50 protein-coding genes (1 of these 50 running past the window's edge) are annotated in these 57,671 nt (G+C 60.0%); 28 read left to right on the top strand and 22 right to left on the bottom strand.

From position 1 onward, the window contains the following. Positions 1–170, bottom strand: partial view of a DMT family transporter gene (locus ACQZ5G_RS23870; RefSeq protein WP_448737837.1) — the start only. The gene continues 760 nt to the left of window position 1, outside the view; 170 of the gene's 930 nt are visible here — the first part of the coding sequence; the start codon lies at positions 168–170; the stop codon falls past the left edge of the window. Positions 171–368: 198 nt separating this feature from the next. On the opposite strand from ACQZ5G_RS23870, the gene ACQZ5G_RS23865 reads away from it, so the two are divergent. The 15 genes from ACQZ5G_RS23865 (at position 369) to ACQZ5G_RS23795 (ending at position 13,751) form a co-directional block, all read left to right on the top strand. Further along, entirely contained in the window at positions 369–1,256 is an 888-nt protein-coding gene (locus ACQZ5G_RS23865; protein ID WP_142171157.1) for a LysR family transcriptional regulator, read from the top strand. 94 nt (positions 1,257–1,350) lie between these two features. Continuing rightward, the gene (locus tag ACQZ5G_RS23860) at positions 1,351–2,304 is read left to right on the top strand and encodes a tripartite tricarboxylate transporter substrate binding protein (protein ID WP_448737836.1); all 954 of its coding nucleotides are present in this window, start codon (positions 1,351–1,353) and stop codon (positions 2,302–2,304) included. Between the two features lie 94 nt (positions 2,305–2,398). Next, positions 2,399–3,067, top strand: a complete 669-nt coding sequence (locus tag ACQZ5G_RS23855) for a 4-carboxy-4-hydroxy-2-oxoadipate aldolase/oxaloacetate decarboxylase (RefSeq protein WP_125145041.1) — start codon at positions 2,399–2,401, stop codon at positions 3,065–3,067. Between the two features lie 72 nt (positions 3,068–3,139). Next, complete coding sequence (locus ACQZ5G_RS23850; protein ID WP_448737835.1) at positions 3,140–3,592, top strand: tripartite tricarboxylate transporter TctB family protein; 453 nt, start codon at positions 3,140–3,142, stop codon at positions 3,590–3,592. Beyond that, a complete protein-coding gene (locus tag ACQZ5G_RS23845; protein ID WP_448737834.1) occupies positions 3,589–5,100 on the top strand; it encodes a tripartite tricarboxylate transporter permease in 1,512 nt (503 codons plus the stop codon). Before ACQZ5G_RS23850 ends, ACQZ5G_RS23845 begins: the two co-directional genes overlap by 4 nt. Before the next feature lie 42 nt (positions 5,101–5,142). Further along, the gene (gene denD / locus ACQZ5G_RS23840) at positions 5,143–6,129 is read left to right on the top strand and encodes a D-erythronate dehydrogenase (RefSeq protein WP_448737833.1); all 987 of its coding nucleotides are present in this window, start codon (positions 5,143–5,145) and stop codon (positions 6,127–6,129) included. Next, on the top strand, positions 6,126–6,881 hold the full coding sequence (locus tag ACQZ5G_RS23835; protein WP_448737832.1) for an SDR family oxidoreductase: 756 nt from the start codon (positions 6,126–6,128) through the stop codon (positions 6,879–6,881). Before denD ends, ACQZ5G_RS23835 begins: the two co-directional genes overlap by 4 nt. A gap of 9 nt (positions 6,882–6,890) precedes the next feature. Then, positions 6,891–7,826, top strand: a complete 936-nt coding sequence (locus tag ACQZ5G_RS23830; RefSeq protein WP_448737831.1) for a 2-hydroxyacid dehydrogenase — start codon at positions 6,891–6,893, stop codon at positions 7,824–7,826. Positions 7,827–7,995: 169 nt separating this feature from the next. Beyond that, positions 7,996–8,796 (top strand): SDR family oxidoreductase, encoded by an 801-nt coding sequence (locus ACQZ5G_RS23825; protein WP_448737830.1) that lies wholly within the window; start codon positions 7,996–7,998, stop codon positions 8,794–8,796. Further along, a complete protein-coding gene (locus tag ACQZ5G_RS23820; RefSeq protein WP_448737829.1) occupies positions 8,793–9,500 on the top strand; it encodes an amino acid ABC transporter permease in 708 nt (235 codons plus the stop codon). Before ACQZ5G_RS23825 ends, ACQZ5G_RS23820 begins: the two co-directional genes overlap by 4 nt. After that, entirely contained in the window at positions 9,497–10,258 is a 762-nt protein-coding gene (locus ACQZ5G_RS23815; protein ID WP_400816415.1) for an amino acid ABC transporter permease, read from the top strand. The genes ACQZ5G_RS23820 and ACQZ5G_RS23815 overlap by 4 nt, the downstream gene beginning before the upstream one ends. Then, the gene (locus ACQZ5G_RS23810; protein WP_448737828.1) at positions 10,255–11,019 is read left to right on the top strand and encodes an amino acid ABC transporter ATP-binding protein; all 765 of its coding nucleotides are present in this window, start codon (positions 10,255–10,257) and stop codon (positions 11,017–11,019) included. The genes ACQZ5G_RS23815 and ACQZ5G_RS23810 overlap by 4 nt, the downstream gene beginning before the upstream one ends. Positions 11,020–11,052: 33 nt before the next feature. Beyond that, positions 11,053–11,889 carry an ABC transporter substrate-binding protein gene (locus ACQZ5G_RS23805; RefSeq protein ID WP_065656613.1) on the top strand — a complete coding sequence of 279 codons (837 nt, stop codon included), beginning with the start codon at positions 11,053–11,055 and terminating at the stop codon, positions 11,887–11,889. 90 nt (positions 11,890–11,979) lie between these two features. Beyond that, complete coding sequence (locus ACQZ5G_RS23800) at positions 11,980–12,654, top strand: 4-carboxy-4-hydroxy-2-oxoadipate aldolase/oxaloacetate decarboxylase (protein WP_046799012.1); 675 nt, start codon at positions 11,980–11,982, stop codon at positions 12,652–12,654. A 65-nt stretch (positions 12,655–12,719) separates the two neighbouring features. Further along, a complete protein-coding gene (locus ACQZ5G_RS23795; RefSeq protein ID WP_448737827.1) occupies positions 12,720–13,751 on the top strand; it encodes an L-idonate 5-dehydrogenase in 1,032 nt (343 codons plus the stop codon). Between the two features lie 73 nt (positions 13,752–13,824). Here ACQZ5G_RS23795 and ACQZ5G_RS23790 read toward each other — a convergent pair whose 3' ends face one another. Next, positions 13,825–14,766: a GNAT family N-acetyltransferase gene (locus ACQZ5G_RS23790; protein WP_448737826.1), complete on the bottom strand. Its 942-nt coding sequence runs from the start codon at positions 14,764–14,766 to the stop codon at positions 13,825–13,827. 235 nt (positions 14,767–15,001) lie between these two features. Between ACQZ5G_RS23790 and ACQZ5G_RS23785 the strand changes: the two genes are divergently transcribed. After that, a complete protein-coding gene (locus ACQZ5G_RS23785; protein WP_448737825.1) occupies positions 15,002–15,346 on the top strand; it encodes a hypothetical protein in 345 nt (114 codons plus the stop codon). Between the two features lie 39 nt (positions 15,347–15,385). Here the strand turns inward: ACQZ5G_RS23785 and ACQZ5G_RS23780 are convergent, their stop codons facing one another. From ACQZ5G_RS23780 to ACQZ5G_RS23740, 9 genes are all read right to left on the bottom strand, one after another. Beyond that, a complete protein-coding gene (locus ACQZ5G_RS23780) occupies positions 15,386–16,531 on the bottom strand; it encodes an alpha-hydroxy acid oxidase (RefSeq protein ID WP_003519654.1) in 1,146 nt (381 codons plus the stop codon). A 50-nt stretch (positions 16,532–16,581) separates the two neighbouring features. Then, complete coding sequence (locus ACQZ5G_RS23775; RefSeq protein ID WP_448737824.1) at positions 16,582–18,249, bottom strand: acyltransferase; 1,668 nt, start codon at positions 18,247–18,249, stop codon at positions 16,582–16,584. A 5-nt stretch (positions 18,250–18,254) separates the two neighbouring features. Beyond that, positions 18,255–20,120 (bottom strand): DUF2264 domain-containing protein, encoded by a 1,866-nt coding sequence (locus ACQZ5G_RS23770; RefSeq protein ID WP_448737823.1) that lies wholly within the window; start codon positions 20,118–20,120, stop codon positions 18,255–18,257. Between the two features lie 70 nt (positions 20,121–20,190). Then, entirely contained in the window at positions 20,191–21,471 is a 1,281-nt protein-coding gene (locus tag ACQZ5G_RS23765; RefSeq protein ID WP_448737822.1) for an ABC transporter substrate-binding protein, read from the bottom strand. A 48-nt stretch (positions 21,472–21,519) separates the two neighbouring features. Then, complete coding sequence (locus tag ACQZ5G_RS23760) at positions 21,520–22,224, bottom strand: DUF624 domain-containing protein (RefSeq protein ID WP_448737821.1); 705 nt, start codon at positions 22,222–22,224, stop codon at positions 21,520–21,522. Between the two features lie 19 nt (positions 22,225–22,243). Then, on the bottom strand, positions 22,244–23,353 hold the full coding sequence (locus ACQZ5G_RS23755) for an ABC transporter ATP-binding protein (RefSeq protein ID WP_448737820.1): 1,110 nt from the start codon (positions 23,351–23,353) through the stop codon (positions 22,244–22,246). Positions 23,354–23,366: 13 nt separating this feature from the next. Continuing rightward, positions 23,367–24,539, bottom strand: coding sequence for a glycoside hydrolase family 88 protein (locus ACQZ5G_RS23750; protein ID WP_196378555.1), 1,173 nt, complete (start codon positions 24,537–24,539; stop codon positions 23,367–23,369). A gap of 4 nt (positions 24,540–24,543) precedes the next feature. Beyond that, on the bottom strand, positions 24,544–25,380 hold the full coding sequence (locus tag ACQZ5G_RS23745; protein WP_080854175.1) for a carbohydrate ABC transporter permease: 837 nt from the start codon (positions 25,378–25,380) through the stop codon (positions 24,544–24,546). A gap of 3 nt (positions 25,381–25,383) precedes the next feature. Further along, a complete protein-coding gene (locus ACQZ5G_RS23740; RefSeq protein WP_448737899.1) occupies positions 25,384–26,313 on the bottom strand; it encodes a carbohydrate ABC transporter permease in 930 nt (309 codons plus the stop codon). A 247-nt stretch (positions 26,314–26,560) separates the two neighbouring features. Between ACQZ5G_RS23740 and ACQZ5G_RS23735 the strand changes: the two genes are divergently transcribed. Continuing rightward, positions 26,561–28,348, top strand: a complete 1,788-nt coding sequence (locus ACQZ5G_RS23735) for a heparinase II/III domain-containing protein (protein ID WP_448737819.1) — start codon at positions 26,561–26,563, stop codon at positions 28,346–28,348. Between the two features lie 10 nt (positions 28,349–28,358). Beyond that, a complete protein-coding gene (locus ACQZ5G_RS23730) occupies positions 28,359–29,156 on the top strand; it encodes a carbohydrate-binding protein (RefSeq protein ID WP_137453562.1) in 798 nt (265 codons plus the stop codon). Between the two features lie 56 nt (positions 29,157–29,212). On the opposite strand, the gene ACQZ5G_RS23725 is transcribed toward ACQZ5G_RS23730, so the two are convergent. From ACQZ5G_RS23725 to ACQZ5G_RS23695, 7 genes are all read right to left on the bottom strand, one after another. After that, entirely contained in the window at positions 29,213–29,965 is a 753-nt protein-coding gene (locus tag ACQZ5G_RS23725) for a FadR/GntR family transcriptional regulator (RefSeq protein WP_020808597.1), read from the bottom strand. Between the two features lie 135 nt (positions 29,966–30,100). Then, the gene (locus ACQZ5G_RS23720; protein WP_448737818.1) at positions 30,101–31,111 is read right to left on the bottom strand and encodes a 2-hydroxyacid dehydrogenase; all 1,011 of its coding nucleotides are present in this window, start codon (positions 31,109–31,111) and stop codon (positions 30,101–30,103) included. Positions 31,112–31,171: 60 nt separating this feature from the next. Next, a complete protein-coding gene (locus tag ACQZ5G_RS23715; RefSeq protein ID WP_003519640.1) occupies positions 31,172–32,794 on the bottom strand; it encodes an ABC-F family ATP-binding cassette domain-containing protein in 1,623 nt (540 codons plus the stop codon). 110 nt (positions 32,795–32,904) lie between these two features. After that, positions 32,905–34,143 carry a vWA domain-containing protein gene (locus ACQZ5G_RS23710; protein ID WP_003519639.1) on the bottom strand — a complete coding sequence of 413 codons (1,239 nt, stop codon included), beginning with the start codon at positions 34,141–34,143 and terminating at the stop codon, positions 32,905–32,907. A gap of 168 nt (positions 34,144–34,311) precedes the next feature. Then, positions 34,312–35,190 carry a transglutaminase family protein gene (locus ACQZ5G_RS23705; RefSeq protein WP_003519638.1) on the bottom strand — a complete coding sequence of 293 codons (879 nt, stop codon included), beginning with the start codon at positions 35,188–35,190 and terminating at the stop codon, positions 34,312–34,314. Between the two features lie 4 nt (positions 35,191–35,194). Next, the gene (locus ACQZ5G_RS23700) at positions 35,195–37,600 is read right to left on the bottom strand and encodes a circularly permuted type 2 ATP-grasp protein (RefSeq protein ID WP_020808587.1); all 2,406 of its coding nucleotides are present in this window, start codon (positions 37,598–37,600) and stop codon (positions 35,195–35,197) included. Position 37,601: 1 nt separating this feature from the next. Then, positions 37,602–40,928 carry a transglutaminase family protein gene (locus tag ACQZ5G_RS23695; protein WP_448737817.1) on the bottom strand — a complete coding sequence of 1,109 codons (3,327 nt, stop codon included), beginning with the start codon at positions 40,926–40,928 and terminating at the stop codon, positions 37,602–37,604. Positions 40,929–41,221: 293 nt separating this feature from the next. Here ACQZ5G_RS23695 and ACQZ5G_RS23690 point away from each other — a divergent pair, with 293 nt between their 5' ends. Continuing rightward, positions 41,222–43,030: an ABC transporter ATP-binding protein/permease gene (locus ACQZ5G_RS23690; protein ID WP_003519635.1), complete on the top strand. Its 1,809-nt coding sequence runs from the start codon at positions 41,222–41,224 to the stop codon at positions 43,028–43,030. 30 nt (positions 43,031–43,060) lie between these two features. Here the strand turns inward: ACQZ5G_RS23690 and ACQZ5G_RS23685 are convergent, their stop codons facing one another. Beyond that, complete coding sequence (locus ACQZ5G_RS23685) at positions 43,061–43,294, bottom strand: hypothetical protein (protein WP_078052121.1); 234 nt, start codon at positions 43,292–43,294, stop codon at positions 43,061–43,063. 134 nt (positions 43,295–43,428) lie between these two features. Between ACQZ5G_RS23685 and ACQZ5G_RS23680 the strand changes: the two genes are divergently transcribed. The 4 genes from ACQZ5G_RS23680 (at position 43,429) to ACQZ5G_RS23665 (ending at position 48,221) form a co-directional block, all read left to right on the top strand. Further along, complete coding sequence (locus ACQZ5G_RS23680; protein WP_035260778.1) at positions 43,429–43,818, top strand: acyl-CoA thioesterase; 390 nt, start codon at positions 43,429–43,431, stop codon at positions 43,816–43,818. Between the two features lie 173 nt (positions 43,819–43,991). After that, positions 43,992–46,235 carry a polysaccharide deacetylase family protein gene (locus ACQZ5G_RS23675; RefSeq protein WP_448737816.1) on the top strand — a complete coding sequence of 748 codons (2,244 nt, stop codon included), beginning with the start codon at positions 43,992–43,994 and terminating at the stop codon, positions 46,233–46,235. A 233-nt stretch (positions 46,236–46,468) separates the two neighbouring features. Next, on the top strand, positions 46,469–47,509 hold the full coding sequence (locus ACQZ5G_RS23670) for a four-carbon acid sugar kinase family protein (protein WP_448737815.1): 1,041 nt from the start codon (positions 46,469–46,471) through the stop codon (positions 47,507–47,509). 4 nt (positions 47,510–47,513) lie between these two features. Continuing rightward, the gene (locus ACQZ5G_RS23665) at positions 47,514–48,221 is read left to right on the top strand and encodes a FadR/GntR family transcriptional regulator (RefSeq protein WP_003519630.1); all 708 of its coding nucleotides are present in this window, start codon (positions 47,514–47,516) and stop codon (positions 48,219–48,221) included. Between the two features lie 47 nt (positions 48,222–48,268). Here the strand turns inward: ACQZ5G_RS23665 and ACQZ5G_RS23660 are convergent, their stop codons facing one another. From ACQZ5G_RS23660 to ACQZ5G_RS23650, 3 genes are read right to left on the bottom strand one after another with little or no spacing between them, the layout of a single operon-like run. Then, entirely contained in the window at positions 48,269–49,396 is a 1,128-nt protein-coding gene (locus ACQZ5G_RS23660; protein ID WP_448737814.1) for an iron-containing alcohol dehydrogenase, read from the bottom strand. Further along, positions 49,393–50,349, bottom strand: a complete 957-nt coding sequence (pdxA, locus tag ACQZ5G_RS23655) for a 4-hydroxythreonine-4-phosphate dehydrogenase PdxA (RefSeq protein ID WP_448737813.1) — start codon at positions 50,347–50,349, stop codon at positions 49,393–49,395. The genes ACQZ5G_RS23660 and pdxA overlap by 4 nt, the downstream gene beginning before the upstream one ends. Then, the gene (locus tag ACQZ5G_RS23650; RefSeq protein ID WP_448737812.1) at positions 50,346–51,542 is read right to left on the bottom strand and encodes a sialidase family protein; all 1,197 of its coding nucleotides are present in this window, start codon (positions 51,540–51,542) and stop codon (positions 50,346–50,348) included. The genes pdxA and ACQZ5G_RS23650 overlap by 4 nt, the downstream gene beginning before the upstream one ends. Before the next feature lie 323 nt (positions 51,543–51,865). Here ACQZ5G_RS23650 and ACQZ5G_RS23645 point away from each other — a divergent pair, with 323 nt between their 5' ends. From ACQZ5G_RS23645 to ACQZ5G_RS23625, 5 genes are all read left to right on the top strand, one after another. After that, positions 51,866–53,374: an ABC transporter substrate-binding protein gene (locus tag ACQZ5G_RS23645; RefSeq protein WP_448737811.1), complete on the top strand. Its 1,509-nt coding sequence runs from the start codon at positions 51,866–51,868 to the stop codon at positions 53,372–53,374. A gap of 76 nt (positions 53,375–53,450) precedes the next feature. Beyond that, positions 53,451–54,365 (top strand): ABC transporter permease, encoded by a 915-nt coding sequence (locus ACQZ5G_RS23640; RefSeq protein WP_003506052.1) that lies wholly within the window; start codon positions 53,451–53,453, stop codon positions 54,363–54,365. A gap of 15 nt (positions 54,366–54,380) precedes the next feature. Continuing rightward, a complete protein-coding gene (locus ACQZ5G_RS23635; RefSeq protein ID WP_448737810.1) occupies positions 54,381–55,304 on the top strand; it encodes an ABC transporter permease in 924 nt (307 codons plus the stop codon). Continuing rightward, positions 55,297–56,940 (top strand): ABC transporter ATP-binding protein, encoded by a 1,644-nt coding sequence (locus ACQZ5G_RS23630; protein ID WP_448737809.1) that lies wholly within the window; start codon positions 55,297–55,299, stop codon positions 56,938–56,940. The genes ACQZ5G_RS23635 and ACQZ5G_RS23630 overlap by 8 nt, the downstream gene beginning before the upstream one ends. Then, positions 56,937–57,671 (top strand): dihydrodipicolinate synthase family protein (locus ACQZ5G_RS23625; protein WP_448742684.1); only part of this gene is annotated, 735 nt, incomplete at its 3' end. The genes ACQZ5G_RS23630 and ACQZ5G_RS23625, both read left to right, overlap by 4 nt.

Raw genomic sequence — 57,671 nt, 5'->3', positions numbered from 1 at the left:
TCCGAGGAGGCGATGAACCATAGACAGAGGGGAATGAGGGCAAAAAATCCCCGGCAGAAGACGACTTCGCCGACGGGTATCGCCCCGTCCAGGCCCTTCACACAGGCGGACATGACTGTGAATGCCAGCATGGCCGTCAGTTTGAGCAAAATTCCGGTCTTAGGATTCATCCCGCTCCCCATCGCAGCCAGGACCGTGTCATGGGGAAGACATTGAGAAAAGCCTTAGCCGGCTGTCATAAGAATCTTGTCTTACCCCATCACTTCCTTGAAGTCCGGCAGGACTAGTGGACGGCGCTTTTCCCCTAGGCCTCCGCGGTGATTTGGTGTCATGATCGCATCTCGAACCGGCGGGAGGTTTAAGCGGGCATGTTGGATTTGCGCAGGCTGCGATATCTGGTCGCCATTGCCGATTGCGGCTCCATGTCGGCGGCGGCGCGGCAATTGGGGATCGCCCAGCCGGCGCTAAGCCATCACATTACGGAACTGGAACGGCTGGTGGGTTTTCCCGTGCTGCACCGGCTGGCGCGCGGCGTGAAGGCGACGGAAAAGGGTGAAGTCCTGCTTTCCCATGCGCGGGAGATTACCGAGAAGGTGCGGCAGGCGGAGGCGGAAATCCGGGCCATGGCCTATCTGGACGAGCGGGTGATCCGGCTGAGCCTCATTCCCTCCTGGGCCACAGCCTTTGCGCCGAGCATCATCAGCGAGGTTGCCGCTTCGATGCCCAAGGTATCGCTGCGGCTGATAGAGGCGCGCAATGACGAATCCCTGCGGCTCATCCGTCTCGGCAAGGTGGATATGGCCGTTGCGCTGGTGGGAGCGGAGGACAAGGCCGACGATCTTATCGTCAAGGAGAGCCTGTTTGCCGTTTCTTCAAGGCCTATCGGCCGGTCGATGCCGCTTGAGGCTGCGGCAGGGCTTAACCTGATCCTGCCGCCGAAGGACAATCCGCTGCGTATATCGATCGACGAGGCCGCTGCCCGTGCCGGTATTACACTGAATGTCACCATGGAGATCGACGGGCAGGATACGATTAAACGCGCCGTCAGCGCCGGTATCGGTGCGACGATCCTGTCATGGAATTCCGTGCAGCAGGAGCAGGAGGCCGGTCAGCTTCAGGCCGCCCATATTACCGAGCCCGTCATTTATCGCTCCATCCATCTGCTGAAGGGCAGGGAGGTGGATGAGCGAACGTTCAGGCTGTTCCGCGACCTTTTGCGGGCCGTCGCGAGACGCGAACCGGTATCCAACCCATAAACGATCTGTATGGGTAAATTGAAAACTCGGTATTTGTATTGTTGATGGCTTCTTCCTAGCCTCCCCGGTGAAAGCGTATCGGGGAGGAAAAGATATGCGTTTGAAGACATCTCTGTTTGGTGTGTTGGCGGCAGCGGGAATCCTTGCTGCGGGAGGGGCGGCGGCGGAATATCCGGAGCGGCCGGTGACGCTCGTCATCGGTTATCCGGCGGGTGGCGGCACCGATATCCAGTCCCGGGCGCTGGTGCCCTATCTTGAAAAATATCTCGGCACATCCGTTGTGGTGGAAAACCGCGAAGGCGCCGGTGGGTTGATCGGCGCGACATATATCGCCAATTCGAAACCTGACGGTTACACCATCGGGGCGCTGAATTTCCCGTCCATGTATTCGCCGATCGTGCAGGGCAATGCCAGCTACAAGGAAGATGCCTTCACCCCGCTCGCAAACCAGATCGGCGGAGATCTGGCGCTGACGGTCAACAAGGTATCGCCGATCAAGACCGCCAGGGAATTCGTGGAGGCGGCCAAGGCGAACCCGGTCGTCGTCGGCGTGACGGGTATCGGTCATCCGAGCCAGATCACCGCGCTGCTGTTTGAAGAAGCGGCGGGCGTGAAGCTCAATTTCGTGCCCTTCAATGGTGGCGGGCCGGCACGGCTTGCCATGCTCGGCAACCACGTCACGCTCGGTTTCATGAACCTCAACGAGGTATTTGCCGACAATCGTTCCGGCGCGTTGCGTGTGCTTGCGACCTCCGGTGCCGAGCGTTCGCCGCTTTCGCCTGATGTGCCGACCTTCAGGGAAGCCGGCTACAATGTTCAGTTCAGCCTGCTGGCGGGCTTCGGCGCACCGAAGGGCTTGCCGGCGGATGTGGAGGCCAGGTTGGTCGATGCCTTCCAGAAGGCGCTGAAGGACCCCGACTATCTTGCCGATGCCAAAAAGCGCGAGCTGACGATGCTGCCGCTGACACAGGCCGAATTTGCCGAGGCGCTCAAGAAGGGCAACGCCAATCTGGCCGAGCTCTGGAAAAGCAAGCCCTGGACAAAATAAGCGGCCGGTACGACCACTTCTCTCACCCCCACCAAATGATGCTTGGGCCGGTCTGCGGCCCGGCTATGACCCATTGTTGAAAGGAATCCGGCCAATGGCCCATGTCATCCGCAATTTCCAGCGCCCTTCCAGAGCCGATATCGAGGCAATCAGCAAATTCAGCCCCGCCACCATTCACGAGGCGCAGGGCAAGCTCGGCGCTCTCGATTATCGTATCAAGCCGATCAAGCCCGGTCTGAAAATCTGCGGCCCGGCAATCACCGCGAAATGCCATATCGGCGATAATCTGATGATTTTCGAAGCCATCAATCTGGCAAAGCCCGGCGATGTGCTGGTCATCGATGGCGGTGACAATCCCAATCAGGGCGGCTTTGGCGATGTGCTGGCTGCCGCCTGCATCGGCAAGGGCATTGTCGGTTTCGTGGTCAGCGCCGCCGTGCGTGATGGCAAGGGGCTGCGCGAGATCGGTTTCCCGGTGTTCTCGCTCGGGCTTTGCATGAAGGGCACCTCCAAGGACACGCTCGGCACCATCAACCATCCGGTCGTGGTCGGCGGTGAACTGATCAGCCCCGGCGATATCGTCTGCGGCGATGATGACGGCGTCGTCGTCGTTCGCGAGAAGGATATCGCAAAGCTCGTCAAGGCCTGCCAGGAGCGTGACGACCACGAGAACCACATGATGGAGCTGCACCGTCAGGGCAAGATGGATATCGAGGATCGCTATGAAATGATGCGCTCAAAGGGATGTGTCTGGGCCGATTGAGCCAGTGATTAAACGTTGGATACGCCGTGTCGGGAGGCGCGGCGTATTTCTCGATGAGGAGGGGAGACAATCATGGCCGAACACGGCTCGAAACTGACGGCGAATATTCTGTCCGGGGCTTTCTTTCTGGTGGCCGCCGCCGGGCTTTATTATGGCGCGCGGCCGCTGAGCATGGGCACCAATTTCCAGCCCGGACCGGGTTATATGCCAACGGTCATAGCGGCCTTGATGTTTGCACTGGGTATCGCGGTGCTTTTGCAGGATTTGCTGGGAAAGACACCGTCCGAAGCCTGGGTGGCGCCGAAAATGCGCCCGTTTCTGGCGGTGGCCGGCATTGCCGGCTTTGCGCTGCTGATCGAGCCATTGGGCTTCATCGCCGCCGCCTTCGTCCTCATCGTGCTCGCCTGCATCGCTTATGGCAGGATCCGGCCGGTTGAGGTTCTGCTGCTTTCCACCGTGCTCATCCTCGCCTGCATCCTCATTTTCGTTGTGGGCCTCGGACAGAGGATACCGCTGCTGCCATGACCGATCTTTTTTCCAATATCATCCTCGGGTTCGGTGTGGCCGTCACGCCGGTAAACCTTTTTTACTGCCTGCTTGGCGTCACGCTCGGCACGATGATCGGTATCCTGCCGGGCATCGGCCCTTCCGCCACAGTCGCGCTGCTTCTGCCCATCACTTATACGATGCCGGACACGGCGGCGCTGATCATGCTCGCGGGCATTTTTTATGGCGCGCAGTATGGCGGCTCGACCACGGCGATCCTCGTCAATCTGCCGGGCGAATCCTCATCCGTCGTCACCTGCATCGATGGATATGCCATGGCCCGGCAGGGCAGGGCGGGTGTGGCGCTGGCCACGGCGGCGCTCGGGTCGTTTTTTGCTGGCACGGTGGCGACTGTCCTGATCGTCGTTGTCGCAAAGCCGCTTTCGGCCATTGCGCTTGCCTTCGGCCCGGCCGATTATTTCAGTCTGGTGATCTTCGGACTGCTGTTTGCCGTGTTTCTGTCCAGCGGATCGCCTGTCAAGGCGGTCGGCATGGTCGCCTTCGGCATTGCACTCAGCCTCGTCGGCATCGATCCGACATCGGGCGAGCAGCGTTTCACCTTCGGCATGGCGGAACTGTTCGACGGCATCGATTTCGTCGTTCTTGCCATCGGGCTTCTCGGCGTCAGCGAAATCCTTTTCAACCTGCAGCAGGGCGTGGAGCGCGATGCGGGGACGGCAAAAACCGGATCGCTGATGCCGACCCAGCAGGATTTCAAACAGGCCTTTCCGGCCGTGCTGCGCGGCACGGCGCTCGGTTCTTTCCTCGGCGTGCTGCCCGGCGGCGGTGCGATCATGAGTTCTTTCGCGAGTTATGCGCTGGAGCGCAAGATCGCCAAGGATCCATCCCGTTTCGGCAAGGGCGCAATCGAAGGGCTGGCGGGGCCGGAAAGTGCTAACAATGCCGGCGCGCAGACCTCCTTCATCCCGCTTCTGACGCTTGGCATTCCTGCCAACGGCCTGATGGCGCTGATGGTCGGCGCGATGATGATCCAAGGCATCACACCGGGACCGGAAGTCATGCAATCGCGGCCCGATCTCTTCTGGGGGCTGATCGCCAGCATGTGGGTGGGCAATCTTCTGCTCCTGGTGCTGAACCTGCCGCTGATCGGCATCTGGGTTCGCCTTCTCGGCATTCCCTATCGCTTCTTGTGCCCCGCCATTTTGATGTTCTGCGCCATCGGGGCCTATGGCCTGTCCTACAGTGTCGTGGATGTTCTGTTCTGCGCGGTCTTCGGCATTGTCGGCTTCTTCCTGCGCAAGATCGGCTGCGAGCCGGCACCGCTGGTGCTGGGCTTCGTTCTCGGTCCGCTTCTGGAGCAGAACATGCGCCTTGGGCTGCTGATTTCGCAGGGAAGTTTCTCGACATTCGTCACCCATCCGATCAGCGCCACCCTGCTCGCCTTGTCCGGCATGGTCGTCATCATGATGGCGATGCCGGCGATCATGCGCCGTCGCGAGGTGGTGTTTCAGGGTGACGACGACTGACGATCAATCGAGCCGGCGCAGCCGGCCAAACAAAGGTGAAACATGCATATTCTGATAATCGGTGCCGCAGGAATGATCGGCCGCAAATTGACGCAACGTCTCGCTTCTGACGGAGCGCTTGGCGATGTGAAGATCACCGAAATGACCCTGACGGATGTTTTCGAACCGGCCGCGCCGAAAGGCTTTGGCAGCACACTGACTGTCGAGCGTAGCGATCTGTCGAATGCCGGCGTCGCCGAAAAGCTGATTGCCAAGCGACCGGATGTGATCTTCAACCTTGCCGCCGTGGTTTCGGGCGAGGCGGAGGCCGATTTCGAGAAAGGCTATCGCATCAATCTCGATGGCGGGCGTTCGCTGTTCGAGGCCATCCGGCTGGAGCATCAGAAGGATGGATACCGCCCGCGTGTGGTCTTCTGCTCGTCGCTCGCGGTTTTCGGGTCGCCTTTCCCCAAGGTAATTGGCGACGAGTTCCTGCCGGCGCCGTTGACCAGCTATGGCACGCAGAAGGCGATCGTGGAGCTGTTGCTTGCGGATTATAGCCGTCGCGGTTTCTTCGATGGCGTCAGCATCCGCCTGCCCACCATCTGCATCCGCCCCGGCAAGCCGAATGCGGCTGCCTCCGGCTTCTTCTCCAATATTCTGCGCGAACCGCTGGTGGGCCAGGAAGCGGTGCTGCCCGTTGCCGATACCGTGCGCCACTGGTTCGCCAGCCCGCGCTCGGCCGTCGCCTTCCTGTTGCGCGCCGCGAGCGTTGATCTCTCCGGGCTTGGCGTGCGCCGCAATCTCATCATGCCGGGACTTTCGGCGACGGTGGCCGATGAAATCGAGGCTTTGCGCGCTTTCGCCGGAGAAAAGGCGGTGGCGCTTATCAAACGCGTTCCCGACGAGCGGATCATCCGGATCGTGGATGGCTGGGCCGAGGATTACGATCCGCAACTGGCTCTGTCGCTCGGCTTCCGGGCGGAAACGTCTTTTGCCGAAATCATTCAGGCGCATGTGGAAGATGAGCTGGAGGGGAAAGCAGCATGAGTGATGGAAAGATCGCGCTCGTCACGGGCGGAGGAACAGGCGTCGGCAAGGCGATTGCCAAAGCGCTTCTGGAAGATGGTTACAGCGTCGCGATCACCGGGCGGCGGCGTGAGGTTCTGGACGCCGCCGTCGGCGAATGGCGCGAACATGGAGACCGTATTCTTGCCATCGCGGCCGATATTTCCGTTTCGGCCGATGTCGAACGGCTGTTTGCGGAGGTCAGCGGACGTTTTGGCCGTCTCGATGTTCTGGTCAACAATGCCGGCATGTCGGCACCGGCCGTCCATATCGAAGATGTGCCGTTCGAAACCTGGAAAGCGGTGGTCGGGGCCAATCTCACGGGCGCCTTTCTCTGCACCCAGGCGGCGTTCCGCCAGATGAAGGCGCAGTCGCCGCAGGGCGGGCGCATCATCAATAATGGCTCGATTTCGGCCACCACGCCGCGGCCGCGTTCGGCGCCCTATACCGCGACCAAACACGCGATCACCGGCCTTACCAAGTCGGCCGCGCTGGATGGTCGGGCATTCAACATTGCCTGCGGACAGATCGATATCGGCAATGCCAGCACGGAAATGACGCGCGCCATGGCGACCGGCGTGCTGCAGGCGGATGGCAGCACCGCCATCGAACCCACCATCGATGCCAGCATCGTCGCCCGGGCAGTGGTGCATATGGCCTCGCTGCCGCTGGAAGCGAATGTGCTGACCATGACGGTTATGGCGAGCGGCATGCCTTTCGTCGGTCGCGGCTAAGGAGCGCGCATGAAGCCCGATCTTCTGCAAACCTACCCGCTTCAGCCACAGATAGAAGCCGAACTGCAAAAGCGCTTCCGGGTCCATCGCTGGCACGAAATATCCGACAAGCAGGCGTTTCTGCAGGCGGAGGCGACTTCGATAAAGGCTGTCGTCACCGGCGGTCATATCGGCCTCGCCCCTGATCTTGCCGACTGCCTGCCCGCTCTCGAAATCGTCGCCATCAACGGCGTCGGTTTCGACAAGGTCGATCTCGATCAGGCCCGCGCGCGCGGCTTCAGGGTCACGAACACACCGGACGTGCTGACCGAGGATGTCGCCGATCTCGCCATCGGCCTCTCCATCATGTTGCTGCGCCAGCTCGTCAGCGCAGATCACCATGTCCGCTCGGGGGAGTGGAAAAAAGCCGAGATGCCGCTTGGCAACAAGGCGTCGCGGCGGCGTTACGGTATTTACGGGCTTGGCCGCATAGGCCGCGCCATCGCGGCGCGGCTGGAAGCCTTCCATGCGGAGATTTCCTATTTCAGCCGGCGGAAACAGGAAGTGGCCTATGGCTATCATTCAACGGCAGTGTCGCTCGCAAGCGCCTGCGATGTCCTGATCGTCGCGGCGGCGGCGACGCCGGAGACCAGACACGCGATCAACCGCGAGGTGCTGGCGGCGCTGGGGCCGGACGGTGTGCTCGTCAACGTCGCCAGAGGATCGCTGGTGGATGAAAAGGCGCTGGTCGATATTCTTATGGCAGGCGGACTGAAGGGTGCGGCGCTCGATGTCTTCGAGAACGAGCCGCATGTTCCCGAGGCGCTGATCGGTATGCGCAATGTCGTTCTCGCCCCGCATATCGGCGCTGCGACCCATGAGACGCGGCTTCAGATGGGCGCTCTGGTTCTCGCCAATCTGGAGGCGCATTTCGCAGGACAGGACCTGCCGACGGCGGTGGTCTAGAATGTACCGGTGGCCGGCATGGGGGATGCATGCCCCGCCGGCCGGATTGCCGCATCGCTGAAAGTGGCGCAATCACCATCCATACAAGTTGCTTATTACTCCAAAAAAAATCGGTCTTAGGCAAGCGATGAAAGCTTCACTAATGTTTGCTCAACGATAGGGGACAAACATGCCATTCTCAGACTACAAGACCGCACTCGTAACCGGCGCATCTTCCGGAATTGGCGCCGCCGTCGTCGAGCGCCTTTGCCGCGAAGGGCTGGAAGTGCATGCGGTTGCCAGAAGCGCGGACGCTCTCAACAAGCTGGCGAAGCGCACGGGCTGCTTCGCCCATGCCATCGATGTGACGGACCGGCCGGCGCTTGCAAAGCTAACGAGCGAAGTCGCGTTCGATGTCCTCGTGAACAATGCCGGCGTCGACCGCCCGAAGAAGTTTCTGGAAGCGGATGAGAGCGATATCGATCTCCTGATCGACGTCAACCTGCGCGCCGTGCTGCATCTGTGCCGCATGGTGGTGCCGGGCATGGTGGCGCGCGATCGCGGCCATGTCATCAACATCTCCTCCATTGCCGGCAATTATAATTTCGGCGGCAATTCCACCTATCATGCCAGCAAGGCCGGCGTGGCGATGCTGTCCAACCAGCTGCGTATCGATGCTTTCGGCAAACGCGTGCGGGTGACGGAAATCTGCCCCGGCCGTGTCGCGACCGATATCTTCAACCATGTGCATGGAAATGATCCGAGCATTCGCGAACGTTTCATCGATGGTTTCGAATTGCCGCAGGCATCCGATATCGCCGATGCGATTGCGTTTGCCATCGCCGCACCCGTGGCCATGAATATCGGCCACATGGAAATTACCCCGACGCTTCAGGTCATGGGCGGGCTGCAGACGGCCAAGCCCCAAACGGCTGAAAATTGGCCGGCTGAAAAGATCGCGGCGGGCGGAGCCGGAGGAAAAGTCGCGTGAGCGGTTTTGACCTCGGCGCAATTTTGAACAATGCGGACTATATCTCGATGCTTTTGCATGGCATCCAGATGACGTTCATCATCTATGCCGGCTCGTGGCTGCTCGCCATGTCGCTCGCCATCGTGCTTCTCGCCATCCGCCTCTCGCCCTTCCGCTTCGGCGATCCGCTGGTGGCGGCCTATGTGTCCTATCACCGCAACGTGCCGACGCTCGTGCAGCTGATGCTCTGGTATTTCGGCGTCTTCACGCTGCTGCCGAGCGGGCTGGCCAGCTGGCTTTCCAGCCATAATGCGGAAGCGATCTTCGCCATTATCGGCCTCGGCCTCTGTCAGGCCGCCTATTTCAGCGAGGATCTGCGTTCGGGCGTTCGCTCCATCAATCCCGGCCAGATGGAGGCGGCGCGTGCACTCGGGCATAGCTATGTCTCGGCCATGCGCTTCGTCATCATGCCGCAGGGTGTTCGCAACGCGTTGCCGCCGCTTATCAACCACAGCACCTCGCTCTTCAAGAACAGCAGTCTCGGCGTCCTGATCGGCGCACCTGAACTGACCCATGCGGTCAAGGAAGTCGAAAATCTGAGTTTCCGGACGTTTGAGGTCTATCTGGTCGCCACCGTGCTTTATCTGTTCTTCTCGCTGCTGATCATGGGTCTCGGAGCCTATATCTCCATGCGTGCCGATCCTCTGCGGAGGGCGCGGGCATGATCCACGACATGATCGCAATCATCAAGGATTACTGGCTGCTGCTCCTGATCGGCCAATATCCCAACGGCCCGCTCGGCGGCCTTGCCAACACGCTCATCCTGTCGGCGCTCAGCATTGCGCTTGCCTTTCCCGTCAGCATCCTGATGGCGCTGGCGCGGCTGTCGAAATGGCGGGCCCTGCGCTGGCCGGTGACCGCGGTGGTTTATTTCACCCGCGGCGTGCCGCTGCTGATGCTCATTCTCTGGAGCTATTTTCTCGTTCCGCTCTGGACCGGCGCCGATGTGCCGAGCTTCGTGACGATGCTCACCACGCTCGTCATCTATCAGGGCGCTTTCATGAGCGAAGTCGTCCGCGCCGGAATCGTATCGCTGGGCACGGGGCAGATGGATGCGGCACGGGCGCTCGGCCACGGTTATTTCGGCGCGATGCGTTATGTCATCCTGCCGCAGGCGCTCTACAACATGATCCCGAGCCTGATCTCGACTTTCGTATCCACCATCAAGGATACGACGCTCGGTTACGTCATCAATGTGCCGGACCTGACCTTTGCGGCGAACCAAGTGAACAACCAGCTTTTGACCCAGCCCTTCCAGGTCTTCCTCATTCTGGCGTTGGTTTATTACATCATCTGCTGGTCGCTCACCCATGTCGCCAATCTTCTCGAGCGGCGTATCGCCCGCCGCCGGGCCGGCCCGCGCGGCAAGCTCGCCGCAGACACGGCACCGGCCCCCGCCAATATCGTTACGGAGCAGCTATGACCGCGCCAGTTTCCGCCACTCAGGACTACACCATCACGCTTTCGCAGGTCTGCAAAAGCTATGGCGATTATCAGGTGCTCAAGGATGTCAACGAAAACGTCACCCGTGGCGAGGTCGTGGTCATCTGCGGGCCGTCGGGCTCCGGCAAATCCACCCTCATCCGCACGATCAACCGTCTGGAAGAGATCAGCAGCGGTGCGATCATGCTGGATGGCAGGAACATCCACGCCCAGATGCGCGCAAAGGAGCTGAACGCGCTGCGCAGCCGGGTGGGCTTCGTCTTCCAGAGCTTCAACCTCTTCCCGCATCTTTCGGTGGTGGAGAATGTCTCCATGTCGCCGATCCGGGTGAAGGGCGTTTCTCCGGCCGTCGCCCATGACAAGGCGCTAAAGCTTCTCGACCGCGTTGGCCTGGCTGACAAGGCCAACTCTTACCCGGCCCAGCTCTCCGGCGGCCAGCAGCAGCGCGTCGCCATCGCGCGGGCGCTCGCCATGGAGCCGCCGGTCATGCTGTTCGACGAGCCGACCTCAGCGCTCGATCCGGAAATGGTCGGTGAGGTGCTCGCCGTCATGAAGAGCCTCGCCGCCGAAGGCATGACCATGCTCTGCGTCACCCATGAAATGGGCTTTGCCCGGGAAGTGGCCGACCGCATCTGGTTCATCGATGCCGGGCGAATTCTCGAAACGGCAAAACCGGACGAGTTTTTCAAAAATCCGCAACATCCGCGTGCCCAGCGGTTTCTTGCCGATTTGAGACACTAGACCCAACCTCTATATAATAACGGGAGAACTGAAATGAACTGGAAGTGCATTACTCTTACCGCCATATTGGCAACCTCGGCTGCGGTCCTGCCGGCCAAGGCCGACCAGCTCGATACGATCATGGCGAACAAGACTCTGCGTTGCGCGACATTCGCCGATGTGCCGCCTTTCGCCTCGCCGGACCCGAAGACGCGCGAAATGGCAGGCTTCGACGTCGATCTGTGCGGTGCTATCGCTAAGGAACTCGGCGTCAAGGCCGAGATCAAGCCGGTGTCGGTCGAAGCGCGCGTTCCCGAAGTCAAGCTCGGCCGCGTCGACCTCTCGGTCGCCAACCTCGCTTACACCCAGAGCCGCGCCGAACAGATCCAGTTCAGCGACCCATATTACCTGGCTAAGGAAATGCTGATCGTTCCGGTCGATGACCCCGGCACCAAGAAGTCCGATTTCGTCGGTCAGCGCATCGCATCCAGCAAGGGCTCGACATCGGAACTCTCCGTCAAGCTCAACAAGTCCGAGCCGCTGACATTCCAGGATACGGCATCCGCCTATCTCGCCGTGCAGCAGGGCAAGGCGCGGGGCATCGTCGGCAATACCATGACGATGACCAAGTTCGTCAACGAATCCAAGACCAAGGGCAAGCAGATGCGCATGATCGAAGAGCCGATGCTCTTCCAGCCCATCGGCATCGGCATGGCCAAGGACAACCCGGCGCTGACCGCGAAGATCAACGAAATCCTGCGCAAGCTCGATGCGGATGGCGAAATCAACCGCATCTGGGACAAGTGGCTTGGCCCGAACACCGAATACAAGATGACACGCACCGACAAGGTCGTGCCTCTGTCCGAACTGAAGTTCGACCCGATCCCCTGAGCTTCGACTCAGCCTCGGCCAATTTTCAACTCTTCAACACTATCGGTCGGCGAGACGCTCTCGCCGACAGCTTCAACGTGGGAGGTTTTCATGATCCACATTAAAGATATCGCGCAGCGTCCGGCCAAGGCGGATGTCGAAGCGCTTGCCAAATTCTCTCCTGCCACGATCCATGAGGCGCAGGGACGCCGCGGTGCATTGTCCTCGCGGCTGAAGCCGGTCGATTATCGCATGAAGCTCTGCGGCCCGGCCTTCACGGTCAAATGCGCGCCGCGCGACAACATCATGCTGCAGCTTGCCATCAACTATGCCAAGCCGGGTGACATCATCGTCGTTTCCGCCGGCGAATATGAGGAAGCCGGTTCCTTCGGTGACGTGCTGGCCAATGCCTGCCTCGCAAAAGGCATCGGCGGCCTGGTAACGGATACCGGCGTGCGCGACACGCTGCAGCTGCGGGACCTCGGCTTCCCGGTCTTCTCGCTCAGCGTCTGCATCAAGGGCACGGTCAAGGAGACCATTGCCGCGGTCAACGATCAGGTGATCGTCGGCGGCGAAATCATCAATCCGGGCGATATCATCGTCGGCGACGCCGATGGCCTTGTGGTCGTCAGGCGCGAGGAGGCACAGGAAGCGGCCAAGCTTTCGCAGGCCCGCGAAGATGCCGAGGCCGGTTACATCGAAGCCTACAAGCAGGGCAAGTCGGTAATCGAGGTCAGCAAGCTCGAGCCGGTTCTGAAAGCCAAGGGCCTCGTGGTCGATATCTGAGACAAGTCCGGACAATGGGCAACGGCGGCTACTGCCGCCGTGTGCGCCTTATGGGAGGAGAGACTATGAAAGCGGTTGTCATCCACGCGGCGAAGGATCTGCGGATCGAGGAACGGGAGACCGAGCAGCCCGGTCCGGGACAGGTCGAGGTCGCCATCGAAGCGGGTGGCATCTGCGGCTCCGACCTGCATTATTACAATCATGGCGGCTTCGGCACCGTGCGCGTGCGGGAGCCGATGATTCTCGGCCATGAGGTGGCCGGAACCATCAAGGCTTTGGGAGAGGGTGTCTCCGGTCTCGCCGTCGGCGACCGCGTTGCCGTATCGCCGAGCCGGCCCTGCAACCATTGCGAATTCTGCCTGAAGGGCCAGCAGAACCAGTGCCTGAACATGCGCTTTTATGGCTCCGCCATGCCCATGCCGCATATTCAGGGCGCATTCCGTCAGCGTCTCGTCGCCGAGGCATATCAGTGCCACAAGGTGCGGGATGGCATCTCCATTCATGAAGCGGCCATGGCCGAACCTTTTGCGGTAACGCTGCATGGCGTCAACCGCGCCGGCGCATTGACCGACAAACGCGTTCTGGTCACCGGCTGTGGGCCGATCGGTGCACTTGCCATCATCGCAGCCCGCGCCCATGGCGCCCGGGAAATCGTCGCAACCGATGTCATGGATGCGGTTCTGCAAAAGGCGCTCGCCCTTGGCGCCGACCGTGTCATCAATGTCGCCAGTGATCCGGATGCGCTCTCCGCCTATTCGGCAAACAAGGGTTATTTCGACCTTCAGTTTGAGGCATCCGGAAATGAAAGAGCCGTCCGTTCGGGTCTCGAAGCGCTGAAACCGCGTTCCACCGTGGTTCAGCTCGGTCTTGGCGGCGATGTGTCCATTCCGCAGAATATGGTGGTCGCCAAGGAAATCGAGATGAAGGGCACCTTCCGGTTCCATGAGGAATTCGGGCTTGCTGTCGATTTCATCAACCAGCGCCGTGTCGACCTGAAGCCCCTGCTGACTGGAACCTTTCCGCTGGAGGAGGTTGTCACGGCATTCGAAACCGCCGGCGATAGAAGCAGGTCGATGAAGGTTCAACTCGCCTTTTAAGGGGTGCCGGTACCTGTTTTCGAAACGGCCGCAGGAGGATTCCGATTGCGGCCGTCTATACGTGGTTGAAAGATCATTCGGGCCGTGACCGGACAAACCGCTGTTCCAGAACCTCGCTTCCCCACTGGCTGCCCGGATGTTCCTCGACGCATGTGAAGCCATGGGCTTCGTAAAGGTGTCGTGCGGCCAGGAGGCCATTGAATGTCCAGAGATGGGTTTCGGCAAAGCCTTTTCCATCGACGAAGGCCAGTGCGGTTTCCAGCAGCCTGCGTCCGACGCCGCCTCCACGCACGCCATCATCGACAATAAACCAGCGCAGATGCGCGATATCCGATCCCATATCCTCGCCGTCGATGGCAACGGAGCCGATGATCTCCTGCCCCCGCATTGCGACCCATATTGCGTTTTTTGGGCTTTCGAGCCGGTTGCAAAAGGAGGCGAGGCCTTCGGCGACAACGGATTCGAAGCGTTGGCCGAAGCCGGATGTCCGGGCGTAATAGAGCGCATGCATCTGCGTGATCCGGGCAATGATGCCCGGCCTGTATCCCTCCAGTATCTCCATGGAGGGAGCAACGGTATCGGTCCTGTCTCCCAGCGCATCGGCGTAAAGACGGAGCCCCTGGAGGATCGTGTGAGCATCCGCCGATGTAAGCTGCGTCAGGGCGCCGGAGACCTGCCGGTTCGCAAAGCCATGGATGGCGCCCACCTGTTCTTGTCCCTGACCCGTAAGACGCAGCCGCTTGATGCGACTGTCCCCTTCATCCGTTTCTTCGCGAACATCGCCCGACAGGACGAGCTTGCGCAGCATGCGGCTGACACTCGATTTTTCAAGCCGCAGAAGTTTTCCCAGATCCCGCGCCGTGATGTCGGGGCGCGCCTCGATCTCGATCAGGGCATGTACGGCGGAGGGCGGCAGATCGGTGCCGGCAAAGTCTCCCCCCATGAAGCCGAGTTCGCGGACGAGCCGGCGGGAGGTGGAACGGATGTCGTTTACGGGTAAGGGCTGTTGGGGCACGTTCAATCCATTATGGTTGCATCATGCAACCATAATCATATTCCGCCTGACTTGCCAAGATTGCTCCCGATGTAAAAGGCTGGCTTTCTCAACAAAAGCGGGCAATCTGCTCTTCCGGTCGCCGACAATGGCGGCTAAACCGATATTATCGGCAAAATGGATATTCGCTGAGATCGCGCGGCGGGACTTTACCTGCGCCGTTTGCGGCAGTTGATTATCCGGCTATGGAGCAGGCATGCCCGACACGCCCCGATTTTTCCGTTACGCGGTTTTAGCGGCCATGTTTCCCGTGGCCGTCCTCGGTCTGGTGGCAACCCCGAACGAGTATCGCGCCATCGGGGTCGAGGCCGTCGATTGCGATGGCCCCATATCTGTTCTGATTGCCGCGGTGCCGGCGCTTGCGGTCTATGCAATTATCGGCTGGATGTTTCTCTCCGGAGCCAAGCGCCATCGCTCGCTGATTTCAGCCTGTTTTTGCGGGCTCGTTTGCCTGGCGCTCGTCTGGAACATCGGCATGGCGCTTCAGGAACAGCGACGAAACGCGGCTGAAACGGCATGCGGTTTCAGTAGTCGGTTGTGATCGCGCTCCGCCCCAGTTCTTCTCTAACGTCCTGCCTGTTCAACGGAACCGAAGGTTCCGGCGTGTGAGCTGATCGACGGAGGTGCAGCCCATCAGCTTCATGCCGCGCTCTATTTCGATACGCATCAGCTCGAGCGCCCGTTCGACCCCCGGTTGCCCGGCAGCAGCCAAGGGGAAAAGGTAATAGCGGCCGAGCCCCACCGCTTTTGCGCCGAGAGACAGTGCTTTCAGAACATGGGTGCCGCGCTGCACGCCGCCATCCATCATCACATCGATCCGGTCGCCAACCGCATCGACGATCTCGGCCAGCTGATCGAAGGCGCTGCGGGAGCCATCCAGCTGACGCCCACCGTGATTGGAAAGCACAATGCCGCTGCAGCCGATCTCCACGGCGCGTCTGGCGTCGTCCACCGACATGATGCCTTTTAGGCAGAACGGCCCGCCCCATTCGCGCACCATTTGTGCCACGTCGTCCCAGTTCATCGAAGGGTCGAGCATGTCGGTGAAATAGCGGCTGATGGAAAGAGCGCCGCCGTCCATTTTAATGTGGTCGTCGAGCTGCGGCAGGCTGAAGCGCTCATGCGTCAGGTAGTTGATGCCCCAGGCCGGCTTGATGGCGAATTGCGCGATGCCGGAAAGATTGAGCTTGAACGGAATGGCAAAGCCGGTGCGCTTGTCGCGCTCGCGGTTGCCGCCGGTAATACTGTCCACCGTCAGCATCATCGTCTCGACACCGGCGCTTTTGGCGCGCGCCATCATATCGCGGTTGAGGCCGCGGTCCTTGTGGAAATAGAACTGATAGACCTGCGGGCCGCCGCTGATCCGGCGCGCTTCTTCAAGGCTCGTGGTGCCGAGCGAGGAGACGCCGAACATCGTGCCGTATTTCCCAGCCGCTGCCGCAACCGCCCGTTCCCCCTGATGGTGGAAGAGACGTTGCAGCGCCGTCGGCGAACAATAGACCGGCATGGACAGCTTCTGCCCCATGACTGTGACCGACATATCCACATCGGCCACGCCGCGCAGCACATCGGGAACGAGATCGCATTTTTCGAAGGCGGCCGTGTTTCGCCGATACGTCACCTCATCATCAGCAGCGCCGTCTATGTAGTTGAAGATCGGTCCGGGCAGACGCTGTTTGGCCATGCGGCGAAAATCGTGGAAATTATAGCAGTCTTTGAGTTGCATCTTTTACTCGACCGGTCCGGTTTGAAAGCTTTCAAAAGAGTGTCGGAAACCTATACCGGAGATTTATAGCGGGCAATCAGGCCACGGACGATTTCCGCAGGATCGAAGCGATGGATGCCGCGAGGTTGGAACGGCAGGAGATGTTCCGCATCGAGAAGCTTCGCTGAAAGCCAGAGAACCGACATCCACATTTCCGTGCCCTGCAGCCCGGCCGGATGCCCCTCGGCGAAGGCAAATCCCCTGTTCCTTTGCCAGCGTCCCTCATTTCGGCGCAGAATTTCGCGGGCGATTTCCTTCGCCTCGTCCTGCCGGTGATCCGTCTGTTTCAGGCACAGAAGAAGCGGATGGATCGTATCGAGCAGGTTGCAGGCATTAAAATCTTCGCCATGGAAACCGCCATAGGCACGATAGTTGGCAATGACGGAGTCAATTGCTGCTTCCGGATAGGGAAGGGGCAGGCCGAATTGTGCGTAAGAGCCGCGGGTAAGCCGGTAAAAGCCGTTGACCGGTTGCAGCAGGCCCTGCGCGGCAGTCGGCTCACCCCAAAGCCCGGTGGTTTTATCCACATTCATCGCCAGCCAGCCGAAGAGAACGGTGAGATTGTCGCCGGATGTAAAATAGCGCCTGTTGAAATAAAGCGCGGTGGCGATGGCGTCTATGGTGGCGCCGCAATGCCATGCCCGGCTTTGCCATGGCAATTCTTCCAGCAGGAGGATGAGTTCGTCGGTGCGCAGACGCTCCACGAAAGCGATCGGCTGTTTCGGTGCGGTGCCGAAACATTCAAGTCCATATCCGACAGCCAGAATATTATAGAGGACGGCAGGGTCCTTCTCGGGAGGCGTCGAGGGGTGGTGGTGACGGTTAAGAAACAGCCCCGTTTGCTGATCCTGCAGGGCCTGAAGACTGGCCACGGTTTTTACGGCATCGAAAGCGATCTTTTCCTGTCCGAAGGCTGCCGCAATCTCGATGGCATCGCACAGATGCCTGACGCTTTCGACCTCATCTCCGGATGCATCGGCGGAACGATAGATGCCATCCTCGCCATAAGAGCGGATGGCGGCAAGCCAGTCGTCGGCAATCTCCTTACCGAGTTCTTGCAGCAGGCCATCGAGTTCCATCAGCCTCGGCGCGGCCGCTTTTTCTCCACGATATCGCAGAACCCGGGCGGGAACGCCGCCTGCAATGGCCATGGCGGGAATGTCCTTCGCCACCACCGCGCCTGCGGCAATAATTGCGCCGCGCCCTATCTTCACGCCATCCAGCACAACCGCATTGGCGCCGATCCAGACGTCGTCACCGATCTCTATCCCGAGCGAGGTCAGCGGTTGGCGATAGATCGGAGTTTCAATGTCGTCGAAGCCATGGTTGAAGCCAACGATGCTGACATGTGAGGCGATGCGCACGCCGTTGCCGATTGTTACCTTACCGGAAAGACAGGCATAGGGGTTGATCGAGACATTTTCGCCGAGTTCGATATCGCCGCGCACGATTGCGTAACCGGCGATCCACGACTGCGCACCCATAAGGAGTCTATCCGTATGCACCTCGGCCTTGGCGGCGATGTAGACGCCCTGCCCGAAAACGGCGTTTGCAGAGCGCTCGAGGCCACGCAGCCGCGCCTGATGGTCGGTGCTGTCGATATCCTCCCGTCTCCGCTCCCAGGTCAGGATGTTCAGCCTGTCTGACCTTTGGGAAAAGCTCGATACTTCGTCGGTCATCTCCGTCAGCCTGCGCGGTTTTCATCGAGAGCATAGGCGGGAACGCGCCGCCCCTCCCGCTTGAACATCTCTTCCAGCCTCGGGAGATCGGGACTTTCGGAGAGGACAGCCAATGCTGCCTCTGCTTCTTTGCCGGCCGGCAGTGCTACGGCTGCCGTCACCAGCAACGTTTCGCCGGAGGCGATGGCGCCGCGCAATTGCGGAACAAGCGTTCTGGCGTGAATGAGGTTGGTATTGGCGATTGCCTGATGGCACACGCCTTCGCGCCTTATATCTCCCGAAAGATCGACGATGATGCTGGTGTCAGTCTGTCCGTAACAGACGGCGCGGCCTTCAATCGCCTCGGTGCGGTCGCGGTTGAAATCGGCGCGTTTTATGGCAAATCCGCCTTCTGATGTTTGCAAGGGGCGTGGGGTGCGGATGCGGTGCAGCCTTATGTGCCACGGGTTTTGTGGCACGAGCCAGGTCTCGATCTCGACATCCGCCCATGGCCGCCAGCGGGAATAGAGGCAGTCTTTGGCGATCAACGCCTCTTCCATCGTCTCGCGAGTGCGGAAGTGCACGCCGTCGTCGGAAAGGCCGAGCATGCCGTCGAAACTCGCGGCGGCGAAATGCCGGTCATCCGCCTCGACATTGAAGGCATAACGGGTGGAATAGACGAACTTCGAATATTTTTCCTGCGCGCCGCGCATCCTGTCGTGCTGCTGCCCGGAGGACAGGACCACGATATTGCCCGGCGTATGAAAGGCCACCATGCCCGGCTCCGCGAGGGGAACCGGTTCGGCAAATTCCTGCGGTTCAGCCTCTTCCGCTGTCCAGAACGGGTGATCGGCGGGCAGCGCCAGCGGCAGGAAAAATTTGAGCGCCCAATAGGGCGAGCAGGGAGAATTGTAGCTCTCGCTCATCAGAAGATTTGGGTAGCCATATCCGACCGACAGGACGCCGTCGCGGTCCGCGATAGGCCGCTTCGACCACCAGCGGATATGGCGCATGTAATAGCCCTTGATCACCTGCCACGGCAGCGCTTCCAGACCGGAAAAGGCAAGAGCGCCCCAGAAACCGCCCGCCGCAAAACGGTAGGTCTGGCTGCGCCCGAAGGCGAGCGAGGCCCCGTCGGGCCCGAACCAGTGGCGTATGTCACGGGTGAAAATGCGCGAGCGTTCGAGCAAGCGTGTTTTTCGCGTCTCGTCACCTTTTGCCAGCACCGTATAGATCAGGCCGTAAAAATGCATGGCGAAGGGAATATAATGGTCGACCCGGCGCACCGGCCCGTCGCGATACCAGCCGTTGCCGATATCGAAAGCCTCGAGTTCATCGAGATAGGTTTGGGTTTTGGTCCGGTCGAATTCCACGCCGACCCGCTCCAGCCCGAGATCGATCAGAACACGGAAGAATTTCCAGTTATTGTCGACGAATTCCCGCTCGCGGGCGGCGAGAAGATAGGCGGTGACAGCCTGCCTGTCCGTTTCGGCAAGCGGCTCCCAGATAAGTTCGGGAACCATGGCGAGCGCAAATCCTATCGCCGCCAGTTCGACCAGCCGCTGGTGCCGATCAGCCGTATCGCCCCAATATTCGGGGTGGGCCGGATTGGCGCCATTGGCCAGTCCACGCCTGTAGAGATCCCAGTGGGGAAAGTCATAACCGCCGGCGGCAAGTGGAACGATGCCCCATAATGGCCGGGCAAAACCCTCCAGTTCCGCCGCAGGAAAATCGAAAATCGCCCCCGTTGCTCCGAGCCGGACGCGCGCGCCGCCCGGTGAAAAACAGGCAAGCAGCGGGTTGAAAAGATCGATCACCGCCTTTGCGAGATCGTCCCTGCCGAGAAGCGGATTGTGAAAGAGCGGATTGGCTGCGGCGGTCTCGTGAGGCACGGTGACGGATGTCCGGAATTCATGATCAAAGGAAAGGGCCGCAGGCTTCCCGCCCGCGGCCCTGTGGCAATTATTTGATGGCCTTGACGCCGTCATTCATGTCCCTGATGCCGTCATCGATCGAGATATTGTCGGTCATCAGCGCATCATGCACGCGGTTCAGGACGACTTCGATCTTGGCCGCATTCGGGTTGACCGCCATTTCCAGATAGGCTTTGCCCGCCTGCAGCGCATCCTTGCTGTTCTGGTCCTGCGGGAAGCCCGGCAGCGCCGCGATCTTCTCGGCCACATCATCGGTTCTGAGCGCAGGGAAAGTGCCGGTGGAGGCGATGATCGCCGCACCCTCAGGTCCGGTAACGAAGTGGATGAAGTCCAGCGCGGCTTCCTTGTGGCCGGAATTGGCATTGACCGACAATCCGGCAATCTGCGCGGCCGTCGCGCCTGCCGCCACCCCATCCGGATGGGGGAATTTCACGATGCCCCAATTGACGCTTTTCGACTCGCCGGATTTCACCTTGGCGATCTGGGTGCCGACAAACCATGTGCCCATGGGCAGCATGCCGATCGTTCCGTTGAAGAACAGAGCGGAATAATGGGTGTTTGAGGTTTTCAGCGAGGCATAGGACGGTATTGCGCCGCTTTTCTGCAGGGCAAGCGCACGCTCATACCAGGGTTTCAGGAATTCATAATTGCCGTCCACCAGCGTGTGCTTGCCGTCCTGAATACCGGGCAGCTGCACCGTCGAACGCCAAGTGTGCAGCAGTGCGCCATAGGTGCGGTTGGCGCCCATGCCGCCCTTCAGCTTGCGGGCGATCTCATCGAACTGCGCCCAGCTCATGTCATTGGTGGGGTAAGGCACGCCGGCCTTGTCGAAAATATCCTTGTTGTAATAGACCACCCAGAAATCCGAGCGGAACGGCAGGGCGTAAATCTTGCCGTCGATGGTCAGCTCCTCGATCAGGCCGCCATAGGGGGCGGTCTCGATCTTCTGGTCCTTGATGAAGCCGCTGAGATCGGTGATGTTGCCGGCGCGCACCAGATTGGCGTAACCGGGCACATCCTTGATGGTGACGACATCGATATCCTTGGAGCCGCCGGTGAGCTGCGTGGATATCATCTGCGTATAATCCTGTGAGCCGAGGTCGACCACTTCGAACGTCACATTCGGATGCTTCTGCTTGTAGGCCTCCATCAAGGGCTTGAAATAAGCGCCCTTGTCCAGATCCCACAGCGCCCACTTTAGCGTAACGGGCGCATCGCTCGCAGCGAACGCCGTTCCTCCCATGCCCATGGCAATGCCGAGACCGGCGGTTGCGAGAGCGAATGCACGTCTGGTTGTCTTAAACTCCATAGCTCGTTTCTCCTTCCCTGACTGATGTCGTTTTGATTTTGGTCTGCTTTAAGTGCCGCTCCCCGCCGGTTCGGGCATCCGCGCGCGTGTTTTCGCAGCAGCGTTTCTCGCTGCGAAACAGAGGGCGAACATGCCGAGCGAAAAATTGATGGTGGCCGGCATGAACACCGACACCGGATAAAAGAGGATATGCGCAATCCAGAGCGCTGCGACGAAGCCGAGCGCCGCAAGCATCGGCAATGGCCTGGTAAGCGCCAGAAACGCCGCCTGCCGCAGGGTTTCCGAAAGCGGCAGGTCCCGCTTGGCCAGAACAACGCTGGCATAGGCGCTGAGGAGGATGAGAAACAGCGTGACCGCCAGGCTGATCGCAAAAGGCAGGCTATAGACGAGCTGGAGCCGGGCGGCCCCGGCATAGCTGACAGTTGCGTAAACACCGGCGCTCACCAGCAGGGCGCTTAAAACCACAAGCGCGGTGCCGCGCAGGGCGAATTTCCGCAAGGCCTCGAGAAAGTCGCGCAGCAGATAGGTATTCTCGTCATTTGCGAAGGAAACAGAGACACGGGCCATGGCCAGCATCGCCGTCGGCATCGTCACCACCGGTAGGCTGGCGATGATGAAGAGGAGGTTGAGCTTCACCATCTCCCACCATTCGCGCTTGATGATATCGAGGAACAGGGCAAGGCCGGTCAGCGGCGGGGCGTTCTTGTCGATCCCGGCCCCTTCCTTCGTCCATAACCCTTCCAGCCATTGCATCGCGTTTCTCCCCGTCGCCTCAATAAAGGATCGATCGCTCGGTGGCGGGATCGAAAAGCTGTGCATTCGTCAGATCGGCCAGCAGTTCGACGGGATCGCCGATCTTCGCCCTGAAACGCGGTGAGACGCGCGCAACAAGGTTTCTGCCGCCGGAGACGAGGTTGAGATGCACTTCCGATCCCATCGGTTCCGCCAGCTCCACCGTCGCCCGGAAGGGTGCGACATTGGCGGCATCGATATCCGCCGGGGCGAATTCGTGGAAATTTTCCGGCCGGATGCCGAGAACGATGTCCTTTCCTTCATGGGGGAGCAGGCGTGCGGTATCGATGCCCGCTGGCAGAGGCAGCGGATTGCCGTCGAACAGGGCGGTGAAGCGGTCGCCGTCGCGGCGCAGTGTGACTGGCAGCATGTTCATCTGCGGCGCGCCGATGAAACCCGCAACGAACATGTTGATCGGCCGGTCGTAAAGGTTTTGCGGCGTATCCACCTGCTGGATATGCCCGTCCTTCATCACCACGATGCGGTCCGCCATGGTCATGGCTTCCACCTGATCGTGGGTGACGTAAATGAAGGTGGCGTCCAGCCGCTTGTGCAGCTTGGAGATTTCCGAACGCATGGTGCCGCGCAGCTTGGCGTCGAGATTGGAAAGCGGCTCATCGAGCAGGAAGACTTCCGGGTTGCGCACCATGGCCCGGCCGAGCGCGACACGCTGGCGCTGGCCGCCGGAGAGCGCTTTCGGCTTGCGGTTCAAGAGATGGGTGATGTCGAGAATTTTCGCCGCATCCTTGACCTTGGTGTCGATGAGATCGCGCGGCGCCTTTCTGAGTTCCAGACCGAAGGCCATGTTCTTGTAGACCGTCATATGCGGATAAAGCGCATAGTTCTGGAACACCATGGCGATGTCGCGATCTTTCGAGGGCACATCGTTCATCACGTCCTCGCCGATGCGCAACTCGCCGCCGGAGATTTCCTCGAGCCCGGCGATCATCCTCAGCGTCGTGGATTTGCCGCATCCGGAAGGGCCGACCAGAATGATGAATTCCTTGTCGGCAATATCCAGATCGATATCGTGAACGACCTTGAGCGCGCCGAAGGTCTTGTTGAGTTTTTTCAGGGAAATGCTAGCCATCTGTTCCTCGCGCTCACCAATAGGAAGACCAGTTGCGCGAAAGCCGGATCAGCGCTTCCAGATAATAATAATCGCCCCAGGAGACGCACTCGTCGACGCCTTCGCCCCGGCAGGTATTATGGGGTGTCTTCTTGGAATAGGTGCCGTGCAGAAGCTGCCCGTTGGAGATCGCGGGATCGCGAACCGAATAGATATCGGCGAGGCTTTTCACCATGCGCCTTGCCAGATCGCGATATTCCGCCGCCTTTTCCGGCGTCTCCAGCTCCGCCATTTCCAGGAGGCCGCAGGCGACGATGGCCGCCGCCGAGCTGTCGCGCGGTTCGCCATCGCCATCCGCAAAAATCAGGTCCCAATAGGGTACGAGATCGTCGGGCAGGCGTTTGAGATAGAAGGCGAGAAGCCGCTCGAAGGTGTCGCGATAGGCAGGCAGGCGCTCGTATCGATAAGAAATGGCCATGCCGGCAATGCCCCAGGCCTGTCCGCGGGCCCAGTAGCTCTCATCGCTGTAACCCTGTTTTGTGACACCGCGCACTGGAGCGCCGGTCTCCGGGTCCATGTAAAATGTATGATAGGTGGAATCGTCAGGCCGGACGGAATGGGCAAGCGTGGTGCGGGCATGGGCAAGCGCCACGGTGCGGTAGTCTTCCCGGCCGGTTTCGCGGCTCGCCCAATAAAGCAGCGGCAGGTTTAAAAGGCAGTCGATGATGTAGCGATATTCGTTGGGATTATCCCTGCGGCCCCAGGCCTGGATGAATTGCCCGACCGGCTGGAACCGCTCCATCAACTGGTCCGCCGCCATCAGCGCCGCGCGTCTTCCATCCTCATCCCCCACCAGTTTCCATGCGGCGATGCAGGAGGGCGAGTAGAGAAAGCCCATATCGTGATGATCGGTCTCGATGCGGTTTTCGATACGGTGTAGGAAGCTCTGCACCTGAATTTGCGCCGCATGCTGAAAGGTCCTGTCGCCGGTATGTTCGAAGGCGAGCCATATCTGGCCGGGCCAGAAACCGGCGGTCCATTGGTCGTTGGCGACTGCCGGGTAAAAATTCTTCACGCTCGAATGGTTCTGCGCCGCATAGGTAAATTGCGGAAGATTGCGCCTGACCTGCGCGACGGCCACGGCCAGCGCCGCGTCGATTTCGGCGTCTGTGATCGGGGTGGGGAGGGACGTGGTCAAATCGAGCATGAAATCAACCCTTGAGGCCGGTGGAGGCGACGCCTTCGACGAAGAAGCGCTGCAACGCCAGGAAAACGACGAGAACCGGGATAAGCGCCACGACCGAGGCGGCCATGATCAATCCGTATTCCGCCGAATATTGCGAAATGAACATGCGCAGGCCGATCTGGATGGTCTTCAGCTCAGTCTTGGTGAGATAGATCATCGGACCCATGAAGTCGTTCCAGGTCGTGACGAAGGTGAAGATCGTCAAGGTGGAAAGCGCCGGTTTGGAAAGCGGCAGCATGATCTTCGCCCAGATCTGGTATTCGTTCATGCCGTCGATGCGCGCCGCCTCGCAAAGCTCGTTCGGGATCGACATGTAAAACTGCCGCATCAGGAAAACGCCGAAGGCGGTGAAGGCCTGCAGGAAAATCAGGGCGAGATGGGTGTTGTTGAGCCCGAATTCGCGCATCAGCAGAAACTGCGGCACCATATAGACCTGCCAGGGCATGGCGATGGTGGCGATATAGCCGAGAAACAGCGTGTTCTTGTAGGGAAAATGCAGCTTGGCGAAGGCGTAGGCCGCAAAGCTTGAGGTCAGCAATTGCAGCAATGTGACGATGATCGTCAGCTTCGACGTGTTGTAGATGAATAATGCCAGCGGGATTTTCGTCCAGATTTCCACATAGTTTTCCCAGCGCGGCTGCGAGGGGATCCATTCGATCGGGAACGCGAAGACATCGCGGCTGAGTTTCAGCGATGCCGACAGCATCCATGCGAAGGGCAGAAGCATGACGATGGTGACGACGATGACCGTCAGATAGATGCCAATCGTGGCGGCGGGGATTTTGCGGCCCATGATGCGCATGGATCAATCCTCCCGCTGCCGTTTGAACTGGACGATGGTGACCATCAGGACGAGGAAGAACAGGACGAGGGCGATCATGCTGGAATAGCCGAGATCCCAGGAAATGAAGGCCTCATTGTAGATGTGATAGACGAGAACCAGCGTCGAAGTGCCGGGACCGCCCTGCGTGATCATATAGACCTGATCGAAAACCTTGAAGGACTGGATCGTCAGCATGACGGTGACGAAAAAGGTCGTTGGCGCAAGCTGCGGCAGGGTGACGTGGATGAATTTCTGCCAGGCATTGGCGCCATCCAGCCCCGCGGCTTCATAAAGCTCCGAATTGATGCCCTGCAGCCCGGCGAGATAGATGACCATGTAATAACCCATGCTCTTCCACACGCCGAAGAGAATGACCGTGATCATGGCCCAGTGCCGGTCCGCCGCCCATCCCGGCATGTCGGCGGGATCGAGGCCGAGCGTATAGAGCAGCATGTTGACCGGACCCATCTCCGGATTGAAAATCATGTTCCAGACGACGGCCACGGCAACCAGCGATGCGACATAAGGAAAGAACATGGCCGTGCGGAAGAAATTGCGGCCGAGGATTTTCTGGTTGAGCAGGATCGCAAGCCCGAGCGCGCAGGCGAGCGTGGCCGGCACCGACGCGACGGTGTAGATGACCGTGTTCCAGAAAGCCGCGATGAAGGCCCTGTCCTCGAAAAGCCGCCAGAAATTATCGAGACCGGCAAAACGCATGGCATTGGAGCCATCCCAATGCATGAAGGCCAGCGCAAAGGCAAAGAGGATCGGTCCGAGCGTAAAAATCGCAAAGCCGAGAAAATTGGGGGCAATGAAGGAGTAGGCGACGAGCGCATTTTCTATTCCGCGCCGCCGTTTGGAGACGATGCGGAGTTTTTTCCTGCGATACGGAGTCGCCTGCTTGTCGGACATGGTCGCGGTTGCGATTGCCACAGCATATCTCCCATTGCCGCCGTTTCACTGTTTCATCGGTGCCGGCTGCCTGCATTTTCCATTGCGGTCCGGGTCTTCGCCCTGCCGCCTCCCGCGCTCTGGATAACACAATATCGATATTGGTCAAACAACTTTGCATAAAGTCAGACAAATTTTCTGGTTTTTCAAAAATACGTATGATAGGAGGCCCATATCGGATTGCGGAACGCGCGGGAGGTTTGAGGGCGTGTTTGTCGAAATGATGCGGCTTCTGCCAGAACGGTTCGCCGACTTCAGCGCAGAACTGACGGCGCAGAAAATACGGTCTTCAGCACCGGGCGCGGTTTCCCGTAGTCTCATCGAGGCGGCGGAACAGACGCTTGACGAGCCCTGGTCCACAATTCTGGCGGGCGACTACCGGGAATATAGCCGCACCGGCAATCGCGATCGTTTCGAGGCGCTTTATTTTTCCCGACGACTGAAGCTGAACGCGCTGGTTCTTGGAGAATGCGCTGAGGGGCAAGGCCGCTTTCTCGATGCCATCATCGATGGTCTTTGGCTGATATGCGAGGAGAGCGGCTGGCAATTGCCCGCCCATAATTCCCATATTCGCGGCGGCCCGCGAGATCCTCTGCCTGATCCCCAGAACCCGGTGATCGACCTGTTCGCGTCCGAAACAGGCGCCAACCTCGCTTTGTGCCTGCATTTGCTGACACCGGAACTGGAAAGGGCAAATGCAAACCTCGTTTCCCGCGTCCGCGCCGAGATCGAGCGGCGCATTACGAAGCCCTATCTCACCCGGCATTTCTGGTGGATGGGGAATGGCGACGAGCGGATGAACAACTGGACAGCCTGGATCACCCAGAACGTCCTTCTCTCGACCCTGCTATTGCCCACCGACCAGTCGACGAGGCGTACGGTCGTGGAAAAGGCGCTCAAGAGTCTCGATGCGTTTCAGAAGGATTATGCGGAAGACGGCGCCTGCGAAGAGGGCGTTCTTTATTATGGCCATGCGGCACTTTGCCTGTTCGGGGCGATGAGCATTCTCGAAGTCTCTGCGCCCGGCTCCATGGCGCCGCTCTTTCATGCGCCGAAGCTACGCAGCATGGCCGAATTCATTCTCAACATGCACGTGGCGGAAGACCGGTTCTTCAACTTCGCCGATGCGCCGGCGAAGGTCGGGACATCCGGCGTGCGGGAATATCTTTTCGGCAAGGCCGTTTCTTCGCCACGGCTTCAGGCTTTCGCTGCCGCCTGCTGGAACCGCTCACCGGACCGGCTGATGTGCAAGGAGTTGAACCTTTGGTATCGGGTCCAGGCGGTTCTCACCACCCCGGAATTGTCCGCGCCGGTTCTGGCGGAACCGGCAAAGACCGACATCGCCTATCCCGGCATCGGTCTGGCGATTGCCTGTGACGGGGTCTTCGATCTTGCCGTGAAGGCGGGCAATAATGGCGAGAGCCATAACCACAACGATGTCGGCAGTTTCACGCTTTATAAGAACGGCCGGCCGTTCATCATCGATGTCGGGGTGGAAACCTACACCGCAAAAACCTTCTCGCCGCAACGCTACGACATCTGGACGATGCAATCGGCCTTTCACAATCTGCCGACTTTCGGCGGCGTCATGCAGGCCGCCGGGGCAGAGTTTGCGGCGAGAGATTTTGTGACCGAATTCTCTGAGGAGCAGGCGGAAGTCTCTTTCGATATAGCTCGGGCCTATCCCGCCATGGCGCGTGTTGAGCATTATCTCCGCCGCGTCCGACTGCTGCGTGGCAGCCATGTGGAAGTCCTTGACGACTATCAGGGCGGGCAGGAGGCGGTTCTGTCGCTAATGGTCGCCGAAAAGCCCGCTGTCACGCCGGGTCGGCTGATCTTTGCGGGGCTGGGAGAGATAGCCTGCGAAGGTGCAGGAGAACCCGCCATCGAAGCCATAACAATCAACGATGCCCGCCTTCGCCAGTCATGGCCACCGGTGATCTATCGCATTCTCATCCCCATCGCAGCCCAGCGTCTGTGCCTGACGATCAGTTAAGGAAGTGCCGATGAAACTTACACTCAAGGTCGTCAATGCGGTGGGTGATGTTCTGGCGAAAGCCGGAGCGGAGGACGAAGCTTTGCTCGTCTATCGCGCAGAATATTGCGAGGGTGACAGGCTTGTCGTCGAGGTTTCGCAGCCCGGTCATATCTGGCTTGCGCTCGATGCCGGCATGCCGCCGACGCTGGTTTTCCTGCACGGAAACGAATTCATCCTGCCCGTTCCTTCCGCGGCGAAACGCAAATCCTATCCGCCCCAGGCTTTCAGCGGTAACCTTCACCGGATCGCTGCGCGTCGCACACTTGCCGGTGAAATCGGAGTTCGCAGGAATCTGGCGCTCAACCCGTTTGACGATCATGAAAACACCTCGCTGTTTCCGCACGTTTATGCGAGCACGGAAACGCGCGGGGAGGCGGCCTTCGCAGCCCGCAATGTCATCGATGGTGAAAAGGCAAGCGCGGGCCACGGCTTCTGGCCCTATACAAGCTGGGGCATCAACCGCGATCCCGAAGCTTCGCTGACCCTCGTATTCGGCCGCGCAGTCCTCATCGACCAGCTGACTTTTTACCTGCGGGCGGACTTTCCCCATGATGCCTGGTGGGAAAAAGCGAGCGTCACTTTTTCCGACGGCGAAAGCGCAAGCTTTTCCCTGCAAAAAACCGGAGCTGCCCAGAGTTTCCCGGTCGCACCGCGCCAGGTGGAATGGATCCGTCTGCATGATCTTAAAAAAGCCGACGATCCTTCGCCCTTTCCCGCGCTGACGCAGATCGAGGTCTGGGGAGCGGATCTGCGGGAAGCGCCGTAGCGCCTGATCGCGGCTTTCTGAGCACAAAGCGACGACCCGGTTTTACTGAAAATCCTTTAGCTGTGCGCGATGCCGCGCAGGTCGCGCATCATGTCGCGGTAGCGGTGCTGGCTACCGCGCAGATGCGCCTGCATCGCCAGCTTTGCGGCCTGTTCGTTCCGGTCCGATATGGCGATGACGATGGCTTCATGTTCCTTGTGGATCAATCGCCGGTAAGCTGTCTGGTCGTTCTCGCCGGTTTCGGAAACCACGCGCGATTGTGGAATCACGGCCTGACCGTGCAGCTCGAGGAACTGTGTGAAAAGCGGATTGTTGGTGGCGGCAGCAATGGCCAGATGCAGCGCCAGATCCGCCTCGCGAATGGAGCGGTTCTCCTCGATACATTGCAAAAGCCGGGCGTGACAGTCGAAAATCGCCTCCTCCTGCGATGGCGAACGGCGGAGGGCGGCGAGCCCTGCCGCTTCGATTTCGAGCGGCGTCCTGATTTCCAGCACCTCCAGATCGGAAGAGAGCCGGGCGCGGTCGATACCGGGTGTGGGTGACGCGTCTTTTTCACGCTTCAGCACGAAAATGCCCGCCCCCTGACGCACCTCCACCAGCCCGTCGCAGCGTAGCGCCGTCACCGCCTCGCGCACCACGGTGCGGCTGACGCCATGGGTTTCCGTCATCTCGATTTCGCTGGGCAGGCGGTCGCCGGGTCCATATTGCCCGGAGGCAATCGCATTTCTCAGGCTGAGGCTAACTCTGCTGACCAGAGAACCGGAGGATTTGCTGCGCTGTTTTTGCTGTTCAGGCACGTCGGTCACCATGCATTGAAATCGAGGCAGGCGTGAAGCCTCTCAAATATGTATGATGAATTTCAGTAAAACTCAATGATCATACCAATTTTACCCGCTTTCATATAAAGGACGCGCGGAATGGTATTAAAAATCGTCCCGGAGACACTAGACCGGGCCGGCAAACTGTTCCGTGGAAACGGCATATAGCGCCCTGCCGGTCCCGAAAAAGCTCTCGATATTGCCGATCGTGGTGTCCGCAATGTTTCTAAGGGCCTCCTGCGTGAAGAAGCCCTGATGGCCGGTGACCAGAACATTGGGGAAGGTCAGCAGCCGCGCGAAAACATCGTCGCGCAGCACGTCGTTGGAAAGATCCTCGAAAAAGAGATCGGCCTCTTCTTCATAAACATCGATGCCGAGACTGCCGATTGTGCCGTCTTTCAGACCTGCAATCGCCGCCTGCGTGTCGATGATGGCGCCGCGGCTGGTATTGACGAGCATCACGCCCTTTTTCAGAAGCGGCAGCGTCTCCCGGCGAATGAGGTGACGGGTCTCCGGTGTGAGCGGGCACATCAGCGCCAGAATGTCCGATGTTCGAAACAGTTCCTCGCGCGTGACGTAGACCATGCCCAGTGCTTCGCAATCTGGATTTGGCCGGACGTCATGGCCGACGAGACGGCAGCCGAAGCCGGCCGCAATGCGCGCGAAAATCGCCCCGATCTTGCCCGTACCGACAATACCGACCGTCTTGCCGTGAAGATCAAAGCCAAGCAGGCCATCGAGGGCGAAATTTCCTTCGCGGACACGGTTATAGGCGCGATGGATCTTGCGGTTGAGCGACAGGATGAGCGCCATGGTGTGTTCGGCGACCGCATAGGGCGAATAGGCCGGCACGCGTGCAACGGTCAGGCCGAGCTTTTCGGCGGCGGCGAGATCGACCTGATTGAAACCGGCGCAGCGCAGGGCAATGAGCCGGATACCCATTTCCGCAAGCTTTTCAAGCACCGGCCGCGACAGGTCGTCATTAACGAAGGCGCAGATCGCCGCCGCTCCCTCCGCCAGCGCCACTGTCTCGAGAGACAGGCGTGCTTCGCAATATTGCATCCGCATGCCAGCGTGGGCGGCAGCGTCAAGGAACTGCCTGTCATAGGGTTTGGCGCTGTAGACCACGATCCGCATCTGTTTCTCCAGTCTCCAAACGAAAGCTGCCGTTACAGTGCGACGCGTCCGGCAGGTATCTTAGCTGCGAAGGCCCGGTGCTTCCTGTCCCGTGCTTTCGACATATTCGGTATAGCCGCCGCCATATTGGTGGATACCATCGGGCGTCAGTTCCAGCACCCGGTTGGAAAGCGCGGCCAGGAAATGGCGGTCGTGCGAAACGAACAGCATCGTGCCTTCATAATCCGACAGGGCCTTGATCAGCATTTCCTTGGTGTCGAGATCGAGATGGTTGGTCGGCTCGTCCAGCACGAGGAAGTTCGGCGGATCGAACAGCATGGCGGCCATGACGAGACGGGCCTTTTCACCGCCGGACAGAACACGACAACGTTTTTCCACGTCGTCGCCGGAAAAGCCGAAACAGCCGGCAAGGGCGCGCAACGGCGCCTGCCCCGCCTTCGGAAAACGCTCCTCTAGCCATTCGAGAATGGTGCTGTCGCCATCCAGAACATCCATGGCGTGCTGGGCGAAATAGCCGAGCTTGACGCTGGCGCCGAGGGTGACATTGCCGGAATCCGGTTCTGCCGTGCCCGTCACCAGCTTCAGCAGCGTCGATTTTCCAGCGCCGTTGACGCCCATGATGCACCAGCGTTCCTTGCGCCGCACCATGAAATCGAGCTCGCCATAGATCGTGCGGCTGCCATAGGCCTTGTTCACCTTCTTCAGCGCCACGACATCCTCGCCCGACCGGGGTGCCGGCGCGAATTCGAAAGCCACTGTCTGACGCCGTTTTGGCGGCTCGACGCGGTCGATCTTCTCGAGTTTCTTCACGCGGCTCTGCACCTGCGAGGCGTGCGAAGCGCGGGCCTTGAAGCGTTCGATGAACTTGATTTCCTTGGCGAGCATGGCCTGCTGGCGTTCGAACTGCGCCTGCTGCTGCTTTTCGTTCTGCGCGCGCTGCTGTTCGTAAAAGCCGTAGTCACCGGAATAAGTGGTGAGATTGCCGGCATCGATTTCGATGATCTTGGTGACGATGCGGTTCATGAATTCGCGGTCATGCGACGTCATCAGCAAAGCGCCGTCGTAGTTTTTCAGGAAATCTTCGAGCCAGATCAGACTTTCGAGATCGAGATGGTTCGATGGTTCGTCGAGCAGCATCACGTCAGGGCGCATCAACAGGATACGCGCAAGCGCCACGCGCATCTTCCAGCCGCCGGAAAGCTTGGAAACATCGCCGTCCATCATCTCCTGGCTGAAGCTCAACCCGTCCAGCACTTCGCGCGCACGGCCTTCCAGCGCGTAGCCGTCCAGTTCCTCATAACGTGCCTGCACTTCGCCGTAACGTTCGATGATGGTGTCCATCTCGTCCATCCGGTCGGGATCGGACATGGCGGCTTCCAGTTCCCGAAGTTCGGCTGCCACTTCGCTGACGGGGCCTGCGCCTTCCATGACTTCCGCGACGGCCGAGCGGCCGGACATTTCACCGACATCCTGATCGAAATAACCGACCGTCATGCCCTTTTCCACGACGACCTGGCCCTCGTCGGGCTGTTCTTCGCCGGTGATCATCCGGAACAGCGTCGTCTTGCCGGCGCCATTCGGGCCGACAAGGCCGATCTTCTCGCCGCGATTGAGCGCGGCGGAGGCCTCGATGTAGAGAATACGGTGACTGTTCGACTTGCTGATGTTTTCGATGCGGATCATGACAGGGCCTGTGAATGGGAGCGGCCCTCCTATGCCACGGGCCGCTGCCGCTGTCACCTGCCGCGCATGTCTTGTCAGCCATGCAGCCGACAAGACGCTCCGGAAACAGATCAGTTGGTGAGCGTGGCTATACTGCCGGCAGCCTTGCGGGCGATTTCGCCAAAGGCTGTGACGATCTGCTCCATGTTTTCCGGCGCGTAATAATTGTCGAGGCTGGATGCGCAATATTGCAACAGCGACTTGCCCTTGTCCGGCGCCATGAAGGCGACGCTGAAAATCTTGATCCCGTCTTTCTTGGCGGTCTCGCAGGTGGTACGCACGGACTGGTCGATGCTGGAGTTCCACGAGGCGCTGTTGCCCGTCATTTCACCGTCGGTCATGAGAACAATGTAGCGCTCGAACGATTCACTGCCTTTGTCCTTGTGTGCTTTCGCTTCGTCGGTGTTGGCTTTTTTAAGGGCGTTATAGGCGGCGGTCAGGCTGCTGCGAGCATCGGTGCCACCGGTGGGGAATTCCGGGATTTGCTTGTCCACGTAGCTGACAACGCTTCCCGTACCCCAGCTGATGGGCTGAGCAGCATATGTCTCGTGCGTATAGACCGAGGCACCCGTGCGGACGAGTTCTGAACCGCCGTTAGCCGTATAGGTCGGATCAGCCTTGTTCAATGTTGCGACGAGGAACCCGACGGCAGTTTTGAGCGACGTGGCCTTGTTGACATAGCAGGGACTGGATGTGGCCTTCGCTTCGCTGGTACCCCAATTGTCAGCCGTATAAACCGGGCACGATTTTTTCGCGGTATTGATGGTGTCCGTCTTGAATGACATCGAACCGGAACGATCAAGCGCCAGATACATGGAGATCGGTGCGCCCTTGTTGACGGTGCTCTTTGCGGTGCCGGTTACCGAAAGATCGAGTGTTTTTGCGCCAATGAACCCGAGCAGCGGATTAAGCTGTACGCGGTGGTTGATCGTGGTCTCAACGGTGTAGGTTTTGCCGCGGGCATTTTCGCTTGTCGTGATATTGGTCGGAGAATTCTGCTCCAGTTCCTTTTTCTCTTCCTCGGTCAGGTTCTTTTCCATCTGGGCCGCGATGAAGTTCTTGGCGATTGCCTTGATCTGCTCGTCCGTCAGGTCGCCCATTTTCAAACGGGCTTCGGTGGCCGCCGCAAGGGCTGCAGAATCCGCAGTATTCTGCATATCCGCTTTCACCTGCATCACATTCGCCAACTCCATGCCGGCGCCGGCAAAACCCAGCAACACCGGCAGCAGAATGGCCGTCATCATGCCGAAATTGCCGCTGGTATCGGCAAGGAAACGGCGCTTCGGTTTTTGATGTGCAGAGGCGGTCATGATGGGCTCACGGATTAGAATATTCGACTGAGCACAGAGAAGCCGCAAACGATGTAAAATCCGCTAACGTGATCGGTTCAATTTTATGCAGCGATCAAATTGGAGCAGTTTTCGGAGTATTTTCAAGAATTGTTTGGCGCGATGGCCGCAATAATACACATCGTGTCATTATTGGACGGGGATGACGTCGACCGCCTGCTTTATCTGCTGGTTGCCATAGCTCTTCAAGACACCGATCACCGGTGCGACATCGGAATAATCCCGGCCGTAACCGACGACGATATGGTCGCTTCCGGCGACGATATCATTGGTGGGATCGAGTTCCAGATAACCGGCTGCTTCTCCGCACCAGACGCGAACCCAGGCATGCATTGCATCGGCGCCTTCAAGCCTTTCCTTGCCCGGTGGCGGAATGGTGCGCAGGAAACCGCTGACATAACCGGCGGGAATGCCGAGGCTGCGCAGCGCCATGATCATGATATGTGAAAAATCTTGGCACACGCCGCGCTTCAGCTTGAAGGCTTCCGATGGAGTCGTATCGACGGTCGTCGCCTCGCCGTCATAGGTAAAGTCCTTGTGGATGCGTTTGCACAGAGAGAGTGCGATTTCGCGAATGGTCATTCCCGGTTTCAGCAATTCCCGGGCATAGGCTGATATTGCCGCATCCATTCCGATCCTCGGGCTCGCACCGATGAAGTGGTGCGGCGACTGGAAATCGAGCGACCAGACATCGGCCAGGTCCTGCGGCAGGCGGGAAAGCTCCGGGGAGAAATCCGCCGTCAGCGCCGGAGCCTCCACCATCACGCGGGCCTGCATGCGGATATCCAGATTCTCATGCGGCGCGCGCAGATGCACTGACGTGGCCGATTGATGAAAGAAGTCCTCGAAGGTGGCACGCTCTTCCGGCACCGGCGAAACATCGATGGAGCCGGCGACAAGCCGCTGCCGGCCGGGGATGGAGAGCGGCAGGACACGGATGATGTGGCGCGCGCCGTGGGCCAGCGTGTCGTAGGTGTAACCCATATGCAGGGAAAGATCGTAAAGCATAGGATTATCCAAGATAGGTCCGGGCCAGAACATCGGAGAGATGTTCCATGTCGGTTTCGAGCTGGCGATAGATCGCGCCGTTCATGTTTTCCGGCGTCATGACCGCAAGCCCGGAATGCAGGCGCATCGCCTCGCGGTAGAAGGGCGACATCTGGCCGTTCACGAAGGCGTTCGGAAGCTGTTCCACCTCGGTGCGGATCTCGTTCAGTTGGAACAGGATCGAGCGGGGATTGAGCGGGTCGAGCGCCAGAAGGTCGGTCACGGTCAGGCCGGCCGTATTGACGTTGTAGCGGCGGCGATGGGTCATGACACTGTCGCCTATTTCGAGCAGCATGTCATAGGAGCCGTCAGGTGCGTCCGGGCCGGTCATATGGCCGAGAAGACGTGTCATATGCAGGCCGCGCTCCAGGTAACGGCCGATCGACAGGAAACGCCAGCCGGTGAAGCGATACATGTTTTCGTGCACGAGACCGGCAAAGCCCGCAAGCTTGCGCAGCAGGATCGTCATGGCATGGGTAGCGTCGTCGCCGGGGGCCACTTTCGCGTGGAAACGGCGGGCGGTCTTGGCAAGGTCGTTCAGCGCCAGCCACCCGTCAGGCGAAAAGCGGTCGCGGATATTGCTGGCGGAATAAAGCGCGCTGTTGATGTTGTTCAGCAGGCTTTCCGGCACAGCATCGCTCATCTCCACATCGAGCGCTTCGAGATAGCGTGTCACATGCGCGAGCAGAGGCTGGCGCGGATCGGCGGATTCGGCATAACGCCCGTGCCAGGCGCGCAGGATGCGCAATGCGCCTTCCGAACGCTCGATATAACGGCCGAGCCAGAAGAGATTGTCGGCTGCGCGGCTCGGCAGGCTGCCCGGCATATTGCGGGTAAAGCTTTCTTCCGCCGGCAGAAGCGTGGTGCGTTCCACCGGCTTGTCGCTGACGATCCACACATCGGCAGCGCTTCCGCCCGATTGCATGGCGATGGCGGAGACATCGTTGCTGCTACCGATACGGGCGAAGCCGCCGGGCATGATCTGCCAGCCATCCTGGGTGCGCGCGGCAAAAACGCGAAGGCTCATCGGGCGCGGCACGAGCTTGTTGTCGATATAGGCCGGGGTTGTCGAAAGCGTCACCACTTCCTGTCCCACCAGCCTGTGGCCGTCGGAGGCGAGCCAGTCGCTGATCGATTCCTTCGCCGTTTCGCGCAGCGACGAGCCGAGCACGGATTGACCGTTATCGTCGAAGAAGGGAAGCCGGGAATAAGCCGGGCCGATGACCATGCCTTCTATATTGCCGGCGACATGGCGGCGTTCCGATTCCTGCCCGCACCACCAGGTCGCGATGGAGGGCAGTTTCAGCTCCTCGCCCAGAATGTGGCGGCAGATGCGCGGCATGAAGGCGAGCAGCGCCCGCGTTTCGAGAATGCCGCTGCCGAGCGCATTGACGACGGTGAGCGCTTCATTGCGCAGCGCCTGCACCATGCCCGGCGTGCCGATATGGGATTGCTGGTTCAGTTCCAGCGGATCCGAATAGGAGGCGTCGAGACGCCGCCAGAGAACGCCGACCGGTTTCAGCCCCGCTACGGTTCTGACCATGACGCGGCCGTTGACAACGGTGAGGTCTTCGCCTTCCAGCAGCATGAAGCCGAGATAACGGGCGATATAGGCGTGTTCGAAATAGGTTTCGTTGGCGGGGCCGGGCGTCAACACGGCGATCCGGTCGTCGGGGTGCTTTCTTTGCGCCTGCAGCGTGTCGCGGAAAGCGCCGAAGAACGAGGCCAGACGGTGCACATGGGTTTCGGCATAGATATCGGAAAGTGCACGGGTGGTGGCCACCCGGTTTTCGAGCGCGAAACCCGCACCGGAAGGCGCCTGCGTCCTGTCGGCCAGCACCCACCAGTTGCCGTCAGGTCCGCGCCCGATCTCGAAGGAACAGAAATGCAGATAATGGCCGCTTGCCGGTTTTACGCCGACCATGGGCCGCAGATATTCCGGATTGGAGGCGATCAGGGCCGGGGGTACGAAACCTTCCTTGACCAGCCGGTTTTCGCCGTAAAAATCGGCCACCATGGCTTCCAGAAGATTGGCGCGCTGTTTCAGCCCCTCGGAAAGAACCGCCCACTCCCTGTCGTCGATCAGGACCGGAATATGGGAGATCGGCCAGTTTCTTTCGCTGCTGCCCTTGCCGTAATCGCGATAGAACACGCCGGCATCGCGCAGATAGCGGTCGGTGCGGGCAAAGCGCTCGTGCAATTCCCGTTCCGACATGCGCGACAGGGCGTCGAGCAGGGTCTTCCAGACCGGCCTGACCTTGCCGTTGGTATCGAGCATTTCGTCGGCAACGCCCGGCAAGGGGGAATATTCAAGCCCACGCGGTTGCGCGCTCGTTTCCGTCTTGCGTTCCGTTGCCGGGGCTTTGGACAATTTACACTCCGTAAGGCCGACGCAGATCGAGCGTCAGCGGAAATTCTGGTGACATGGTTTCCGCCTGTAGCGGATATTGCCCTGCCGTATGCCCCCATGGTTCGAAACGGGCGAGGCGGCGTGCCTCGGCCTCATTGCCGTTGACGGGAAAGGTCTCGTAATTGCGCCCGCCCGGATGAGCAACATGGTAGATGCATCCGCCGATCGATCGCCTCGACCATGTATCATAAATGTCAAAGGTCAAGGGTGAATTGACGGGCAGAACGGGATGCAGGCCGGAAGCGGGCTGCCATGCCTTGAAGCGAACGCCGGCGACCGCGACACTGCGGTTTTCGGTCGGGGTCAGCGGCACGGCGCGGCCGTTGCATGCCACCGCGTAACGGGCGGGATTGGAGGTTTCCAGCCGCACCTGCAGGCGCTCGACGGAGCTGTCGACATAACGCACGGTTCCGCCGATGGCGCCCTGTTCGCCCATCACATGCCAGGGCTCCAGGGCCTGGCGCAATTCCAGCTTCGCACCCTCATATTCCACCTCGCCGAAGAAGGGGAAACGGAATTCCTGCTGGGCGGTGAACCATTCGGGCTTGAGGTCGAAACCGTTTTCCCTGAGATCGGCAAGCACGTCGAGGAAATCTGCCCAGATATAATGCGGCAGCATGAAGCGGTCGGCGAGCGCCGTACCCCAGCGCACGAATTTGCCGGCGGCCGGGTTTTTCCAGAAACGGGCGATGAGGGCGCGCACCAGCAATTGCTGGGCGAGCGACATGCGCGCGTTGGGCGGCATTTCGAAACCGCGGAATTCCACAAGGCCGAGGCGGCCGGTCGGCCCGTCAGGCGAAAACAGCTTGTCGATGCAGATTTCGGCGCGATGGGTATTGCCTGTCACATCCGTCAGAAGATTGCGGAACAGCCGGTCGACCAGCCATGGCAGGGGCGGCACGCCTTCTCCGGGGGCAGGCACCTGCGCAAGCGCGATCTCCAACTCGTAGAGACTGTCGTGGCGGGCCTCGTCGATACGCGGCGCCTGGCTCGTCGGGCCGATGAAGAGGCCTGAGAAGAGATAGGAGAGCGAGGGATGCCGCTGCCAGTGCAGAACGAGGCTTTTGAGAAGATCGGGCCGGCGCAGGAAGGGGCTGTCATTGGGGTTGGCGCCGCCCACGACCACATGGTTGCCGCCGCCGGTGCCGGTGTGGCGGCCGTCGATCATAAACTTGTCGGCGCCGAGACGCGATTGGCGCGCCTCCTCATAAACAGCCGTGGTGATGTCGACGCAATCCTTCCAGCCTGCGGCGGGGTGGATGTTGACCTCGATGACACCGGGATCGGGGGCGACGCGGATGACATTGACGCGTTCGTCATGCGGCGGCGCATAGCCCTCGATATGGACGGGCAAGCCAAGATCGGCGGCTGCCGCTTCCGCTGCTGCAATCAGTTCCAGATAGTCCTCGATGCGCTCGACTGGCGGCATGAAGACGCAGAGCCGGCCGTCGCGCGGTTCTACCGACATGGCGGTGCGCACCGCGCCCCCGATTTCGCCGAGCGTCTGTTCTATGCGCTCCTGCCCCGGGGCCTCGCTGGCATGGAAGGAGGCTTCGGGCATGGCGCGGCCCGATGGCGTCAGGACATCTGGAAGCGGACCGCGGGGGATCGAAGGATCGGCTTCATGAATATAGGGATAGGCGGATGGCGGCACATAGGGCAGGGTGCCGAGCGGCAGGCGGTAACCCACCGGGCTGTCACCCGGAACGAGGAATATTTTTCCGCGCCGCGTCTTCCATTTTTCGCTGATCCAGCGCTTGCCGCCGGCGCGCGCATTCCACGCCTGAACGGGAAGAATATAACCGGTCGGTGTCGTCAGTCCCCGCTCGAAGACGCGGGCCATGCGGTTTCGCTCCTCCGGGTCTTTGAGTTTGGAATTGGACGGGTCGACATTGTCGGGAAGGCTGCCTTCTTTGATGATCCATTCGGCTGGATCCTCATAGGCCGGCAGCACCAGCTCAGGCTCGATGCCGAGATGGGAGGCTATGCCGCCCAGCAGTTTCTGCGCATCTTCCGCCTTGACGCCTGTATTTGCGCCCTCCTCGGCGATCAGCGCCGGGTTCTGCCAGATCGGCAGGCCGTCCTTGCGCCAATAGAGCGAGAAGGTCCAGCGCGGCAGGCTTTCGCCTGGATACCATTTCCCCTGCCCGTAATGCAGAAAGCCGCCCGGTGCGAAACGCTCACGCAGGCGGCGGATCAGGGCATCGGCCTTTTCACGCTTTGTCGGCCCGACCGCGCCGGTGTTCCATTCGTCGGATTCGAAATCGTCGATGGAAACGAAGGTCGGTTCGCCGCCCATGGTCAACCGGACGTCATGGCTGTTCAGAACGTCATCGACCTCTTGGCCGAGCGCATTGAGTTCCTCCCAGCTTTCATCCGAAAAGGGTTTGGTGATGCGCGGCGTTTCGGCAACCCGCCGGACCTGCATGTCGAAGGCGAACTCCGTATTGGCATGGCCGTAATAACCGCCGGAAATCGGCGCCGCATTGCGGTAATGCGGCGTTGCCGCCAGCGGAATATGGCTCTCGCCCGTCAGAAGTCCCGAGGTGGGGTCAAGGCCGATCCAGCCCGCGCCGGGCATATAGACTTCGGCCCAGGCATGCAGATCGGTAAAATCCACTTCGGTGCCGGATGGGCCATCCAGCGCTTTGAGATCGGGGGTGAGCTGAATGAGATATCCCGACACAAAACGGGCGGCGAGGCCAAGATGCCGCAGAACCTGCACCAGCAGCCAGCTCGTATCGCGGCAGGACCCCTTGCCGGAAGCAAGCGTTTCCTCCGGCGTCTGGACGCCCGGTTCCATGCGGATGACGTAACCGATCTCCTGTTGCAGGCGGGCATTGAGGCCAACGACCATATCCACCGTCTGCTGCCCCGGCGTGCGGTCGACGGTGGCCATGAAGGCGGCGAGCAGCGGACCCGTCGGCTCCGGCTTCATGTAGATGGACAGGTCGTCGCGCAATTCCTGCGGATAGTCGAAGGGCCACTTTGTCGCCTCTTCCTCCACAAAGAAATCGAACGGATTGTAAACCGTCATATCGGCGACAAGATCGACCTCGATCTTAAATTCCGTCGCGGGCTCGGGAAAAACGAAGCGGGCGAGGTAATTGCCGTAGGGATCCTGCTGAAGGTTCACGAAGTGATTGGAGGGCGAAACCTTGAGCGAATGGCTGATAACACGGGTTCTGGAGTGCGAGGCGGGCTTTAATCTTATGATCTGTGGTCCAAGGCGAACCGGATTGTCGTATTTATAATGCGTCAGATGATAGATGCTCGCTTTGATCGCCATTAATCTGCCTTGCCCGGTTTTTCCGGCTTATGCGGTTTGTCCGCCCCTCTGAAATTATTCGGATTTTGTGCAATGCAGGAAAAGAAAGCAAGGATCATTTCCGGGGGCAACCGCATTGTTGGTCGAGGCCGCGATATTTGCCCGTGGTAAGAATTGTCCGGGCTTTTCAATCATCGCCTCTGAGATTTCGCCGGGATTGTGGACAAGGTCGAACGGCGTGTTATTGCTTGGCAACGAAAGGCGCAGAATCGCGACCCGCTTTCTTTGCCGACTGACGTTTCGGAATGGAATGAATGGCAACAACGGTGACCGACGATCAGCGCAAAAGCGCGGCTAATCTTTCGGGTTTCGATCTCGATTTCCCGGCGCAGCTGCGTATGATGGGGCGTGCCTTCTGGACCTCGCCAGTGCGCACCCGGCTGATCTTGCTGTCGATAGCGCTGCTCACGGTGATATTGCTTACCGCCTATGGGCAGATCAGGCTCAATGAATGGAACGCGCCGTTTTACAACGCGCTGGAGCGGCGCGATCTTGCCGCCTTCATTCACCAGCTGGAGGTCTTCGCCATCATCGCGGGGCTGTTGCTTCTCCTCAACGTCATCCAGACCTGGCTGAACCAGATGACGGCGCTGAACATGCGCGAGGGCCTTGCCAAGGATATGGTGGATCAATGGCTGAAACCGGGGCGTGCCGCCCGTCTTGCCGGTTTCGGCACGATTGCGATCAACCCCGACCAGCGCCTGCATGACGATGTCCGCAATCTGGCTGAAAGCAGCACGGCGCTTTCCATCGGTCTCGTCAATGCGACGATCCTGCTCGTCAGCTTTATCGGCGTCCTCTGGTCGCTCTCGGCCGGCTTTGCCATCACCATCAGCGGCGATACCTATGCGATCCCCGGCTATATGGTCTGGGCGGCGATCCTTTACGCCGGTTCGGCTTCCCTGCTCAGCAATCTCGTCGGTTATCGGCTTGTCGGGCTGAATGCCGAGCGTTATTCCAAAGAGGCGGAGCTTCGCTTCTCGCTGATGCGGGCGAGCGAAAATCTTGCCGCCATTGCCCTTGCACGTGGCGAAAAGAACGAAAGGCGGCGGATCGGTATCGATATTGATGCGGTGCTCGGCGTCATTCGCGGGCTCGCCATGGCGCTAACGCATCTCACATGGGTTTCGGCAGGATATGGCTGGCTGGCGGTGGTGGCGCCGATCCTGATCGCCGCTCCGGTTTATTTCTCCGGCAACCTCACCTTCGGCGGGCTGATGATGGCCGTCGGTGCGTTCAACCAGGTCAACACGGCGCTGCGCTGGTACATCGACAATTTCGGGCCGATCGCCAGCTGGAAGGCGACATTGCAACGCGTTTCGGTGTTCCGTAACGCGCTTATCCAGATGGACAGCGTCGAACAGCACGGCCTGGCGATCGATCTGCAACGCAGTGCGGAGAATGAAAAAATCCGCCTCCAGTCGGTGGTGATCTGCCGCGATGCGGGTGGGCAGGATCTGGATCGCGGCTTCCAGCTGCGCGAGAGCGAAGTCGAGATCGGGCCGGGCGAACGGCTGATGATCAATGGCGAGCAGGGCGTGAACCGAAGGCTGCTGTTTGCGGCCATGGCGGGCCTGTGGCCCTGGGGGCAGGGCAGGATTGAGATGCCCGAGCAGTCCGACACGCTTTTCATTGCTCAGCACGGCTATCTGCCGGCGGGATCGCTGCGTGAAATCCTCGCCTATCCGCGCGCCCCCCAGCGTTTCGCCGATGCGGATTATGTCTCGGCGCTCACTGCCTGCGGGCTCGGCGAGATGGCATCCCGCCTCGAGGAAAATATTCGCTGGGACAAAAAACTGGATTCGGATGAGCAGGCCAGCATACGGGTGGCCAATGCCCTGCTGCTGAAGCCGAAATTCCTCGTTATCGACGATTTGCTCGAAGGGCTGGAAAAACAGACGCAGGATACGCTGGCGGAAGTTCTGAATGGGATCGAGGGTGCGGCGATCGTCTATATCGGCCGATCGGAAACATTCCTGTCGGTGCTCGCCCCGGCTGTGGCGCATCTCGACCATACCGCGCAGAAGGAGAATATCTCCAGGGCCGGGAGCGCTCCGCAATAGGGCATTGGATATCGGGCTGATCCGAGCGGACTAGAGCCGCAAATGCCATTTGTCCGAATCGAGCCGCTGCTGTTTGGCAAGGCTTATGGTGGTGTCCGGCTCCACCTGCGAACGCAGGGCAAGGGTGCCGGTCGCCAGGCTGATGGCGACGACGCTGGCGACCGCCAGGACGATACGGTCGTAGCGCTGCTGTATTGTGTTGTTTCCACTCCAGTCATAGGCCATTCGCACGCCCTCGCGTTTTTTGGAATCGTGCCTCATCATGGTTAACCGAAGCTTACGATGGCTCTGTGATTCCTTGCTGTTTTGGAAGGGCTGCCGCGACAAATCGGCTATTGGCGGATGGGGTGCGGTTGTTTAAGTCCGGCAGCGGGAGGCTTGTGAAAGGACTTTGAGACATGGACCAGCAACCGCCCGCCGATATGGAACTCACGCTCAGAACGCTAGCGATGCCCGCCGATGCCAACCCGGCCGGCGATATTTTCGGCGGCTGGGTCATGTCGCAGATGGACCTTGCCGCTTTCGTCCGCGCCAATGATGTGGCCGGCGGCCGCACTGTCACCGTCGCAGTCAATGAGATCGTCTTCAAGAAGCCGGTCAAGATCGGCGATACATTGTGTGTCTACACCAAAATCGAAAAGATCGGCCGCACCTCCGTCACGTTGAAGATCGAGGCCTGGACCCGCAGGCACTATCAGGATTCACGCGAAAAGGTGACGGAGGCCGTCTTCATCATGGTCGCGGTGGACGACAACGGCGATCCGCGTCCCGTCCGCAAGGAGGCGTGAGGCGGCATCCTCATTTTCTTTTCAAAGCAATTCCGAAGCGCCTGCGAAAGATTAAAAGCATCGGCGTTTCGGATCTTTCGCAATTCGATATCCGACCGCTCAATACTTTAGAAATATCCAATTTATTTATCAATTTTTGCGATCAAGATATGGAATAGGACGGGGATCAGGCTTTGACCATTCCAGGTGTTGTTATTGTCGGCGGCGCTCACGGCACGCTCGCCCTTGCCCGAAGCCTCGGCGCCCTGAATGTGCCTGTTTATTACCTCACCCACGATTCCCCTTTGCCGGGTTGGTCGCGTTTCGTGCGGAAAACAATCCGCTGGGCCGGCCCGCATGATGCCGGGGCACTGCCGTTCCTGCGTCAAATGGCCGACAAGCATGGTTTGAAGGGCTGTCTGCTGGTGCCGTCCGGCGACGGAGAGGTCCAGCTCGTTGCGCAGCATCGTGAGGAACTGTCCTCGCTCTACAAAATCATCCTGCCGGATTGGACCGCGCTGCAATGGCTCTGCGAAAAACCGCTGCTTTACCAGCGCGCCGCGGAACTTGGCGTCAGTATTCCGCGAACCTATGCGCTGGCATCGGCCGCCGACATCGATACGCTGGACATATTGTTTCCCGTCATTCTCAAGCCGAATATGGGCGGTGGAGATACCACCATCGCCAGGGCGAAAGTCATTCGCGCCGATGACCGATATGCTCTGAAAACGGCTTTTGCCGATGCGAGTGAAGAGATCGGCGCCGGCAATGTCGTCGTACAGGAACTCATTCCGGGCGGGGGAGAAAGCCAGTTCTCCTACGCGGCGCTGTGGCTTAAGGGAGAGCCGGTCGCGGAATTCACCGCTCGGCGCGCCCGGCAATATCCTGTCGATTTCGGCTATACCAGCACCCGCGTCGAGGTCGTCGACAACGGACAAGCGGTGGACGCGGCCCGAAAAATACTGAAATCGGCCGGCCATAGCGGGCTGGTCGAGGCGGAATTCAAGCTCGACGGCCGGGACGGGAAACTGAAGCTTCTCGATGTCAATCCGCGCCCATGGTCATGGTTTGGCCTTTGCTCTGCAGCGGGCATCGACCTCGGCTCCCTGCTATGGCGGGTCGCCAATGGCGAGCCGGTCGGCCAGCCCGGCAATGTGCGGCAGGGCGTTTCCTGGTCCTATCTTGTCCGCGATGCCGTTGCCGCCTTCATATTGGCCCGGAGGGGGCAGGCGAAAATCGGCGACTATTTCGCTTCTCTGGGCAATATCCGCAGCTGGGCCGCCTTTGCGCCGAACGATCCCTTGCCGGGCCTGATCGATCTGCCGCTGACGGTCTCGCGAGTCGTGAGAAAACGCCTTCTTCCCGGCCTGACATCAGGACAATCGGGGAGGATGTTCTTTCAGCCGATAAAACGCCTTGTGAAATATGGGGCTATAAGGACGGGGCTGGAGGTGAGTTCTCTCCCGGCCGTCCGTTCGGCATTTCCGTCTTTCGCCGGTCGTGGCGTAATCTTTACGCTTCATCATGTGCGCCCCGGAGGGGTTGTTTCGGTTTTCGCACCCAATGTGCAATTGTCCGTCACGCCGCAATTTCTGGAAGAGGCGATACAGGCCGCACTCGAATGCGGTCTTGTTCCAGTCCATCTGCACGATCTGCCGGCTCTGCTTGCCGATAATCACGAGGGCCGGTCGTTCTGCGCCTTCACGCTCGATGACGGCTATCGAAACAATGCCGACTATGCCGCGCCGATCTTCCGTAAATATGCCGTTCCCTACACGATTTTCATCACGCCGGGTTTTGTGGAGCGAACACGCAGCCTCTGGTGGGAGACCGCTGCTGCCCTGACGCAGAAAGCCGCGTCGTTCGAATTCGATTTCGGGGCGGGGCCGGAGCAGGTGGCATGCGCCAGCCCTTCGCAGAAAGCGGAGGCATTCACGCGGCTTGAAGATTTCGTCCAGAACTTTTCGGAGGACGAGGCGGTGGAAAGGATCGATCGTGTCGCGAGGCAGCATGGCGTCGATCCCATCGCGATCGTGGACGAACTTGTCATGGATGAAGATGAGCTCAGGGCGCTGGCGCAGGACCCTCTGGTGCATTTCGGTGCGCATACCATGACGCATGTGAATATGCGTAAGGTAGATGCGGCGCGTCTGGCTTATGAGATTGCGGAATCGACGTGCCGGGTGGAAGCCTATGCCGGCCATCGGCCACGGTCCTTTTCCTATCCCTATGGCTGGGTAAAGGCCGTGGGAGAACGTGAAGCGAAAGCGGTTCACGATGCAGGATTTTCCGCAGCCGTGACCACGCAGGCTGGCGTTATCGGTTCCCATAGCCTTGAAAAGCCGACGCAGTTGCCACGTGTATCGCTGAATGGACGCTTTCAGAAAAAGCGCTTCGTCAAGGCGCTCATCTCGGGCCTGCCTTTCCGGTTCATCTAGCGACATTGTTCGTTCGCCATCCCTCGGCCGTCTCGCCATATATGGCTGCGCCCGCGTTTGGCGTTTTCTTTTTGCCGTTTCCGATTTCTTTTCTCGTCCTTTGAGCCTCTTTGCGGTCGATTGGCCAGTCCGAAAGGCTGCGCCATAATTTTTGTTATTCACATCCATTTATCTATTGATTATAAATAAATTTATCGACGTAAAACATTACAACTTTTATGAAGGCCTCGTCTGTGCTGCTGATTTTTGCCGATGATCTGACCGGAGCGCTCGACGCCGCCGCTCCCTTTGCCGGGCGTGGGCTGGCGACCGAGGTTGCGATAGGGCTTGACGGTGTGCGTGCGGCGCTGGCGGATGCGCCTGCCGTCCTCAGCGTCAATCTTGGCTGCCGCGATGGCGAAGCGGATGAAGCCCGGCGTCGCACGCAGGAACTGCTGAGGCTGGTTCCGGCCGATGCTGTCCTTTTCAAGAAGATCGATTCCCGCCTGAAAGGGCATATTGCGGCGGAAATGGATGCGATTTCCTATCGGCACGCGCTTGTCGCGCCTGCCATTCCGGATTTCGGACGCGTCGTTACTGGCGGAGCCGTTTCCGGCTTTGGCGTCGAAGCTGCCATTCCGGTTCATGAAAGGCTGGGCGGACATGCCGGCCGCTGCACGATACCCGACACGCGATCACAGGGCGATATCAGGGAAGCTCTTGCCGCCGCGCAGGCGGAAGGGGCCGATCTTCTGGTTGGCGCGCGTGGGCTTGCCGAGGCGCTGGCTGAAGCGATGACGGCGCAGGCTGTTCCAGAGGCCGCGATCATTCCACCCGGCAGGGGGCTTTTTGTCATCGGGTCTCGCGATCCGATCACGGTGGAGCAGATTGACGTTCTCAAAAGCGTTGGGCCTGTCTCGATCGTAGAGGCGCCGAATGGCGTCATGCCCCGCCACACCGATGACGGTGCCGGTCTGACGTTGGTTCAAGCGACGCAGGGTAAGGAAAATCTGTCGCCGCTTGCGGTTTCAGACCGGTTGGCGGAGGGCGTCGTGCCGCATCTTACCACCAGGGCGGCAAGGCTGCTGTTATCGGGCGGAGCCACGGCAGAGGCAGTGCTTCGGGCCATGGGCGTTTCGCGTTTGCGTCTCGCCGGCGAATGCCTGCCGGGTCTCGGGGTCGGCTGGTCGGGAGATCAATGCATCATTGCGAAGTCCGGCGGTTTTGGGCAAGCTGACACGTTGAAACGGATCGCGAAAATGATGCTTGGCGACAATGACGCTGGAGAGAGCTGACCAGATGGGGCTGATGAAAGAAACGGCGCGCAAGGCACTTCCGGACATTATTTTCGAGAGAATGCACCGGGCGATCAAATCCGGCGCCTACAAGCCGGATGAGCGGCTGCCGACCGAGCATGAACTCGCCATGGAATTCGAAGTGTCGCGACCTGTCGTGCGCGAGGCGTTGCGGCGGCTGCGCGAGCAGGGGTTCATTTATTCCCGCAGAGGCTCCGGCAGCTATGTCAGGGCTTTTGGCCTGCGCGAGCCGCTCGGCTTCGGACAACTCGAAAACGTTGCTGATCTTCTCAACTGTTACGAATTCAGGCTGACGCTGGAGCCGGCTGCGGCGGCTGCGGCGGCCTTGCGGCACGATGGCGAGAGGCTTGCGGCGATCCGGAAGGCGCTCGAACTGATGCGGGATGCGACCAATCGCCAGTCCCACCGCGAGGATGCCGATTATCAGTTCCACCTCGCCATCGCGCGGGCGGCGCGAAACAGCTATTTCTCCACCGCGATGGAAGCGCTCAAGGACCATATTGCAATGGGAATGAAGTTCCACGGCATGTCGGTGAAGCGGGAGGCATCCGGCCTGACGCGTGTTTTCGCCGAGCATGAGGCAATCGCAAAGGCGATTGCCGATGGGGACGCAGAGGCGGCGCGCCAGTTGATGCTCCAGCATCTGACCGGATCGCGCGACCGCCTGTTCGAATCTTCGCACACGGATTAAGCGGATTACCGAAGACCGATGCGCGCGTCCGCGCACCGGATTTTTGCTCAGAAGGCGTGGCGGTAAATGCCGAGCACGTCCTCGACGCTCATTTCGACGGGGTTATTGTCCATCAGCCGACGGATGGCATGCGCATCCTCAGCGTAGCGGGGAAGGTCGGCCTCAGTCGCGCCGTGCCGTGCGAGTGACATTTCGATGCCGAGTTCGGCACAGAAATCCGTCGCCGCCTTGCGCAGATCGTCAGGCGCAAGGTGTTCGCGAAGCCCGAGCGCTCCCGCCACTTCCGCCGTCTTCGACGAAACCGCAGGCTGGTTGAAGGCCAGAACATGCGGAAACACGATGGCGTTCGCCAGCCCGTGCGGCAGGTTGAGAAGCGTGCCGAGCGGATAGGCGATGGCATGGCCGGCCGCCGTATTGACCGGGCCGAGGCAGATGCCGCCATAATAGGAGGCGAGCATCATGCCTTCCCGCGCTTCAGTATCCGCACCGTCGCGGACGGCGCGCGCCAGATATTTGCCGACCAGTGCAAAGCCCATGCGCGCGAAACCGTCGATCATCGGATGGGCCTTGCGGTTGGTGAAGGCTTCGACGCAATGAGCCATGGCATCCACCCCGGTTGCCGCCGTAACGGCTGATGGGACGGAATAGGTGAGTTCCGGATCGAGCACGGCGAAATCCGCGATCAGATGAGGGCTTTCGACCGCGATCTTGCTGCCTTTCATCGGGTCTGTGATGAGCGAGCGGATGCCGGCTTCCGAGCCGGTGCCGGCGGTGGTGGCGATCTGCACCAGCCGTGTGTCGCGCCCGGCAACCTTGTTCGGCCCGGCCACGTCTTCAAGCGACTGGCTGGAATTCCAGAGGGCAGCGACCAGCTTCGCCACATCCATTACCGAACCGCCACCGAGGCCGATGACGAGATCGGGTTGAGCAGCGCGCGCCGCGGCAAGGGCGGCATCGAGCGTTGCTGTGTCGGGCTCGCCGGGAATGGCGTCGAAGATCGTGAAAGGGCCCTGCAATTGCAGCCGGTCAGCGAATTTTGCCGTGAGCGGCGTTGCGATCACCAGGGTGGAGGCGGTTTTCCCGGCCCATGCGCCGACCTGTGAAATGGTGCCCGCACCAACCCCAAGCCTGCGTGGCTGGTGGATGAGAATGGAAGCTGTGGACATGGTGCTCATCCTTTCGTGCCCTTGCCTGCCACGAGCCTGCGCGCATAGGCGATCGCCTCTTTCATGTTGCCGTGATTGGCGATGCCTTTGCCGGCGATATCGAAAGCCGTGCCGTGATCGACGGAGGTGCGGTCTATCGGCAGATCGACGGAGACATTGACGGCGGTGTCGAAAGCGACAAGCTTGATCGGGATATGGCCCTGATCGTGATATTGCGCGACGACGAGATCGAAAGCGCCGGAATAAGCCCGGTGGAACACGGTGTCGGCGGAAATAGGCCCCTGCACCTCGATGCCTTCGGCGCGTGCGGCGGCGACCGCCGGTGCGATCTGGTCGTCATCCTCGGTACCGAACAGGCCGTTTTCACCGCAATGGGGGTTGATGCCGGCAACCGCGATGCGCGGCCGCTCGTAGCCGATGCGCTTCAGATGCGCGTTGCCGGCGCGGATGGTTGCCAGCACCCGCTCCGTCGTCGCCCGGCGAATGGCCTCCTGCAGGGAGACATGGGTGGAAACGTGAATGACTTTCAGCCGTTCCGAGGCGAGGAGCATATAGGCCGCCGAGGAGCCGGTGAGGCTTCGCAACATGCCGGTGTGCCCGTCATAATGGTGACCGGCGAGATTCAGGGCTTCCTTGTTGATCGGCGCGGTGACGATGCAGCCGATTGCACCCGCTTCGGCATCACGAACGGCCTTTTCGATAAAGCGGAAAGCGGCGTCTCCGGCCACTGGCGACAATGTACCCCAGGGCAGCGGCGCGCCCTCCACGGGCAGGTCGACCGTGTGCTGAGAAAGATCGATATCAACGCCGAGTGCATCCCGCGCCGCTTCCAGCGTGGCGAGGTTGCCGTAAATCCGCGTCGCCGCGCGATCCGGGGCGGACATTTCTGCGAGCGCCCGCACCGTGATCTCGGGGCCGACGCCGCAGGGGTCGCCCATGGTGATGCCAATGACGTTGCTCATCTTTGTCTCCCGTCGTTCTCGTTAGCCCAGCCGGGCGCCAGCCGGACATATTTGATTGCGCGGCGATGATAGGTGTAGCTTGCATGCAGCGTACCGTCCGGCGCTTCCAGAAGCCACGGATAGGACATTTCCAGATTGCGCCCATCGGTCGAATCGTTCGAAAGGCAGGTGCCCGGTCCGTCTTCGATCAGGATTCGGGTGGTAAAACTGCGCCCGTCATCATCGGACAGGCAGATCGAAACCGGCGCGCGCGGCACGCCCCACACCGGCACACAGCCGCCGCTCGGATCGGCATCAGGCCTGTCGTCTTCCTCTCCCAGCTCGTCATAAAGCGAGGCGCGGCGGTCGCTTGACTGCGCGGCGTTGACGGGGTTGCAGATCATGGCCAGCCTGCCATCGTTGAGCCTGATGACCGCAATGGAGGAATTATTGTTGGGCACATCGGTCTGCTGCGGCTTTGACCATGAGCGGCCGCCATCGGCGCTTTCCGTGCGATAGACGAAATCGGCCTGACGGCGGCGGAAGAAGGCGGCGTAGTCCCCACTCGTTACAGCGACCGGGCTCATATGCACGCAGCCAGTCGATTCCTCCAACTCCTGCAATTGCCAAGTTGCACCATCGTCCGTGGATATGCCGAGCGCTGCCGTATCGTGGCTGCCGTTCCATTTCTGGCCGGGGCGCTGGATGCAGCGGAAGATCGGCAGCAGCCAGGCGCCGTCATCGCGGACGCGCAGCGGCGCGCGGATGAAACAGCCCTGCGGGAGATCGAGAAAACGTCCTTCGTCGGAAATAAGCTTCTCCGGTGCAGTCGCGTCGCGGTGGATTCGCGCCATGCGAATGCGGCATTCATCCTGATTGCCGGAGGGCTGGGCTGTGTGAAACAGCCAGAGAACGCCATCCGGCGCGGTGAAGAGGACCGGGTTCTGTTCGGAATGGGCGAGGTCGTGACTCAGGCGCTGCGGCGGTCCCCAGCGGGTTGCACCCGCTGTCAGCACGGATGCGAAAATCGAAATATCCGATTTTCCTTCCAGCGTGCCGCCGAACCAGGCGCAGAGCAGGGTGCCGTCATCCAGAAGGTGCAGGAAGCTCGCATGGTTCTGGATCATGGGCGACGGCAGGAACGCTTCCTGCCGGTCTTCCGACACGGCATGGATGGCTCCGGTCATGGCGTGAGCGATGTCATCAGGGGTCATCGTGGTCTCCTCTTGTTCCGATGAAAATGACATATTCAAAAAGTTGTCAAGTTTATTTGATGAAAAAAGAGGATCTTCTATTTTTGATTTTTTGAATTAAACTATTGTTTTTAAATAATAAAATTAATGAATTTAGCTTGAATAAAAATTGCCTTCGAAAAATAAATTGACAAAAAATGCGATAACGTCGATGCTCTGCTTACGGGTGGAGGAGACAATCATCCGCATGTCATGCTCCTCAATGCAGGAGACGGGGATTTTTCAGATGCCCCTTGCGGCGCGCCGCCATGTTGCTGAATTTCTGAATCTGGGAGGAGAACGGAATGAAGAAGTCATTGATTGCGGGCGCCCTGGTCTTGGGTTCCCTCAGCGCCGCGGTTTCGCCGGCGCTTGCGGCATCGGGGCCGATCAAGATCGTGCTGGCGGAAGAGGCGGATCTGCTTGAGCCCTGCATGGCCACCCGCTCCAATATCGGCCGCATCATCATGGAAAATGTCAGCGAGACGCTGACCGAGCTCGATGTGCGCGGCAAGAAGGGCGTTCAGCCGCGCCTTGCCGAGAAGTGGGAACAGAATGCCGATGGAAGCTGGCGTTTCCACCTGCGTGAAGGCGTGAAGTTTTCCGACGGCACGGCATTCGATGCCAAGGACGTCAAGCACAGCTTCGAACGCATCATGAGCGACAAGAACGCCTGCGAGTCCCGTCGTTATTTCGGCGGCATGACGGTGACCCCGTCTATCGTCGATGATCACACGATCGACTTCAAGACCGAACCGGCGCAGCCCATTCTGCCGCTCTTGATGTCGCTCGTCACGATCGTTCCCGAAGAAACCAAGATGGAATTCATCCGCGAGCCTGTAGGCACCGGGCCTTACAAGCTGACCAACTGGACACCGGGCCAGCAGATTGTCCTCACCGCACGCGATGACTATTGGGGCGCCAAGCCGCAGGTGACGGAAGCGACCTATCTTTTCCGCGCCGACCCTTCGGTTCGCGCCGCCATGGTGCAGACCGGCGAAGCCGATCTTTCGCCTTCCATTTCGCAGCTCGACGCTACCAATACGAAGACCGACTTTTCCTATCTCGACAGCGAGACGGTCTATATGCGTCTCGATCACAATATTGCGCCGCTGAACGATGTGCGGGTGCGCCGCGCGCTCAACCTTGCCATCGACCGGCAGGCCTTCCTCGGCACGCTGGTTCCGGAAGGCGCCGTGCTGGCCACCGCACTCGTTCCGCCGACCACGCTTGGCTGGAACCCCGACGTCAAGGTCTTCCCCTATGACCCCGAGGGCGCAAAGAAGCTGCTCGAGGAAGCCAAGGCTGCCGGTGTGAAGGTGGATACGCCGATCACCATCATCGCGCGTACCGCTAACTTCCCCAACGTCACCGAGATCATGGAGGCGATCCAGCAGCAATTGCAGGATGTCGGCTTCAAGATCGACCTGAAATTCGTGGAAGTGGCCGAGCACGAAAGCTATTACTCCAAGCCCTTCAAGGAAGGCCGTGGACCGCAGATCGTTGCCGCCATGCACGACAATTCCAAGGGCGACCCGTCCTTCACCATGTTCTTCAAATACGCGACCAAGGGCACGCAGTCCGGCTTCTCGGATAAGAAGGTGGACGATCTGATCGAACGTGCATCCGCAGCCGTGGGTGACGAACGCGCCAAGCTCTGGTCGGAACTCATCGCTTATCTGCACGATGATGTGGTGGCGGATGTGCTGCTGTTCCACATGGTCGGCTTCTCCCGCGTCTCGGAACGGCTGGACTTCAAGCCCACCATCGCCAGCAACTCGATGCTGCAGCTTTCGGAAATCGGCATCAAATAAGACCCCGCGTCTTGTCAACTAAGAAGCGGCGGCGCGGCGAAAGCTTCGCCGCCGCATTGAAAAACCGGAGGCAACCATGCTGAGCTTCATCCGAAAACGTTCCGTTGCAAGCCTGATCTCCCTGATCGGCCTCATCGTCATGGTTTTCTTCCTGTCGCGCCTGACAGGGGACCCGGCCGCGCTGTTTCTGCCGGTCGAGGCTTCGGAAGAGTTGAAGCAGCAGTTTCGGGCGCTGCACGGGTTGAACGATCCGCTGATGGTGCAGTTCCTGCGTTATGCGGGCGATGTGATGACGGGTGATCTTGGAGAATCGCTCAGGAAAGCCCGCCCGGCGCTGGATGTGGTGCTGGAGGCTTTCGTCTGGACGCTGTGGCTTGCAGTCATCACCATGTCGCTCGTCACCACCGCCGCCATCGTCGTCGGTTCGCTTGCGGCTTTCCGCTCCGGCGGCTTTTTCGATCGCATGGCCTCGAGCATCTCGCTCATTGGTGCATCCGTTCCGGATTTCTGGCTGGCGATTGTCGCTATCGTCGTCTTCTCCGTCAATCTCGCCTGGCTTCCCACGTCGGGCACCGGTTCCGTGCTGCACTGGATATTGCCGATCGCGGTCCTGTTCGTGCGCCCCTTCGGCATTATCGTGCAGGTGGTGCGCGGCTCGATGATCGGCGCTTTGTCCTCGGCCTACGTCAAAACGGCGCGCGCCAAGGGCGTGAAGTCGGGTCCGATCATCTTCATTCACGCCTTGCGCAACGCCATGCTGCCGGTCATCACCGTCATTGGCGACCAGGCGGCAAGCCTTCTCAATGGCGCCGTCATCGTCGAAACGATCTTCGGTTTTCCCGGCGTCGGCAAGCTGATGATCGATTCCATTCTGCAGCGCGATTTCAACGTCGTGCTGGCCGCCATTCTCGTGACTGCGCTGGCAATCTTCCTGATGAATCTTCTGATCGATATCGCCTATGCGCTCCTCGATCCGCGTATCCGGCACTGAGGAGGCCGTTCAGCCATGAGCCTTTCCAGCGCCGACACCGAGATCATTGCCGAGCCGTCCTTCGCAACGCGCATGCTGCGCATGTTGTGGGCGGATAAATTCGCGCTCTGCGCCGCGATCTTTCTCATGATCGTCGTTATCCTCGCTTTTGTCGGCCCTGCCTGGCTTGGTGATCTGGCGACGAAACAGAACCTGCGCGGGCGCAATCTCGCCCCGTTCGACTGGCAGCGCGAGTGGTATTTCTGGCTGGGGGCGGATGCGCTCGGCCGTTCGCTTCTCGCGCGCATTGTCGCCGCCACGCAAAACACGATGATGATCGCCGCCGGTGCGGTGCTTCTTTCCGCCATCACCGGCACCGTGCTCGGGCTGATCGCCGGTTTTTCCTCCAACCGTGTCGGCCAGATCATCATGCGGCTCGCGGATATTATCATGTCGTTCCCGTCGCTCTTGATCGCGGTCATCGTGCTTTATCTGCTCGGTTCCTCCATCCTCAACCTGATGCTGGTTCTCGCCATCACCCGCATTCCCGTTTACATCCGCACCACGAGGGCGGAGGTGCTGGAGGTGCGCGAACGCATGTTCGTGCAGGCTGCAAGGGTCATGGGCGCATCGGGCAAGCGCATCCTGTTCCGCCACATCCTGCCCGTGGTGCTGCCGACGCTGACGACGCTCGCCACGCTCGATTTCGCCTATGTAATGCTGGCGGAAAGCGCGCTGTCTTTCCTCGGCATCGGCATTCAGCCGCCAGAAATCACCTGGGGCCTGATGATTTCGCAGGGGCGGCAATATCTCACCAATGCCTGGTGGCTGTCCTTCTGGCCGGGACTTGCCATCATTCTCACCACCCTGTCGCTCAACCTGCTTTCCAACTGGCTGCGCATCGCGCTTGATCCCGTGCAGCGCTGGCGGCTGGAAATGAAAGGCCGCAAGCATGGCTGACCATCTTCTCGACGTGCGCAACCTTTCCGTGGAGTTCCACACCGCAAGCGGTGTCGTCCATGCGGTGAAGGATATCTCCTACCATATCGACCGTGGCGAAACGCTGGCCATCCTCGGCGAAAGCGGTTCGGGCAAGTCGGTATCGTCCTCGGCCATCATGAACCTCATCGACATGCCGCCCGGGCATATCAGCAGCGGCCAGATATTGCTCGACGGCCAGGACCTTCTGACCATGCCGGCCGAGGCGCGCCGCGAGATCAATGGCCGGCGCATCGCTATGATATTTCAGGACCCGCTAAGCCACCTCAATCCGGTTTATACCGTCGGCTGGCAGATCCGTGAGGCGATGACCACCCACGGCATGGACAAGGCAAAGGCCGAAGCGGAGGCGAGGCGGCTTGTCGCCCGCGTCGGCATTCCCGACCCGGACGGGGCCTTGAAAAAACATCCGCATGAATTTTCCGGCGGCCAGCGCCAGCGCGTCATGATCGCCATGGCGTTGGCTCTTCGGCCCGATCTCCTGATTGCCGATGAGCCGACCACCGCGCTTGACGTGACGGTGCAGGCCGAGGTGCTTTCGCTGCTTAAGGAATTGCAGCGGGAAACCGGCATGGCCGTGCTCATCATCACTCACGATCTCGGTGTTGTCGCCGAAATCGCCGATCGCGTGGTGGTGATGGAAAAGGGTGTTCTGGTCGAGGCCGGCACGGTGCGCGAGGTCTATCGCAATCCGCAGCACCCCTATACCCGCAAGCTCATCAGCGCAGCACCCGGCAGGGGCGACATGCACGAGCCGCAGGCGGCGGGCGAAGCGCTGCTCAGCGTACGTGATGTGCGCAAGCGTTACGGCGCCTTCGAGGCGCTGAAGGGCGTTTCCTTCGACCTCATGGAAGGCGAAACCATTGCGGTCGTCGGCGAAAGCGGTTCCGGCAAATCGACGCTGGCGCGTATTCTACTTCGCCTCGACGAGCCGGATGCGGGCAGCGCCTTGTGGAAGGGCCGCGACCTCTTCAAGCTTCCGCCTGCCGAACTCTTTGCGCTGCGGCGCGATTTGCAGATGGTGTTTCAGGATCCTACCCAGTCGCTCAATCCGCGCATGACGGTGTTTCAGCTGATTTCCGAGGCCTGGGTCATCCATCCGGAGATATTGCCCAAGGTAAGATGGCGTGAGCGGGTTGCGGAATTGCTGCATCAGGTGGGTCTCTCGCCGGAACATATGCGCCGTTATCCGCACCAGTTCTCCGGCGGCCAGCGGCAGCGGATTGCGATTGCCCGCGCATTGGCGCTGGAACCGAAGCTCATCATCTGCGACGAGGCGGTCTCGGCGCTCGACGTTTCGGTTCAGGCGCAGGTTATCGCGCTGCTGGACAAGCTGCGCCGCGAAATGGGCCTTTCCTTCATCTTCATCGCGCATGATTTGCCGGTGGTTCGGGATTTTGCCGATCACGTCATGGTCATGCAGCGGGGAGAGGTGGTGGAGTTCGGCACCGTCCGACAGGTGTTCGAAGCGCCGCGCGAGGCCTATACCCGTGCCCTTCTATCTGCGAGCCTCGATCCCGACCCCGATATGCAATCTCAGCGCCATCCGGCCGTTGCCGGCGACGCCATCGCAAATTCAAGCGGAGTTCTTTCATGAGTAAACAAGCTTTCGTCGCGCTCGTCACCTGTTTCAACGAGGACGAAACCATCAATTACGAAGCGACCCGCGCACAGGTGCGCCGCCAGGTGGCGGCCGGCAACAACATCATGTGCGCTGGCACCAATGGCGATTTCACCGCGCTGACGCATGAGGAAAAAATCCGGCTGACCGAAGAGGTGGTGGACGAAGTTGCCGGTCGTGCCAAAGTCATCGTGAATGCCGGCATGCCCGCCACTTTCGAAACCCTGCAATTGGCCAAAGCCTTCGACCGCATCGGCGTCGACGGTATTGCCGTCATCACCCCCTTCTTCATCGCCTGCACGCAGGATGGCCTGATCCGCCATTTCTCGACGGTGGCTGACGCTGTTGAAACGCCGGTCTATCTCTATGACATTCCCGCCCGCACCCAGAACCACATAGAGCCGGAAACCGCCCGCAAACTCGCCACCCATGGCAATATCGCCGGCATCAAGGATTCCGGCGGTGCTCAGCAGACACTCGAAGCCTATCTTCAGGTGGCAAAGGAGATGCCCGGCTTCGAGGTTTATTCCGGCCCGGATCACCTCGTTCTCTGGTCGTTGCAGAACGGGGCGGCAGGCTGCATTTCCGGCCTCGGCAACGCGCTGCCGGATGTACTTGCCGGCATTCTCAATGCTTTCAACGCCGGCGACATCACCGAGGCCGAACGTCAGCAGGCAATCTACGCCGACTTCCGCACCGATCTCTAC

It is taken from the genome of Agrobacterium sp. 22-214-1 (genome assembly GCF_053522465.1).
The sequence above is the reverse complement of the archived record's forward strand: the minus strand, read 5'-3'. Positions and strand labels throughout refer to the sequence as shown.

Bases quoted from the DNA above. Each gene is read 5' to 3' on its own strand.
- ACQZ5G_RS23865 (WP_142171157.1), top strand. From the start codon at position 369: ATGTTGGATTTGCGCAGGCTGCGATATCTGGTCGCCATTGCCGATTGC.
- ACQZ5G_RS23860 (WP_448737836.1), top strand. From the start codon at position 1,351: ATGCGTTTGAAGACATCTCTGTTTGGTGTGTTGGCGGCAGCGGGAATC.
- ACQZ5G_RS23855 (WP_125145041.1), top strand. From the start codon at position 2,399: ATGGCCCATGTCATCCGCAATTTCCAGCGCCCTTCCAGAGCCGATATC.
- ACQZ5G_RS23850 (WP_448737835.1), top strand. From the start codon at position 3,140: ATGGCCGAACACGGCTCGAAACTGACGGCGAATATTCTGTCCGGGGCT.
- ACQZ5G_RS23845 (WP_448737834.1), top strand. From the start codon at position 3,589: ATGACCGATCTTTTTTCCAATATCATCCTCGGGTTCGGTGTGGCCGTC.
- denD (WP_448737833.1), top strand. From the start codon at position 5,143: ATGCATATTCTGATAATCGGTGCCGCAGGAATGATCGGCCGCAAATTG.
- ACQZ5G_RS23835 (WP_448737832.1), top strand. From the start codon at position 6,126: ATGAGTGATGGAAAGATCGCGCTCGTCACGGGCGGAGGAACAGGCGTC.
- ACQZ5G_RS23830 (WP_448737831.1), top strand. From the start codon at position 6,891: ATGAAGCCCGATCTTCTGCAAACCTACCCGCTTCAGCCACAGATAGAA.
- ACQZ5G_RS23825 (WP_448737830.1), top strand. From the start codon at position 7,996: ATGCCATTCTCAGACTACAAGACCGCACTCGTAACCGGCGCATCTTCC.
- ACQZ5G_RS23815 (WP_400816415.1), top strand. From the start codon at position 9,497: ATGATCCACGACATGATCGCAATCATCAAGGATTACTGGCTGCTGCTC.
- ACQZ5G_RS23810 (WP_448737828.1), top strand. From the start codon at position 10,255: ATGACCGCGCCAGTTTCCGCCACTCAGGACTACACCATCACGCTTTCG.
- ACQZ5G_RS23805 (WP_065656613.1), top strand. From the start codon at position 11,053: ATGAACTGGAAGTGCATTACTCTTACCGCCATATTGGCAACCTCGGCT.
- ACQZ5G_RS23800 (WP_046799012.1), top strand. From the start codon at position 11,980: ATGATCCACATTAAAGATATCGCGCAGCGTCCGGCCAAGGCGGATGTC.
- ACQZ5G_RS23795 (WP_448737827.1), top strand. From the start codon at position 12,720: ATGAAAGCGGTTGTCATCCACGCGGCGAAGGATCTGCGGATCGAGGAA.
- ACQZ5G_RS23785 (WP_448737825.1), top strand. From the start codon at position 15,002: ATGCCCGACACGCCCCGATTTTTCCGTTACGCGGTTTTAGCGGCCATG.
- ACQZ5G_RS23780 (WP_003519654.1), bottom strand. From the start codon at position 16,531: ATGCAACTCAAAGACTGCTATAATTTCCACGATTTTCGCCGCATGGCC.
- ACQZ5G_RS23775 (WP_448737824.1), bottom strand. From the start codon at position 18,249: ATGACCGACGAAGTATCGAGCTTTTCCCAAAGGTCAGACAGGCTGAAC.
- ACQZ5G_RS23765 (WP_448737822.1), bottom strand. From the start codon at position 21,471: ATGGAGTTTAAGACAACCAGACGTGCATTCGCTCTCGCAACCGCCGGT.
- ACQZ5G_RS23760 (WP_448737821.1), bottom strand. From the start codon at position 22,224: ATGCAATGGCTGGAAGGGTTATGGACGAAGGAAGGGGCCGGGATCGAC.
- ACQZ5G_RS23755 (WP_448737820.1), bottom strand. From the start codon at position 23,353: ATGGCTAGCATTTCCCTGAAAAAACTCAACAAGACCTTCGGCGCGCTC.
- ACQZ5G_RS23750 (WP_196378555.1), bottom strand. From the start codon at position 24,539: ATGCTCGATTTGACCACGTCCCTCCCCACCCCGATCACAGACGCCGAA.
- ACQZ5G_RS23745 (WP_080854175.1), bottom strand. From the start codon at position 25,380: ATGCGCATCATGGGCCGCAAAATCCCCGCCGCCACGATTGGCATCTAT.
- ACQZ5G_RS23740 (WP_448737899.1), bottom strand. From the start codon at position 26,313: ATGTCCGACAAGCAGGCGACTCCGTATCGCAGGAAAAAACTCCGCATC.
- ACQZ5G_RS23730 (WP_137453562.1), top strand. From the start codon at position 28,359: ATGAAACTTACACTCAAGGTCGTCAATGCGGTGGGTGATGTTCTGGCG.
- ACQZ5G_RS23725 (WP_020808597.1), bottom strand. From the start codon at position 29,965: ATGGTGACCGACGTGCCTGAACAGCAAAAACAGCGCAGCAAATCCTCC.
- ACQZ5G_RS23720 (WP_448737818.1), bottom strand. From the start codon at position 31,111: ATGCGGATCGTGGTCTACAGCGCCAAACCCTATGACAGGCAGTTCCTT.
- ACQZ5G_RS23715 (WP_003519640.1), bottom strand. From the start codon at position 32,794: ATGATCCGCATCGAAAACATCAGCAAGTCGAACAGTCACCGTATTCTC.
- ACQZ5G_RS23710 (WP_003519639.1), bottom strand. From the start codon at position 34,143: ATGACCGCCTCTGCACATCAAAAACCGAAGCGCCGTTTCCTTGCCGAT.
- ACQZ5G_RS23705 (WP_003519638.1), bottom strand. From the start codon at position 35,190: ATGCTTTACGATCTTTCCCTGCATATGGGTTACACCTACGACACGCTG.
- ACQZ5G_RS23695 (WP_448737817.1), bottom strand. From the start codon at position 40,928: ATGGCGATCAAAGCGAGCATCTATCATCTGACGCATTATAAATACGAC.
- ACQZ5G_RS23690 (WP_003519635.1), top strand. From the start codon at position 41,222: ATGGCAACAACGGTGACCGACGATCAGCGCAAAAGCGCGGCTAATCTT.
- ACQZ5G_RS23685 (WP_078052121.1), bottom strand. From the start codon at position 43,294: ATGATGAGGCACGATTCCAAAAAACGCGAGGGCGTGCGAATGGCCTAT.
- ACQZ5G_RS23680 (WP_035260778.1), top strand. From the start codon at position 43,429: ATGGACCAGCAACCGCCCGCCGATATGGAACTCACGCTCAGAACGCTA.
- ACQZ5G_RS23665 (WP_003519630.1), top strand. From the start codon at position 47,514: ATGGGGCTGATGAAAGAAACGGCGCGCAAGGCACTTCCGGACATTATT.
- ACQZ5G_RS23660 (WP_448737814.1), bottom strand. From the start codon at position 49,396: ATGAGCACCATGTCCACAGCTTCCATTCTCATCCACCAGCCACGCAGG.
- pdxA (WP_448737813.1), bottom strand. From the start codon at position 50,349: ATGAGCAACGTCATTGGCATCACCATGGGCGACCCCTGCGGCGTCGGC.
- ACQZ5G_RS23650 (WP_448737812.1), bottom strand. From the start codon at position 51,542: ATGACCCCTGATGACATCGCTCACGCCATGACCGGAGCCATCCATGCC.
- ACQZ5G_RS23645 (WP_448737811.1), top strand. From the start codon at position 51,866: ATGAAGAAGTCATTGATTGCGGGCGCCCTGGTCTTGGGTTCCCTCAGC.
- ACQZ5G_RS23640 (WP_003506052.1), top strand. From the start codon at position 53,451: ATGCTGAGCTTCATCCGAAAACGTTCCGTTGCAAGCCTGATCTCCCTG.
- ACQZ5G_RS23635 (WP_448737810.1), top strand. From the start codon at position 54,381: ATGAGCCTTTCCAGCGCCGACACCGAGATCATTGCCGAGCCGTCCTTC.
- ACQZ5G_RS23630 (WP_448737809.1), top strand. From the start codon at position 55,297: ATGGCTGACCATCTTCTCGACGTGCGCAACCTTTCCGTGGAGTTCCAC.